This window comes from Thalassotalea fusca (genome assembly GCF_053485835.1).
Genome location: NZ_JBQRUN010000014.1, coordinates 1 through 57,671, shown reverse-complemented (window position 1 = coordinate 57,671; position 57,671 = coordinate 1). Strand labels below are relative to the sequence as shown.

Sequence of the window (57,671 nt, the reverse complement as noted above, 5' to 3'; positions counted from 1 at the left end):
TCCTCGACGAGGCGACAAGCCATTTAGACAGTGCAAACGAGTTCTCAGTCAACCAACAGATCAAACGATTAGCCATTACGCGGATTGTAGTTGCGCACCGCAAAGAAACGATCGCGTCAGTTGATAGGGTTATTTCGCTAGATTCACATAATTTTCAAACAAATAACGAATAACAAATGAATAATATGACTAAAAATGACTATGCTTTTTTAAAAAATAAGCGTTAACATAGCTAATTCTACTGCCGCAGCAGGCAATTTTTAATATTTATTCCTGCTGCTTCTCGATAGCACTTCTATTATCACGAATTCAAATTAAATGCTTGAATTTTGACCTGATATGCACTTATTATTAACCTACAATTAACAATAAAACAACATCTTATTGCAGATGCAACACCTCAACTTAAATTGCATCCTGTATCGAGTTAAGAGCAAATTTATGGATGAATTAGAGTTAATACGAATAAAGCAATGGGTTTTCGATCCGCTCAACCGAACCTTAACGTTGGAGTCTTCGTCTGACGCTGTAGAATCACCTGAAGTGGTCGAAACTTTGGAGTCCAAACATGCCTTGCTTTTGTATACGTTAGTAACAAACCAAGGAGCCACACTTACGAGAGAGCAGCTAGTTACTTTGGTTTGGAAAGATAGGTTTGTGGATGACCGTACCATTAACGCCACCATTTCCCGCTTAAGAAAGGTTTTAGGCGGTAAAAAAGACGAGTTTATTAAAACCCATCCAAAAGTAGGATACTCGTTTGTGCAGGAAGTATACTTCATCGAACGTCAGGAGATTTCGAAGCAGTATGTAACCATTACCACACAACTCAAATACAAGCAGTATTTCTGGTATGCACTAGTAGCGCTTTTATTTGTAGTAATATTTGTTACCGCCCAACAACTGCTTGTTCAAAATGCAAGTGATAAACCAGCGATTCCATCAAGTGAAATTGTGCCGTTAACTTATATTAAAGGAAATAACTATAGCCCTTCACTATCTCCTGATAGCCAGCTATTGGCATTTATCAATCAAGAAGCCATTGATAGCAAACGTCAAGTCATGGTGCAGTCGTTAGATACAAACCAAGTTAAAGCAATTGAAGCGGACATTTTAACTGGTTCTCCTTATTGGTCGAGAAATGACAACCACTTGTATTATCAAGCATTTGACAATGACCAGTGCTGGATACGACGAACAACCGTATCCCCTTCCCTTGAAATCGGCAAAGTTGAAAGCATCACAAATTGTGGTTACTTACCATTTTTCCAAGGGTTATCCCGACCAGAAAACTCTCCATGGCTATATTTTTCTTACGGCAATAGCACTAACACACCTTATTATGTTATCAAAAAAGTACACATTGAAACCGGAAAGACCGAAGTGGTCACCAGTCCTCCGGTAAAATACAAAGGAGACTTTTTACCAAGAATTAGAAAAGACGGTAAGTTTTTGGCTTTTCTGAGAGATTTTGACGATGGCTCCACAGCCATTATGCTGAACAACAATGACACTGGCGAAATCAAACAGCTACTCAAAGTAGCCAGCTCATTTTCCAGTTTCGAATGGTCAAACGATGACGACTCGCTGGTATATACCGATGAAAATAATATATTGACCGCCATCAATATTCACACAGAAGCCAAAAGGCAACTACTAACAAGCAGTGACAGATTGAACAACCCATTGCCGACTGTAGATGATGCGATTATTGCCAGCGTAGGTGAAAAATTTCTAAACAGTATCATGATTAAGCCGCTAAGCGGGGATGATCAATCATTACAAACAGCCATTTCATCAGCATTCAGAGATTATGGTGCCACACTCCATGTCGACAACAACGAGAAAAAGCTAGCCTTTGTTTCAAATCGTTCGGGTAGTAATCAAATATGGATATCAAACGGCAGTGTTCAAGAAAAATTAACTAACTTTCAAGGCATGGAGAGCCCTCGTTCTTTGCGCTTTTCACCCGATGGTAGCAAGTTACTTTATATGTATAAGCAGCAGCCTTTCCTATTTGATTTGACTTCCAAAGAGCACATCGAGTTGCCAATATACGACCAACAGGTCAAAAATCCCATTTGGCTTTGTAATTCCAGTAACGAATTTTTGTTTATTTCATTAAGCGGCGATACCTGGAGCTTACTCAAGACCAATATCGATACGATGCAAACAGATGTGGTGTCGAAAAACGTTTCATCCATTAATTCTGACTGCAGCACTAATAGATATTATGCCTCCCTTGTAGAGAAGTCAGGTTTATACCCAATAAACATTGATGAAAAAGTTGTGAATGATTCACCAATATTGCCAAAACATGAATTTATTCATTGGGATTATTGGTCGACTCATGACGGTATGGTTTACTTTTTGGGCGCTCATAATAAATTATTATCATACGATATTCATTCACTGAAAACTGAAGAGGTTGACATCAATGAACTAACGACACGCTCCATAAGAATTGATAGTGGTAGATTGATTTTGGAATCCATCGACATTAACAATACTTTTATTGGGAGAGTCACAACACTTTAACGATTTGAAAGACTATAAATCTACAATGTTAATTTTGAAATTTTAGGTATGCTCTAATTTCAATTTTACATTTAATAAGGAAATCGAATGAAAACGTTACAATCAATAATTATTTTTTTAGTTCTGGCAACTTTGACTAAAAGCTATCCCAATTTCGTTAATGCTGAACCTATGGTTTCTTATGGCACGAACAACGAGATAGTTTACAATTCAAGTATGGGTGATTGCCCAGTCAAAATAACTCGTTGTAGCAATATACCACCATCAAACACATAGTCTGCTAATCAATACTTTGCTTCAATAAGGACATTAGTTAGTATAGTGAATAATTTATCAACAATTGACTAGTGGTTACTAACTTTTGAAAAACATTAATTTACAGAATGCGCTCGTTTACTTTTTAGCGTTCAGCAGTGGTTTTTGTATCATGGGCATCGAATTACTTGGTGGCCGAATATTAGCGCCTTTCTTTGGTAGTAGTGTACACATTTGGGGAAGCATTATTACCGTGTTTATGCTGAGTTTGTCGTTCGGCTATTTGATTGGCGGTAAGCTCTCTACGCGTTCAGCCTCGCTTCGTCGTTACGGCACTATTTTCTTATGTGCAGGCATCACTGTCATACCAATAGTGCTGTGGTCGCAACCAATTATGGAAGCAATTTTTGTCAATGTTGAAGACAGTCGCTATGGCTCCTTTCTTGCCTCATGTGCATTGTTCTTTATTCCAACCATCATTCTCGGCATGATTTCTCCTTATTCTGTTCGCTTATTGGTTAAAGACAAAAACAGTAGCGGCCAAGTGGCGGGAGGGCTGTATTTTGTATCTACGTTAGGCAGTGCGCTAGGCACTATTATTACCTCGTTCTATTTTGTTCTGTGGTTTGAAATAAACGCCATCATTATCGCTTTCAGTTTAACTTTGTTATTACTCGGCGTTGCGGCTATTGGCTTTAGCCAGTGGTGGAGCAAAAACGGACAACAAAACGGAGCGCTAGCACATGAATAGCGTAATTAAGCTCGTTTTACTTTCGTGTGCTTTAACGATATTACCTCTGCAAGGTAAGGTATTACACAAAGAACGTTCAATGTATCGCAATATTATCGTTGAAGAAGTAAGTAACCTTCGATGCCTTAGATTCAATGTTAAGTCGAGTAAAACCAATCAAAGCTGTTTCTATACCAATGAACCAAACCGATTGGTGTTCAACTACACAAAACTGCTTTTTTCGAGTTTACTTATCACACCACACGATCCCGAAAACATACTGATTGTTGGTCTGGGCGGCGGCACTATGTCGAATACACTTCACCAGTTGTACCCCAACGCCCGAATAGAAAATGTAGAAATTGATCCTGCAGTAATCGATGTAGCACGAGAATATTTTGCCTTCTTTGAAAACGATAATGTCACCAGTAAAGCGCAAGACGGACGTATTTTCATGAAACGAGCAGCAATGAAAAAACAAAAATACGACTGGATAATTCTCGATGCATTTAATGGTGATTATATCCCCGAACACCTAATGACTAAGGAATTCTTAGAAGAAGCCAAGCAATTGCTTAGTGACAATGGTGTATTGTCGGCGAATACCTTTTCAGTAAGTGAGTTATATAAACATGAGTCGGCCACGTACAAAGCGGTATTCGGTGACTTTTTTAATGTTAACAATAATAAGAACAGCAATAGAATCATTTTAACGAGTTTACAGCCTCTTCCTGATGGTAAGTTTATTGCTGAGCGCGCGAAGTCTCTGCGCGATAAATTATTACCCTTTGGTGTTGATATTTATGAAATAACCACGTACATGAACTCAACCGTGACACATCAAGATTGGGATAACGAAACCAAGGTGCTGACCGATCAATACTCTCCTGCAAATTTACTCAACTTAAATTAGCACGAACAGAAAACTAAAAAGCTAGCAACTGATGCTAGCTTTTTAGTTCATAGATTGCCTAGATTCGCGACTAGCTTTACTTTTTGAGCGATAGCGTACTCTTCTTATTCACTTTGATACGTTGTATCTTAGACTTTTCGGTAGGTTTATCGTGCCGCTTATTTTCCCGCCCCATGTAGCCATCTGTTTTCGGTTTTTGATTGCTATTGGCATCGTGCTCTGGACGGGTATTTATTTTGCCTCGCGCTTGTTTAGCAGCAACCGGCTTTTGCGCATCATTCTTCGTTGCTTTTGATTTTGGCGTTGTCGATTTTGTCGAATCTGAGGTAATACTTGCTGTTTTGCTAGAATCCGCAACAGCCACATTTATTTCCTGCATTTCCTTATCTGTTAGGTTGCGCCACTGGCCTACTTTCAGTCCTCTAAGCTCAACATTCATGATGCGTGTACGCTTGAGTTTGGTGACTTCGTAGCCTAAGTATTCACACATGCGACGGATTTGGCGATTGAGTCCTTGGGTTAATATGATCCTAAACACGTGCTTGCTTTGCATCTTTACAATACAAGGCTTGGTGATTGTGCCAAGAATGGGTACACCACGTGACATACGTTCAATAAAGCGTTCGCTGATTGGCTTATCAACCGTTACGACATATTCCTTGTCATGCGCATTTTCAGCGCGCAGTATTTTGTTAACTATATCGCCGTCACTAGTAAGAAAAATGAGTCCTTCAGAAGGTTTGTCTAAGCGGCCGATAGGAAATATGCGCTCTTTATGATTGATTTCGTCGATGATATTGCCACGGACATGCCTTTCTGTTGTACAGGTAATACCAATAGGTTTGTTATAGGCAATGTAGACACGATCACTTTTGTTTTCATCACTGGCATTTATGATCTTGCCATTCACTTTAACAATATCACCGGGCGATACTTTCGTACCCAACTCTGGTAGTTGATCATTAATTGTGACACTACCTGATTCGATTAACTTGTCAGCTTCACGCCGCGAACAAAAACCAGATTCACTAATAAATTTATTAAGACGTTTAGCGCTATTCGACAAAGTAATTTCCAGCAGGTAGTAACAAAGCGCCTATTTTAGCGAACTTTCGGCAGTTAAAAAATAAAAAAGCCCACAATGTGGGCTTTAAGCGTTCAATAATACGTAGCAAAGCTTAGAAATGCACTACTGCACCAGCATAAGCACCTTTAAACTCAATGTCTGTGTACAAATCATTTAAGTCTTCTAACTGCATACTGACAGCACGATAGCCAAGTGTTAAATTCACATCAATTAACGCATTGTCGATAAGTTCATAGCTAATGCCCGCTTGGTAATCATACATGGTGTGGTCGTCAAAGCTTAAAAAATTACCTTCGGCGTATACATTCAAGTCAGTCGCCGCAATGCCTATTTGAGTAGACACATATAACATCGGCACAATTTCGCTTGTTGAAATACTGCCTGTGATTGTGTCACTTGGTGTTGTCACTGAAGGCGCTGCAACTTTTACATCACCACCAAAGTCGCGTCCAGTCAATCCAACGTCAAAAGAGAACAAACCGTTATCGAATATTTCGTAGTAAAGCGTATAGTCAACATAATCAACATTAAAGTCAGAGCTTATTACTGTACCTTCATTAAATGTTTCGCCGCCAAATTCGAAATCCGCCGTTAATGTTGTACTACCCGATGAATCTAATGTCGTAGAAGCAACTTTTACATTTGGAATAAACGGTAGTGGATGTTCAACTGCAATAAAAAAGCTGCCTTGTTGCTCATCACCTAAGTTAAAGTCTTGTAGGTTATTGCTTTCACCAACAGTTCCCGAACTTGTGTTATCCCAAATTTGCCCACCTACATATAAACCTAACACGTCGGCCTGTACAGGGAGAGTAAATAGCGCTGCTGTGCTTAGCGCGAGTGCCGTTTTTTTCATTTGTTTATCCTTGACTCAGCAGGTCATTAAGATCAATAAGAGCCGCATTAGCTCTTGAAACGTAATTTGCCATCACTAAAGAATGATTAGCCAACATACCGAAGCCATCACCATTAAGTATCATCGGGCTCCAAATCATTTCTTGGCTGGCTTCCAGCTCACGAATAATTTGCTTAAGGCTTACTTTGGCATTTTTCTTTTCTAATACATCATGGAAGTCTATTTCTATCGCACGAAGAAAATGCAATAGTGCCCATGTTGCGCCACGAGCTTCATAAAACTCGTCGTCTGTTTTCCACCAACTGGTTTTGATCTGCATTGATGATGCATTGGCAGTTGATTGTTGTGCAACACTGTCGCCCGCTAAATCAACGTTTAGCTGATCACGCCCAACACTCGCGCTGAGTCGTTGCGAATAACTCCCCAAACGCTTAGTCACTTCGTGTAGCCAATCTCTTAAGTTATCAGCTCTTGCATAAAATTGAGCGGATTGTTGGCTAGGATCAGCAAGCTCTTTTCGATAAGCTTTCAACGCTTTAATTGCTTTCTTGTACTCACCTTCTGCACTTGGCATTGCCCAGCTAGTGTGGTCAATATTTAGCATAGGTTGAGCCACTTTAAGGTGTGCATTTTCCATCGACTGTGATTGTGAGCGGCTAAATTCCTGACGCATGATCAACGCCATGTCTCTCACCATTTCCAGCGCGCCAAATTCCCATGCTGGAATGTTATCTAAGAATACTGAAGGAGGAAGTGCGTCGTTTGACAAATACCCACCCGGTTTTTCTAGCAGTGTTTCGGTAACGCGGATGAGTGCGGTAGTCGTGCTATACCCAGTAACAGGTGCTACATTTTCACTTTCAGCGGCAGATGTTACTTCAGCTTTAATGTCGAATTCACCTGGCTCAAAGCTCCAATAAACGCCAAGCAAATAGAAAGCAATAATAATCCCAACGACTGCGCCTATTACAGTTTTGGTTGAAAAATTAAATGTCATAGTACCTCCTAATGATGATGGTGATGTGCGGCTTTTTCACGCTTAATACTTGTCACCGGAAAAACAACCTCTTTAGCTGGTTGTTCTTTGAATTGTAAAGAAATTTTAACCTCGTCACCATCGTTAAGCCGTTCATCCAAATTAAATATCATTAAATGGTAACCAGAAGGCTGCAGAACAACTTTACTTTTTGCCGGAACTTCGAGTGAATCTCGTTTTTGCATTTTCATCATGCCATTGCTCATCACATGTTCATGAATTTCAACTTTGTCGCTTACTTTAGCACTCGCTCCAACTAGTGTAATACTGTGCTCGCTATCATTGATGATTTCCATATAGGCAGACGACACATTCGTTCCTGGGATAGTTGCTCTTACATATTGAGAATTAATGGTAACTTGCGCGTGCGCAGTCATACTGAAAAAAATACCTAAGATGAGCGCAGGCAATGTTTGCTGAAATATCCGGTTCATGTAACTTGGTTCCTATTTGTTGTCATTGTCTGAGAAAACTGTACCAAAATCATAAAAACACCGCTGTTTTACGAATAATAAGCAGTAAACACTATACAAGCGGTTTTACTCATATTAAGGTGACAGAGCCCTATTGTAACTAAGCTTATGAAAAATGGATAACTTAATTCTCTCTGAAGTAAAACAAAATGTGCTCTTTATCACCCTAAACCGCTTTGATAAGAAAAATGCGCTGACTACTTCAATGTACCAAGAGCTCTGCCGTTTGTTTGAACAAGCATCAAACAACCCTTTAATTCATTGTGTGCTCATTCAGGGTAACCAAACCTGTTTCTGTGCCGGCAACGATCTTGCTGATTTTCTTGCTATTGAACAAGATGAAGAATTTGTGGCATTTCAATTTGTTCAATGTTTAGCTGAATTTAACAAGCCTTTGATCGCAGCTGTAGCAGGCCCTGCCGTTGGCATTGGAACCACCTTACTTTTACACTGTGACATGGTGTTTACCGCCGACAATACAAAATTCAAATTACCTTTTGCCCAGCTAGGATTATGTCCTGAGGCAGGCTCAAGCACGTTACTTCCGCTACGCATTGGTCACAACAAAGCGTTTGAGCTTTTGGTACTCGGCGAAACTTTTATGCCCGAGCAAGCTTTAGCGCTTGGCATCGTAAATCAAATTTGTTCGCCTGATGAACTGCTACCGTTAGCTGAACAAACGGCGTTAGCAATAGCCAAACTACCTCACGAGGCCGTAATGGCGAGCCGCAAGCTGATAAAGAATGCAACTCAATCAGTCCACCAAGCACTCAAAGACGAAAAGGCAGCATTTTCTCACTTACTGCAAACCAATGATTGCAAGACCATACTAAGCAGCTTTTTTAAAAAATAATCACCCGTTGCTATCTAAAATAAAGGAGTTGCTAAATCGTTTAGCAACTCCGTTAATACCAACCCCAGTAATCTAACTGTTAGCCTTTAGTGTTTTCTTAAACTTTTTCACGCGTTTTTTCAGGTTACTGTCTTCACCCCAATCAACTTCGTTAACGATTGCTTTCGCTTTGTCTAAGGCATTCTGATGAAAATAAACTTGCGCTAATCTAAACTTAACCCAATTCGGGTATTGATAATGTTCACTCGTTAATAACGGTGTCAACATTTGCTCTCCATCAGTGAGGAAGTTACCAGACTCTGCCGCTACCTTGCCAAGCTGGTACATAGCACTGGCTTTACGCTGTTCATCTTGCGTTAGTGCAATCGCCTTTGATAAGTCCCCGTGCGCCTCTTGCCAAGCATTATTGCCGATATACATGATCGCGCGGTTAAAATACAACTCATCATGTTCAGGGTATTTAGAAATTCCTTCGGTAAGTGTTTTGATGCTTTCTTCTGGCTGCTCTAGCCCTTGCTGAACTCTTGCGATTTGTATATAACCCAATTTTTGATCGAGCGCCTTAAGCTGATGAGCGTACTTTAGTGCAGCGTCTTTGTCTCCGCCGGCAATGCCGGGAGCTGCTAGGTGAAAACCAATTAAAACGTCAAGCGCTTTCTCATGCTTTGGATCTAATGCAATAGTCTGTTCTAATGCCTTTAATCCATCTTCTGCGTACCCTAACTTAGAAAAGATACTGGCGATCTGCGCCATTTTCATTGCACTTAACCCGTAGTAAAACTGAACGGTTGGGTTATCTTTATGCGCTTGTGCAAGTTCTTCCAGCGCGTCATTTGCGTCTTCATATTCGTTGGTCGCCATTAGAATTCTGGCATGCGCTATTTGACCATCCAAACTATGCCTATTTTGCTCGGTTAAGTTATCGAAGAGCACTTTGGCTTGATCAATATTCTTATTATCTAACGCGACTGAAATATCACTAATATTTGCTAATGCCGAGCTCGACATAGTAAGCGCTAAAAGTGCGATTGAAAGTCCTTTCATTTATTTTTCCACCTATTGATTGTATTGTTGTTTTTTGTCTTTTGTAACTATCCATATCGCCCCTGCAATTAGCAGCAACGGCCAAAATACGCCAATAGCAACCATTGCCAAAGAACCTACTACGATAAGTCCAACGAAGATTATGGTGCCAAAAACGCTCAGAATTATTGCCAAAACAGCAATAACAATGATGACAGATATTAAAGCTGAGATGCTAATTGCTTTCAATGGTTCAATTAATTCATCTCCCATATATACATCAATATCAAACAACTGCATGAACCCACTGCCAAGCACATAGGTCAAAAATAGCGTTACGAAAATAGCTATCATAAGTGATTTAAGAAAAGACATGGCGACCTCTCAACAGTTGCTATTAGAATGAATGATTGGATTTGGTTCAATAACGAGATGTAGGCATAAGCAATGTTGCCACTAGATAGGCGACACCAGTAGCCACCGGAAAAGTGATTAAAGCAAGGATAGCACCCAAACGTACCGCTACTCGTGGCAAGTTGTAATGCTTAGCGATGCCACTACAAACGCCCGAAAGTTTCTTGTGTACCGCATCTTTAGATAAAGGTTTTTCTACTGAATAGCTCTTTTGATATTTCATTTTCATACCCCTAGCGTTTGTTTGTTAGTCCAGTTAGCCGACCCAATAAGCTAACCACAATAGAACCGAAGACCAGAAAAGTTGCCGGAGCTAAGAATATGAAACTAAGAGTAAACCAAGATAAGTGAATCATATTCCGCTCCTGCAGCTTATTTCCTTTAGCTAGCCATTAGCGACTTGCTTTTTCATCGCTTCCAGCTCTTGTTCAATGGAGTCATCTTGCTCTAACTCTTTGAACTGACTGTCTAAGCTCTTGTTTGCTGTCATGTCATAAGCTTCAATCTGCGCTTCCACGTCATCAATTTTCTGTTGATAGCGCTCAAACTTACTAATCGCTTCATCAATATTGTAAACAGCAGTCTGTTCTTTCGCCTTCAACCGTACTTCCGCAGTTTGTTGGCGTAGTACATAGCTTTCTTGCTTACGTTTAGCGTCAGATAATTTATCTTGTAAGCGCTGGCTATCTTCCTGTACCGATGCAAGGAAATCGTCCAATTGCGCAATATCATTATTAATGGCCGTTAGCTGTTCATCGCTTTTGTGCTTTTCAGCTAGTGCAGCTCTGGCTAAATCGTCGCGTTGTTTTTCAACCGCAAGCTGTGCCTTACTTTGCCAATTCGCAACACTCTCTTCCAATTGGCGCTTTTGGCGCAGTAGTGTTTTCTTTTCTGCAATATGCTTAGCTGCTGTAGAGCGCACTTCAACTAATGTTTCTTCCATTTCCTGAATGATCAGTTTGATCATCTTTTCTGGGTTTTCCGCCTTTTCTAACATGCTGTTAATATTGGCATTAATAATATCTGTGAATCGAGAAAACATACCCATTGTAAACACTCCTACTCTTCTACTGATTTTGCATTTGTTAGTTCTTTAGAATTATCATTACGTGAAAGCATTGTTGCTGCCTGTAAGGGCTTTTCCACATTGAATGATGACGTAAACTTCTGAAATTCAATTGCTAGCGATTGCTTAATATTGCCTGTTAATTCAACCGTTAACTGCTTTCCTTGCTCGACAAGAAACGACTTAACGGTGTCTTCAACTTCCATAGTGTTTGCTTGTGCTTGTTGCGCAGTTGCCATCACTAATAAAACTGAAGCCAACATGCCAATTCGTTTAACCTGTTTCATATTCTTCCCCTTGATAAGTCATCTGTAATGACGCTGAATTTACTATAGCTATAACAATCAACGTGCCAACACTGAAAAATTTTTTAACACATTGAAAAATATAAGAAATATAAAAAGAGGAAATTCACCCTCACAAGCGCGACATATTATGTCACACTACATATTGGCATATATGACCATGACATTAGCCATATTGACCAACTGTGAATAAGTAGAATACTAATACCAATCGGCATAAGAGTATGGAAAGCGCTAATCTTGGCTAGCTGAAAGTCTATGACTATATAAAGAGGGAAAGGCTCTTGGGAAAGGTCTCATTAAGCGAGGGAAGTTAGTTAAACAACAGTAAGTGGCTGACTGCAGCTCGTCAGCCACATAAAATTTATTCTATAGGTAATGTATTATCTGCTCCCCACTCGCTCCATGAACCGTCATAAACAGTAGAATTACAGCCGATAACAGATAACGCCAGCGAGATGACACAAGCGGTAACACCAGAGCCACAAGTAGTAATGACTTCTGATTTATCCTGAATCAATGGTTTGAGGATTTGCTCCAATTGCGCTTGCGGTTTCATTTTCCCAGAACTGTCTAATAGATTGCTATAAGGCACGCTATGTGAGCTTGGAATATGACCCGACCTTAGCCCCTCGCGCGGCTCTGGTACCCTAGCATGAAATCGATCACTTGATCTGGCATCCAAAATGGCAACATCATTCTTTGCCGTGCTACTTAATACATATGATTTGTCAGCAAAAGAGTTGGCTTGAGGAATTGCATTGAATTGGCTTTCTTTTCTTGTCTGAATTTCAGCAGTTGCTGTTTCACCGCCAGCTAGCAACCAAGCAGGCAATCCCCCATCGAGGACATAGACATTGTTGAGTCCTATCGACTTTAACATCCACCATGCACGTGGCGCAGAAAATGTCCCATAGCTGTCGTATACCACAACTTTACTTTGCTCAGTAATCCCTAACTTTCTAATATGCTGTTCAAATTGCGCAATGGACGGCATGGTATGGGGAACAGCAGATGATTTATCAGAAAACTCTTCATCAATATCAAAACGTAACGCGCCAGGTATTACGTAATCTGGCCAACGTTTATTCGATGCGGTAAAACCTGCTACGGGATTAATACTGGCATCCAAGAGCACCAGAGCATCTTCATTTAGCTGCTTTTTCAATTCATCGCATGAAATTAGTAGAGATTGTTTGTGGCTCATCTAAGTTGTCGCTAGAAAGTCAAATAAGGTTAAAGACTATAACAATCAGACGGCTAAGAAATAAAGTGGTAAATTCAGCAGGTAGGAGATAAAGGCGTATGTGACACTATTGTCAGCTCGATTAACACGAAAGTTTATCTTTGTTAGACTTTTCGAATAAGCCCACAATCATCGAAAGTGCCAACATGCCTATCGCGGGCAATGTCATAACGAGAGTTAATATCGGTAAACTAAACATCAGGTGTTTCCTTTTTACATCGTGATTTATAAGTAAAGACGCACAAACTGTTACAAAGGTTGTGCCATCTAACACACTTTTTTATAAAACATTGATACAAAAGGAAATTTAATTTTAAAACATTTCTCTTGGTAAGTTGCAAGGTAGGAACACTAATAGACACTTAGTAAAGTTAGTAAAAAATTAGCAATTTTCACCAACTTTTATTCTATAAGCTTTTATTTCAAAAAAGAGAAAATCCCGATTTCGAGAAGCCTAATCCCGAAATCGGTACACAACGAGGTAATTTGCCGTTGCTAGTCCATGAGCCTGCTAGGCATTTACTTTGGCGAATGCCTCCCTTAAGACATCGCTAGACGCCCCTTCTCTGCCAGCATTTTCGCTTAAGTAACGTCTAAATTGTTTAGCCCCTGGCAAGCCATTGCACAATCCGAGCATATGCCTTACTACATGCCAAACGCGACCACCGGACGCAACTACTTGGTCAATGTAAGGACACATGGCTTCTATAATTTCTTCTCTGGTTAAGGTCACTTTATCTTGCCCCCATATGCGCTGATCAGCTTCAGCCAGCATATAGGGGTTTTGATAAATTTCGCGGCCAATCATCACACCATCAATGTGTTGCAAGTGCTCCAATGTTTGCTCATAAGTGGTGATTCCGCCGTTAATAGAAATTTCTAACGACGGGAAATCTTTTTTAATTTGATACACGCGTTGGTAATCTAACGGCGGCACTTCACGGTTTTGTTTCGGGCTCAAGCCACTTAACCAAGCTTTGCGCGCGTGCACGATAAAATGTTCGCATCCCGCCTGAGATACAGTGTTAATGAACTGATGCAAGAACTCATAGCTGTCTTGATCATCAATGCCAATGCGTGATTTAACGGTGACGGGAATCTTGACTTGATTTTGCATGCTATCAACGCATCTTGCTACCAACTCAGGTTCAGCCATCAAACACGCACCAAAGCGCCCATTTTGTACGCGATCCGATGGACAACCCACATTGATATTAATTTCATCATAGCCACGATCTTCAGCAATTTGAGCGCATTTCGTCATAGCATCAACATCGCTACCGCCTAGCTGTAACACTAGCGGATGCTCTTGTGTGTTATACGAAAGGTAGTCACCTTTGCCAAATAAAATAGCACCCGTGGTCACCATTTCGGTATACAAAACGGTGTTAGCACTCATAACGCGATAAAAGTAGCGACAATGTTTGTCAGTCCAATCCAACATCGGTGCCACGGAGAGTTTATGATCAAAATTACTCGAAGCCACTACGCAATACCTCTTAATGTATAAGAGCTCGACCCTTCTTTGTGCAAAATTATTACCTTTGAATATAAATAGGTGATTCCTGATGTGTTTATGTCATTAATCACTTCATGTTGTGATTAATGCATTAAAAGTCACAGGATATATTTCATGACGCAGTATATTATCAAAAAACGCTGCAGAGGCGAACAAACAGTTTGGTTTGATTAAGTTTGCCATGCAATAAATAACGATTATAGTCATTGCCGCTACATCGTTAAATTAAGGCGACAAATGCCTGAGTGCCCAATCACCATCACTGTCATCGCAACTCAACCACAAAAGTTAACTATGATTTCCTTTTAGCAAAGGTAATTGAAAGAAAGAATTATAAGTTAACTACAGTTGACTTATATGACTACACTATCCAAAGTCACATAATCTGGAAAGGCGGTTAAGCCTACTAACACAAAGAGAAAAGCCGCACTAGTGGACTAGTTTCCACATAGGCACTTTTTACTTATTCATTTTAAAAATGCGGCTTGTCTCTTGGTGTTAACTGCTTGAAGCTGCCGTAGCAGTAACTGCTACACCACTATAAGCCGCTGCTTGTTGAGCCGCGAGTTGACTCGTAATGACTGACGTATTTTGCTGCTCACTGGCGATAATACAGGTACCGTAGCCCATTCCTTTCAATGGGTTTTCCCAAACAATTTCCCCATCTTTCGCCCGTAGACAAAATAAATGTCCACCGGAGTACGCGAAAACTTTGTCGTCCTCAAAATAAACATTAGTGATGCTGGAGCTTCTCAATTTAGCTCGCCAAATCTCTTCACCCGTGCTTTTGCTTAAACACATGACATGGTTATTAATGCCTAGAAATAATTTTTCCATGATTCAATTCTCACTAACTTATTATTATGAATACTCAGCTTATCATTCATTTACGCATTATTTAACAACTACAACATCACTGATTGGTGCTTGTTGGTATCGTTGATACATAGCATTTAACGGTTCTTGATTTAACACAATGCCTTTATCCGTTAAGAAATCCTCATTATAGAGTTTACTATACGAACGCTCGGCCAAATCACAACAAAAAGTGACAATGGTTTTTCCTTTCCCCATTTTGGCTGCCGCATACAAAGCGCCTGCAACGTTTAGCGCCGAACTGCTACCTAACAAAATGCCATCTTGCTCACTCACTATACGTGAAATGGTGACGAGATCCTGATCAGGTAAGGTAATCGCTTTGTGAATATTGGCCTGCCTAAAATTTTCCACAACTCGCATGATACCAATACCCTCGGTAAATGAACTACCCTCACTGCGGTGTTTACCTTCTTTGAGATAAGCATAAATTCCAGAGCCATCGGGATCGACTAGCCAAGTTTCCAAATTGGGGTTTTGTTCTGCTAAATAGCGAGAGTTTCCTGCGATAGTGCCACCAGTACCAACTACAGATACCAACGCATCAATATTGCCCTGTGTTTGTTGCCAAATTTCAGGCCCAGTATTTAGGTAATGTGCCCTAAAGTTACTCAGGTTTTCAAATTGATCTGCCCACCAGTAATCATCGTGCTCTTCACCTAAACGTTTAGCGGTATGATAAAAATGTTGTTCATTGGCAAATGGGCAAGGATCAACCAGTGTGAGCGTTGCGCCGTGTAATTTAATCAACCTTTCTTTTTCAGTAGCTTGCCCTTTTGGCATTACAACGCGCATATTGAAACCGAGTGCTTTAGCAACCAATGCTAGACCAATTCCGGTATTACCTGCTGTGCCTTCTACTATGGTCATTCCTGCTTTGAGTTTACCACTGTCAATTGCATCTTTTACCATTTGCAATGCAGCACGATCCTTAATTGAGCCGCCCGGATTTTGCTGCTCACATTTGAGCAGTATGTTACAACCGGTTAGCTGCGATAAGCTGTTAAGTCGTACTAAATCGGTATTGCCAATAAGTTCCGTAACATTAGAACATACGTCCGGCGGAATTCGGTTGACCATTAAACTTCCATTTTCTTCGTGACTGATAGTTCTAGCCTAGCGCCAACAAAAAACATGTCAACGTACAGTGACAATAATGTCATCTACTTAAGTTGCCACAAAACTCATTTTTTGAGGATAGCGCTATACTAAATAACATGACTACCAACCTATGTAGGAGCCCGCGATGTTTTTAAAAAATCGTAGAAATGGCGATATGGTCAAAGTGTCTGATATGACAGCATTGACCAATTTATATAGCGATACAGTCAAAGGGCGCTATCAGGCAGGTGAAGAAGAACAAGATCCTGAAACCTTTTGCAAAGACGACTTAGTATTTCTATCCGGCGAAGCTTTGCCAAGGTGTTGGACCGATCCCAACTATCGCAAACGTGACTAGACGTGTTTAACTTGAAAGTACGAATTTAGTTCAACACGCACTGTATCATTTATTTGAATTTCAAACGTGGAGTGTAACGATGGATGTTCAACTACTTGTAACGAAAACAGATTTTTGTTTACCCAATTTAGAGTGCGAATTGAAAAGCATTGGTATTGACTACCATGTTGAATATATTGAAGATAATCCCGAATTAGTGAGCGATTACCACATTCGGCATTCCCCGAATATTTTTGTTGATAATAAGCTGGTATTTAGGCATCAACCAAGCCCTAGCGAACTGAAAGCCTACTTTCACGGATAAACAGGCTTGACTATGGCACATTTAACACATGTCGCATTGCATGTGAAAAATGTCACAGCCTGCGTTGATTTTTTTCAACGCTATGTTGGATTAGAGGTTGTGCGCGATAGGGAATCACACGGCAAGCACGTACTGTGGTTAGCAGAGCCTGGGCATGAGAACGCCTTTATATTTGTCTTGATCCCGGGAGGGCCGGGACATCAACAAGCAGAAAACGACTTTTCTCACTTGGGGTTTGCCCTTCCGTCTAAAGCTGCCGTAGATGAAATTGCTGCGCGGGCAAAGCAAGAAGGCATTTTGCTTTGGCCACCTCGTCAAGAACCGTTTCCTGTAGGATATTATTGTGGTGTTATCGACCCAGACGGCAATCGAATAGAGTTCAGCTATGGCCAACCATTAGGTGACACTATTTAAATTTGCTGTTTGACTACTGATAGCCAGTCATTTCCAAAAAACCTGAGCCTTGATGGCTACCAGAGAAATTAACAACCCCCTCGAAATACTCAATCCCAAAGCGCATCACTTGCTGATTATTTACGACGTTAACATCAATATCGACGCCTTGTTCAACTAACACTATACGAAATGCCTGTGGGTAACCCGCTTTACTCGTGGAGTCTTTCACTCTTGTTACGCGAATATCGTTTTCATTCAACACACTAATTGTGCCGTCACGGCGCATTATGCTGCCATACAGGTAGTCTTGCGTTATTGAACGAATTCGATAGACCATCAACGCCGTATTGGCATCTAGGCGCAGCGAAAACCAGTCCCACCCTTGCTGATCTTCAGCTAACAACTGACTACCCCACTCTCTGTCGAGCCAAGCATCACCGGTAACACGTTGCCAACCGCCTTGCCAATAAACTTGTCCAGACACTTTAATAAAGGGTTGTGAGTAATAGTGGCTCGAAATATCCAATGTATGGTGCTTCTGGCTAAAGCCTTGCGCTCCTTGAAGGAAAAAATATGGCTCAGCGCTTAGCTGTAGGTTTACTCGCCAACCTTGTTCGGCATTGCTCTCTACAATCTCCCCTTCCTTAGCAGCTGCCAATTGGCCACTACCAAAACTCAACGTCGCTGGTAAGAAATCACTGCTGGAATGCCATTGCCAGTCATCGATGGTCGCTCGAAATGGTGAAAGCTGAATCGAAACGTTGCCGAGCTCCTCTCTGCCATCTCGATAAGCCGATTTATGTTCAGCGCTATCACCTAATGCGGCGTGTGCAAAATACCAATGCTTGTCGCCAACCGCGCGGCGAAATAGCGTCCACTGAGCACCAAGCTGCTCGCCTTTCTCAGTGACCAAATTAGCCGTTAAATACCACCACTCCTGACGATACGATTTTTTGGGCGCATGTGCAGCAGGAAAAAGGATAATGTTACTTTTTGAAGGGCGTTGGTAATCACCTGAATTATTAGCCAATTCTTTTATTGGATTGTGGTTAACGGTGTCGTTTTGTTTATTCTCACAGGCAATAACAGCCACAAAAATTAAAAGCACAACTATGTATTTGCCGAATAAACGACTCATCATGACAAACTCGCTCTTAGGTTAAGACGATACAATGGAATGCTTAATGCGGGAATGAGTAAAAGTAATCCAATCATGCTACTGAAGAAGAATGGTACGATATCGAGTGTCAAAGGCATCGACCAGCCAAATGAAACAGGTAAAACTTGACCAACTAACACATCAGCTAACAGCATTGCCACGGGCCAACTCATTAATACAGCCCCACCTGCCAATAATAGCCATTGGAAAATCATATGCATAAACAATTCCCCCCGACTGTAACCTAAGCTACTTAAGATATGTAAGTCGGGCTTTCGCGCGAGTTCCAAACTATTAGCTGAGAGAAACAGGCCAAAACAAGCAATGGCGAGCAATACAAACGCAATCGCTTGTGTTAAAACAAACGTCTGAGCAAACACATCAAGTGCTCTTTGTTTAATTTCCTCCGGTTCAAATACTTGATCATCATCTAGCGCGAGCGCTTCAATGACTTTTTGTTTGTTCAGCTGGCTACCAGCTTTGAAAAACAGACCGTAACCAATTTCTTGCCAATTGATTGGCAGCTCTTCTGCTGGTTCAATGGCTAATTTAATTCCATAGGATTGGTTGCCATAGTCGTGATAAACCCCAATGACTGTACAGGCAAAAGATAGCCCTCCTTGAGAAAACGCCACCTGCTGGCGTAAGCCTATATGTTCACCATAAGCCAACTGTTCATTGATATAACAAGCGTCGTGAATGTTAGTTAACTGTCGATCATATGATGGCACTGGTTGCTTAAGCAACAGGCTTGCGTGTTGACGCTCAGAAGTTAGTCCATGAAGTTCAACGGTGTGTTCATCTATTCGCGCGACTGACCTTTGAAATAGCACATATTCGTCAATCTCATCACGTCCTGTCACCCACTCGGTAACTCGCGCTTTTTGCTCACTGTTGTAGCGCACAAACATATCAGAGTTCAGCAACTGGTTTAAGTAAGTCGTAAATGACGATTCAAAGCTATTTATCATCAAAGCTGCAGAAATACTCGCGGTTAGTGCCAAATAGAATGCCGATACGGGCAAAAAGCGTCGAGCGACTTGTCCGCTTGCGTCTTTAAACACGAATCCTAGCCTAAACCCGCGCACCAAAAATCCTAACCCTTTCAGCATGTAGCACAAAACATTAGGAAGCAGCGCAACACTCGCCAATAACAATAAACCATACTTAACCATTATCTGATACCAGCTATCACTGGGCCATGCAATGCAGCCAAGCATGAGGATTGCAGCAGTTATCGCCGTGTGCTTCAAGTTGAATGACTCAGGTTGTTTACGCGCAAACAACGCAACATGACGTGTACTTATTAAACGGAATTGCTTCATCAAGGCTAGGCTGGTTGCCACTGCTGATATCAAGAACGCCCACACGGAATAATGCCATTGCCACTGAAAATGCCCGCTCACGTTTAAGTGATAAATCTGATTCAAAGTTAATCCAAGCACCGGTAGCAATAACGCAACAAGTACTGCGGCTACCATCATACCAATGAGCATCGCAATAGAGGTTAAACCAATCGCCTCGCACCACATTACCCGACGAATTATGCTTAGGTTTACGCCTACCAACCGCAATTGTCCAGCGAGTTCACCGCGCTTTTGCCACGCTTGATTAGCCGCTTGAAACGCTATGAAAACACTGACGATAAACCCTAATACCGCGAGAGCGGCTAAATTCAAATGCAGCGCATCTGCAAATCCTGCTCTTTCTTCTAACGACCAAGTTTCCTGTATCAGCAAATGCATAGGAAGCGCTTCTGCCAACCGTTCAAGCTCATCATCATCCATAGGTGCTGCCGCAAGATGACTGAACCCTTGAATATCGGGAAATAATTCCCATGCTAGCGCAATATCAATGAGCACTGAATTTGGCCATTGTGGCAAATCAATTACATTAACATTCATTGCCTGAGCACTATCAAGTGTCAACACATTATTGGCGTGAACACCAAGTGACTCGGCGTATTCTCTGTGTATGTTAAGTTGAGATGGCGATAATCGATCAGGGCTTATCAAGGCGAATGGAAGAATATCCATTGCTCTGAACACAATTGATTCGCCATTGTTCAGTGTGCGTCGAAATACTTGCATCGGCGTAAACCGATGAAAACCTAGTGCACTAAGTTCTGCATAATCTTGCGTAGAAATGTAACTTCCAGCTTTAGGGACAATATAAAAAGCGATGGGTGACTGTAATCGCTGATTGGCCTGCTGATATTGCTGTTGGCTCGCGTGATTCAATATTAGAATACTGAGCAACGTAGTAGTCGCGATAGCCAAACTCAAAACAAACCCTAAATTGAGTAATGGTTTACGACGATATTCCGCCCAATGAATCTTAAGAATTAGCCAAAACTCTCCCATTAAGCCACTAGCATCAGTTGTCCTTGTTTCACGCCTATGTTGTAACGACTGACGCATACAATCAACCTTTAACTAGCGTTAAATTGCCATCAACCAAATGATAGATTTTGTCCATACGCGCTGCCACTTCACGGCTATGTGTCACCATGAGTAAGGCCGTTTGATTAACCTTGGCTAATCGTACTAATTGCTCAACCACATGTTCGCTATTGTCATGATCGAGATTACCCGTAGGCTCGTCAGCTAAGAGTAATTTAGGTTGTGCATTGAGCGCTCTGGCAATTGCAACGCGTTGCATTTCTCCGCCAGAAAGTACTGATGGGAATTTATCGAGCAAAGACGCAATGCCTAACTCATTGACTAATGATTGGCAAAGCGCTGTATCGAATTTTCCAGCTAATCGTGCACTAAACTCAATATTGTCTCTTACAGAGATATTAGATAACAAATTAAACTGCTGAAATATGATGCTGATATAGCGTTTACGCAAATCACTCAACACTTGTTCTTTGGCCTGAGCGAGGGAATGTTCTGCTACCACGATATCGCCCGATTGAATCGGCTCAAGGCCAGCAATTAAATTAAGTAACGTGGTTTTTCCGCTACCACTGTCTCCCATCAAAGCCACCGACTCACCGGTAGCAACACTTAAGGATAAGTTGGCAAACAACGATCTACGTGTGTCACCGTCTACGATTTCATGAGATAAAGCGTTTATTGATAGCGGCAATATAATCCCTTACACGTATTGTGAATGTTGAAACTGTATTAATTTGAGCCGTACCATAGTGAACTGAAACAAAATTGTAAATATCTGAATTCATGAAACTATGTAACTACGTATTTCTATTGGACTAACGCACATAAATGGCTATATAGCAGTATTTAGTTAAACACACATAGTGAATAAGTTTCTACTTACTCTGTCCGATTCTATAAATGGGATTCAATCAAATCCGACAGTCGCAAATGTGCCATAAGCGGACGGTTATAGCTCAATATTTAATTCCTAAGGTTTTGTATAGCGTGATGTATTCCTCACGGTTAGTTTTTTTAAACTCCCATGCCCAGAACGCATCACTCAGTGGAAAATAATCTGAGATTGGAATTGTTGCTTTACCGTTAACGTAAGAGCTAAAAAAGGCGATATAATTGAAATTTGTTATTTCTTTTAAGCCTTTATTTAAGTCTTCTAATCTATATAGCACTTTATCCCTGTGGTAATTGCTATGCATCCAGAGCATAAGATCATCAAGGCTTTTTTCACCATTCGTTCTTTTCCTAATATCATTATCGAGGATTAATGCTACTACCCAGCCTCCATGATACACCAAGAAATAATTGTTGAATTTAGTCTTGTTTGAGGCTCCTGCATCCCTCATAGATATAGTTCCTAAGCCTTTAGAGGCGGAATAAAATCCTATAGCTTTTGTTGCAATGGCAAGGGCGTCATTAGAAGAGATTAGCCCTAGTTGTACCGCAGTTTTATAGGTGTAATATTCTGTGAACCCTTCATTAAACCAATGCTCTTTGCCACTTTGGTACCTAAACGACTCAGCACTCCATAAATGAAATAGTTCGTGCAGTAAGATTGTTTGCCAAGTCGCAAAACCAAATTGCTTTTTATCATTCCAAGTAATATCAATATATTTGGGATCAGCTTCGCCCCCTAAATATTTTCCATGTTTAATATGCAGTGAAATTTCAGCATAGGTATTACCAGACTTATCCCTTGGCAAACCATGAAATAATTTTGTGTATGAATTAAACGCTTGGTTGATCAATTTGTTTATTTCAGCTTCCTTATCAAGTGATTTTAAATCTTTGAAGTAGTAGTTAATTGTAATATTTTCTAGAACTACTTGTTTATGTGTTTCGTTGCTGTGAGCTTTTAAGGAAGGTATTAATAACAAGCAATATAACCCTATTTTTAAAAACGTATTTTTCACCGCTGAGTCCTTAGTTTTTTAATAAAAATGCTTTTCGATATGCTGTTGGCGTTACTGAAAAGCTTCTTTCAAATGCCCGTGAAAAACCATTATAGGTTTCAAAACCAACGACAAGTGCAATAGATTTGATTTCCCTACCTGTCGTTGCTAGTAACTCGCTAGCTATTTGCATTCGATACTTTTCAACATATTGTGCAGGTGTCATTTCAGTTTCTTTTAAAAAAAGTCGATGGCATTGCCTTTCACTTAAATGGACTAATTCGGATAGACGCTTAACGGTAATAACTTCATCAATATGTTCTTTAATCCAGTTCATGATGAGTTCTATGCGATCAGACCGTGGTTTTTGAATATCTAAAACATTGGAGAATTGTTTTTGGCCTCCTGACCGTTTTGAATAAACAACCAAGTGCTTAGCTGTATGGTGTGCCAAAGCAGTGCCATGATCGACTTCAATGAGACGTAATGTTAAATCAATACCTGATGTAACCCCTGCGGAAGACCAGTATTTTCCATCCTGAACAAAGAGCTTTTCTCGGTCTACGTTGAGTGATGGGTATTGCTTTTTTAGATCATCAACAAATGCCCAATGCGTTGCGACATTTGTATTGGTTGGTAATCCAGCTTTAGCTGTTAAATAAACTCCTGTACAAATTGACACAACACGCTCTGATTTGGTCATTAAAGAGCTAAGGCTTGCTAGTTGGTTAGGTTTGATATGTGAGCTACGTGCTCCCTTACCTCCGGGTATAACGAATGTATGGCACTCATCTATCTCATCAATTAGTTTTGATGGAATAATTTGGAGACCAGCTTCACACTTAATTACGTTTTTGCTAAAACCTACTACTTGTAATTCATAGCTTTCACTTTGAACTTGAATCGCTTCATAGAATGCGGATTGAGGGCCTGAAAAATCAAGCAGTTCCATACCTTCGTAAGCTAATAAACAAATTGTTTTAGGCATAAAAATTCATTAATAGTCACATAATGAAGTAATAATACACACTTATAGAATTGGCAGGTATGACATTTATACCTCTAAAACTGACATAAGGCATGTTGTTACGAATGTCTACTTTTCGCTCGTTGCGGTCTGTCAGATGTTCTCAAAACCTTATTCTCGAGTGCAAGGTCAAATATGGCCAACGACAACTTAGCTCCTAAGTAAACCATCATCCAGTTCAATTACACGGCGGCTTCGTTTGGCGAACCTATCGTCATGAGTCACCATGCAAATGGTGCGTCCTTCATCGTGCAATTCATCTAATAAATCCATAATTGCGCCACCATTTGAGGAATCCAGATTCCCCGTAGGTTCGTCTGCAAGTAGAATAGAAGGATCAACCACTAAACTCCGAGCGACCGCTACTCGCTGTTGTTGTCCGCCTGACAATTGTGCTGGATAAAATTTAGCGCGATCAGCCATGTTCACCTTTTCCAGCGCGTTCATTGCAATTTCGAAGCGTTCCTTCTTTTTCATCTTTCGATAGGATAGTGGCAAGGCCACATTTTCCAAAATCGATAAATCTCCGATTAAGTTAAACGCTTGAAAGATAAAACCAATTTCTTTATTGCGAATCGCTGCGCGTTGATACACATCAAGATTTTGCACCTGATGGCCATTAAGTAAGTATTGCCCGTTAGTCGCTGTATCCAGTAACCCCAAAATAGACAAAAGTGTTGATTTTCCGCATCCTGACGGCCCTGCAATACTCACATACTCACCCGCATCAATCGTTAAATTGATATCTTTAATCGCACTATTGACGCCCGCATCCGTGGTAAAATTCTTCGTTAACGATGTCAGTCTAATTAATGGTTCTTGATTCATAATAATTCCTTATGACTTTGCCATTTCACAAAGCCAAATACGTGTTACTGTTCGCGCAATGCTTGATTAGGCTGAACATTGGTTGCTTGCTTAACTGGCCATAGCATGGCGAAGACAGCAACAATAGAAACGATTAGCGCCATCACGAGGTAAATAGGTAAATTGACTGGCGCAACATCAAACAACACATTCGATAACGTTGGCGCTATCAACACCATAATGAGCACGCCAGCGATTAACCCTAAGCCACACAAGGTTAGCCCTTGTATAATAAACAACTTGCGAATATCGTCAGGATTAGCACCTAAGGCGACGCGAATACCTATTTCCTTCCTGCGTTGAGTAACGTTATAAGCAACAACCCCAACAACACCACTCAACGTTATTAAAAATGCTAATGTGGCGAATAGCGAGACTAACACCCCCACCAGTTTTGTTGAGGCAAGTGACGCTTCTTTGATGTACTCATAGGTAGAAAAACTCTCGATTGCCTGTTCGGGATTTACACTCATCACGGCATCTTTAATTGTTGGCATCAAAGTCGACATAGGCGCGTCACTGCTCACTAGCAGCTGCAAGTCATAGCGCCACCGTTCAATCCAAGGCGCAAAAACTGTTGGTATAGGAGGTAAGTTAACACCTACTTCGCGAATGTCGCCTACAACCCCCCTTATAGTTGACCATGTCTTGCCTAAATCAAACGATATCCGCTGCCCGATAGGACTTGTGTCTGGAAAGAATTCACGAGCAAACACTTGATTAACCACCACAGTTCCAGGGCTGTGCTTATCATCCGAATCAAGTAAAAACCGTCCTTCCATTAGTGGAATATTCATAACCTGATGAAAATTCGCTGACACCTCGTTTTGAATAGCTTCGGGGCGTTCGTCGGGATGAATTAATGGTCCGCCTTCAATTTGGAAGAATCGTCTCTTGTCTCGACCTTTAATTAAAGGCACTTCAGAGGAAAACCCTACATGGTCTATTTCAGGCAGTGCTTCAAGCTTGCGTGCAACTTCTTGTGCAAAATCATTGCGTACACTCGCACTCGATGACAGGTCCACAGCAACGACATTCGTCGCATCAAACCCAACGTCTTGCTGTTGAAGGTTATAAAAGCTGAGACTGATTAACATGGCACTCGTTAAGATGATAAAAGACAGACTATACTGAACCACCAACAACGCCTGTTGTATGCGCTTACCATCAGCACTAACCGTTATATTGCCACTCCCTTCCTTAAGGTCTTCATTGATATTTCTTTTTTGGAATGCGGCTGTTGTACCACTTACGATGCCAGTGAGCAATGACACGATTAAACAGAATATTAATACCGCATTATTAATCTTCACTTCACTCGCCAATGGCGTATAAAGCGCTGCAAAATCCCCTAAAATACCCACACTAAAATAAGCGATGAATAATCCCAAAATACCACCTGTTAATGACAACACAACACTTTCAGTTAATACCTGACGCGCTATTCTTCGTGGGTCTGCACCTAGTGCTTCACGTATTGCCAACTCTTGCTTACGCGCTGCGGTACGGGCAAGATTCAAGTTAGCGACATTCGCACACGCAATGAGTAATACCAACAGTGTAATTCCCATGAGTAAATAAAATGTGGGCCCTGCTTCTCCAGTCATGTCAACCCGCATCGGGGTAATGGTATTGCTTAGCCCCTGACTAGATGGGTAATCGTCTGGATGAGCAGCAGATAGGTTGTTTGAAATTGTATTAATGTCAGTACTTGCAGCTTGCAAACTTATACCTGATTTAACCTTACCAAACAGTTCAGAAATCGGTCTGGAACGTTGGCCAATAAAACGATCACTACCGCGTCCTGGGCACGATGAAGAACCTATCCAGATATCATTAAGAAAAGGGTATGCAGGTAGAGGCGGCAATACCCCAATCACCTGATGCACCGCATTGTTCATTTGTAGGTTCTTACCCACCACATTGGGGTCACTGCCAAATTTCTCCCGCCAAAACTGGTGAGACAATACAATAAGAGGCTTGGCTCCAGGTTCATCCTCGCCGGGAAGAAAAGTTCTGCCTAAGATTGGACGTACCGACAACATTTCAAAGAAATCCCAACTGACAACACCCGCTTCAACATTGGCAGGATCGCCGTGTCCTAGAAGTGTGAAAGGCATCTGGTGGTATTCAACGATATGATCGAAAGTGCGATTTTGCTGGATATAATCCATCGCGGTGGGAACCGAAACGTCAATATCAAAGCGATTTATTTTGGGGTTGTTCGTTTCAACTTTGACTAGCTGCTCTCCATCACCGAACGGCAATGGCGCAAAAAGCACATTATGAACCATGCTAAATATTGCGGCATTTGCACCAATGCCTAACGCAAGCGTGACCACGATTAACGAACTCACAGCACGCGTTTTCATAAAACTTCTTATGGCAAACTGAATATCTTCAATCAAGGTTTGCATTGCTTAGTATTCCTTAAACTTTTGTAAATTTTGCAACAAAACGCAGCTATCGCACAAATACTTGTTCAACATCATTGTACTTATTCATTGATGAAACTATCACTTGCTCTCCTTCTTGCAAGGTAGAACGTATCTCAATTGACTCAACCGAACTACGACCGAACACTACCTGCCGCCTGTGCGCTACATTATTTTCGTTCAGCACAAATAGACTACCTGATGAATTCTCCTGCGTGAAAACTGGACGCTTGAGTTTTAGGACATTAGCGACTTTTGAAAGTCGTATTGTGCCATCGATTCGCAAATCAGGTCTGGCACCTATCAACAATGCTTCCGTGAAGTGCACATCGACAATGACTACACCTTCTTTAACTGTTGGGTGAATACGCTTCACTTCACCATGCGCACTTTGCCTGCCCGCTGACAGCACAACGGATTGCCCTATAATAACGTCTTTAGCCTGACTTTCCTGCACACGTAATTGTGCTTTTAGTTTACTTTGTTCGGCAATGCGAGCTAGAACCGTGCCTACCTTAACAGGTTCACCAGCGTCTAGCGTGACTTCTTGAATAACCCCACGCGTTCTTGCTCGCACGACGAGTTCACTGGCCAACTTTTCTTGCAACACTAAATGCCGTTTTTCCTTGGTTGTTCTGGCTTGCGCAGCGTTAAGTTCAGCTTGTTCTAATTTCGGCAAGCTCGCCAAGAGCTCAAGTTCTAATTGGTGCTGAAGTAATAATTGCTGCTCTCGCAGTTTGGATTCCTGAAAATCGATGTTAGATACTGCCCCTGTTGAAACCAGCTGAGCATTAGCTTCCCTGCGCAGTTTAATCATTTCATAATGCGCTTTGAAATCTGCAACGACTATGCGTTGCTTAAGCAGCCTTTGCTCCCAACCTTGTTTTAAAGCCTGATAGGCCGACTCTAACACCTCAACCTCCAATTTGGCTTCTTCAACCTTTTGTAAGATCTCAGGGTTTTCAAGCACCATAATCACGCTACCGACTTCAACAGATTCACCAACTTCGAGACCTACTTCTTTTACTCGGCCATTGGAAGTGGCAGCAATAAAGTTTGATGCTATTGGCACAATTGTCCCAGGTGCCCTTATTTCTATCACTAAATCCCCTCTTTCCACTACTGCTATCACCAACTCATCTTTAGAGACTTCTGTGATTTGCGACAATGTACCTAGCCAATGCTTACCCCATATCAGCGCACAAGCGAGAATCAGCACCAATACCGCCACTTTTAGACGGCTATTTGAGGTGTTCTTATCAGGAATTTGCATGTTACCTACCTGTCTTTGACTATAGGTTGGGTAACCATAGGATTTTGGCAGCACCGTAAATACCAATTGCCGTAACGAGTGTTAGCAAACATAGTACGATGGAGAAAATCTTTCTAGCCACTGGTTTATTGTGGTCTTGCAGGTAAAAGTAAACTTCTAAGATAAGCAGAGGCACTAAATAACCAGCAAAGTTTAGCGTGATATCAAACGGCCCCGTCAGATTAGCATTGGTACCGGGAGACGTGCCATTATTGGCAATTATCCAGAAGCCACGAATAATGCGATAGAACCAGACACCGCTAACCACAATGAAAAACCGCAGCGCCCAACGACTGTGCTGTTTGATTTTTCTTGCCATGGCAAAACGTACCGTAATAAAAGCGAAAATGATGACAAGAATACCGTCCAGCGACGTGCCGATTTGTCCGGGTAGCCCCCCAACTATCGCTTCTCGACTCCATATCATATAAATAGCAGAGACACTTATGATGACACCCGATGTCAGATAAAAGCGTCCATTGATGCGGTGAAACATCGGAAATTTTGTGCGAATTTGCGGCACAAACTGCAACGGCCCCAACCCCGATATCGTAAAAGCAAGCAAAATATGAATGAACACTGCTGCATTTAGCAGGTAATCCCCTTCAATAATCCCATGAATCATCCGGTTTGACCATGCCTGCCAATTGGCCTCCAAAGCATGACCGCCATAAAACATTAAGATATAAAAGGCAAACAACCCTTGACCTAAAATGGCCACCGTTAGCCAAACAGCACCACTTAATTTTAACCAAGAAAGTGCACTGCGAGGCTTATTTGCTATTTGTTGAACTTGAATGGTATCCATCGTTATTTCTCCCATCAATAATTTTCACTACTGGGGCTGGTAGAACGTAACCCTGTAGTTAATTTGCGTAGTTAATTTGTGTAGTTAATGCTGAGAAATTTAGAGGAATTTTGTCACGGCTCAAAGGCCCAATGTGTGTCAATTTTTGGATTAACAGACAAATCGGCATAACCAAAAACCAAGCAAACGACTACCCAAATGAGCAAAAAAGGGTCGAAAAAGGCCAATTCTGTGCCAATTTAGCACAATAAATGTACAACCCTCTCTAAAAAGGGGAATTGAGGTACAAATTATTTATCAGCGAGCGCTGTTGAAAGATCAGCAAGTTCTTGCGCCAAAATCGGTGATAAATGTTTAAGTTGATTTTTGGCGTTGAACGCTAGCTTCAGGTATTTCTTTGCTTCGTTTAAATTGTTTCGACGAATTTCACTTTTACTGAGCTCAAGATTTAAAACGATTTGTTGTTTTAGTCGACGCTGATCAAGCTTTTCAGATAAAAAGAGCAGATAATCATGCTGCGCATTTAAGCTTTCATAATCATTCATTGCAGTAGATGAAACTTTGCTATTTTCGGCCTGTAATTGAACAAGTGCACGATTCATCAACTTCGCGTAATGACATGGGTCGGCAGGATCGGGTTCATCGTAATCCCCGATGGTATCCGAAAAACCTTGCCAACACTTTTCTTCTTCGATCAAATCATACGCTGACGAATGATAATGCTTAGTTGCAGTCCAAGGTGTAATGGCATCTTGACTCGCATCCCCTATTGAATCTGTGCTTTGAGCATAAATAATGGTAAAAACTATCCCTACACCAAGCAACACCAACAATCCAAATTTCCAACTGAGCCAATTACGCTCATCTAACAGATAATCATCAATATCCAGCCGTCGTTGTTCAATTCGCTTCAACCTAAGCGCTTTTTCCTGTTCACTTAGCTCGGCATTCTTAGTCAATTCAACAGCGCTCTCAAAACATTGCTGTCGAAATGCGTCATTATCTAAACTCAACCACTGTGGCTGTGCGTTAAAGATCTCCAAGATTCGAGCAACATGACGATCAGGAATAACAGGAAAACGAGGATTGCCGAGCCGATCACGCACAGCAAACCAACGCGTTATAGAGGTTGGGTCAAGACCCATTTCTGCGGCTAACTTCTTGCGGGTATTAATTGTTGGATGTAATCCACTTCGTAAGAGTGTGTTTAACTTGTCACGATCAATCTTCAAAATTAGCTTCCAATCAATAACATGGCCTATTTCTAAGTCAAATAGGCATTATCTACTGCTTGGTAAGAGTATATCGACAATCACACTCCGACAGAAGCCTTCACATGCTATGCTTGTTCATCATTAGTATGCACAATTGTTTTAGCTGGACGCTTCAGCGTTATTGTCCCATCTAGATGAACATCACGTTGTGGATACGCGATGACAATGCCGTTCTCTTCAAATAGTTCGGTAATGCGAAAACGAATATCACTACGCGTAATTCTCAAACCGCCTTCTACTGGTGAATTCATCCAAAAATACACATCAAATATCAGAGCATTGTCACCAAAGTCTTCAAATGTAACAACCGGTTTAGGCTCTTTCAATACACTGCTGTGCTCGTCTGTTGCCTGTCCTATTAAGTCAGCGACCAATCGAACGGGCGAACCATACGCCACTCCCACACGCACCGTTGTCCGCATCATACGATCAACTAGCGTCCAGTTAACTACAGTGTTTTCAAGCAATTTACTGTTAGGGATAAGCATATGCACGCCATCCACACGCCGAATACGGGTGGAACGTGTATTGATTTGCTCTACCGTCCCTTTCGCTTCTTCTACTTCTAAGAAGTCTCCAATGCGAATTGGCTTTTCCCACATTAATATCCAACCACTTATAAAGTTGTTAATAATGTTTTGTGCACCAAAACCAAAACCAATAGCAATCGCGCCAGATAAAAATGCAAACGCCGTTATTGGCACATTCAATACATCGAGAACGGTGATCGTTAGTACAATAATCCCTAAAACATAAACTAAGCGCTTCAATAGGTGCACAATATTCGGATCAAAGTTTTTTTCGACTAATTTTCGCGAAAGCGCTCTTGCCAGTACATTAATCAACCAGAAACCAAGGGCCAACAACAAGGGGATCAACAAGATCCCCCCGAGCGTTATTGGTTGGTCTGACACTGTAAAAACGGTAAAGCTCAAGAGCTGTGCAATCGAATCAATTGCACTTTTCAAATCAGCAATCAATTTAGGCTCCTTAATTAACTACTAAGAACTTACAAATACCTGCGACGGATCCACCAAAAATCTTTCACCTATCGCTTCTCTGCCGAATAACATGAGGTAATTCATGTCAGATCTATCCGTTAAGGTAATTTCGATTGGCCATTTATCTGCACCAAGAACAGCTTCTGTTTTGATCACATACCGCTGCTCAGAAACACCATTAGAAGATTTGATACTTCTAATGTCACAAATAGGTGCGACACAGGCAACAACACATGCAACATCATGTACATCAGGATGTATATCAAATGCCACATGCGGTTTACCGCCTTTTTTGAGGCGTTTAATATTGTCAACGTGTAAAGATGACGTTTTTGCCCCTGTGTCTACTCGTACTTGCAGATTTTCGATTGCCAATTCAGGCAAGTTAATCGTTTCTAATCGCCCGATAATTTTTTTGTTTGCTTTATCTGACACAATAAGTTCCTACGCTAATATGATTATTGACCAATCAAGTTATCCGGTAATAACAATTCCTGAACAGTTTCAATCTGTTCCACTATTTCTTCATCATCTTCAGTAAAGTTAGCAATATGGAACATTGCTTCACCTTCCTGCACCAACGGTATGTTTTGCTTTCCAATAAGTATGCCTGAACGGTTGGCTTTCACCATATCAATCACTTCTCCATATGGGCTACCTATTTCAGCAAGTACATCACCTTTTTTAATTTGATCACCCAAATGGACATGATTATGAACAATACCGCTTGCATTTGCGCGCTGCCAACCACTACTGTTTGCAATAAATGGCTCTATCACTTTTCGTCTCTTGGCCGGCAGTTTACGCATCATTTCCAAATGATGGAGCACATTAAGAATGCCTTTCATGCCGGCACGAATCGAAAACTCGTCAAAACGCAATGCTTCACCTGCTTCATATAACAACACTTTCGTACCGTGTTCTACGGCTGCTTGGCGCAAAGAACCATCAAGAACATTGGAGTTTAACACTACTGGCACGCCAAATACTTGCGCTAGAGTTTTCGTTTCTTCATCCGACAAATCTGCCCGAATCTGAGGTAAATTAGAGCGATGAATCGCACCAGTATGTAAATCAATGCCATAGTCACAGTGCTTCACAATTTCATTTAAGAAAATGTGAGCAACTCTTCCCGCCAAAGAACCTTTGGCTGATCCGGGAAAGCAACGATTTAAATCTCGTCTATCTGGCATATAACGACTTTGGTTTACCACACCATAAACATTGACCATCGGCACAGCGATTACCGTGCCGCGGATAATTCTAAAGGTCTTCTGGCTAATAAGTCGCCGTATTATTTCAATGCCATTAAGTTCATCACCATGTACTGCAGCACTAATAAAAATAATCGGGCCAGGCTTCTTACTGCGAATAATATGCACAGGTAATGAAACGTTTGCATCGGTATATAACTTGGCTACCGGCAATTCAATCTTACGTTTTTCACCCGGCTTTATTTCAAAATCACCAATGACTAAGTTATCCATCATTTAATTAACCCTGACCACGCGTTTTGTTTTTATTATTTTTGGCGTTTTTTTCTATGAAATCAAACACCATACCAGCAACATCTTTACCCGTTGCCGTTTCAATTCCCTCTAGGCCTGGTGAAGAATTAACTTCCATAACCATCGGGCCATTTTGCGATTGCAATAAATCAACCCCACAGAAATTGAGCCCCATCACTTTCGCGGCATTAATCGCTGTTTCACGTTCTGCTTTTGTTAATCTGACGACTTCAGCAGAGCCACCACGGTGTAGGTTTGAACGAAACTCACCTTCAGCGCCCTGTCGCTTCATTGCTGCCACAACTTTACCGCCAATCACTAGACAACGAATATCTGCACCGCCAGCTTCTTTAACGAACTCTTGTACTAAAATATTAGCGCGTAACCCCATAAAGGCCTCAATGATTGCTTCAGCCGCTTTCGCAGTGTCGGCCAATACGACACCAATACCTTGTGTACCTTCTAATAGTTTGATAACAACAGGCGCACCACCAACATTTTTGATCAAATCTTTGATGTTATCAGGTTTGCTGGCAAAACCAGTTCTTGGTAAACCAACACCTTTACGAGATAGCAATTGCAATGAACGAAGCTTGTCACGTGAACGGCTAATTGCCACCGATTCGTTAACATTAAATGTTCCCATCATTTCGAATTGACGCGCTACTGCAGTACCATAAAACGTTACTGAAGCACCAATGCGTGGAATGATTGCATCGTATTTTGGTAATTGTTGGCCGTGATAACGAACGGTTGGACGACTACTGGTAATGTCCATGTAACAATGTAAAGTGTCAATAATGTCAACTTCGTGACCTTTCGCTTCGCCCGCTTCTTTAAGGCGGCGCGTTGAATATAAGTTTGCATTTCGAGACAGAATAGCGATTTTCATAATTTGTTTTCCGTTTACTTGCTAAAAAGTAAGTTGCTCAATAAATAACCATATAATATTACTGAAGTGTAGACATAAAACTCTGGACAATAAAACGCTATATTTTGTATTGTTTAATCAAAAATTTTGATTAGTCAGTAAAAATAAGGCTTAACGTGAAAATCGAGCTGTTAAAAACCTTTTTGGAAGTCTGTAGCACATTGCATTTTCGCATTGCGGCAGAAAACCTGTTCATCACGCAATCCGCGGTGAGTGCACGCATTAAACTATTAGAAGATGAGTTAGGCGTACTCTTATTCGACCGAAGTCAAAAGCATCTTAAGCTTACAGCCGAAGGGCATCGACTCATCAAACACGCGAATGAAATGATTTTCGTATGGCAAAAGACTAAGCAAGATGTAGGTATCGCGCGGAATGAATCACTTCAGTTGGTTATTGGTTCAATGATGTCGATCTGGGATACAGTATTGCTTGATTGGTTACAAAAAACACACCGCAACCTCGATGACGTAAGTTTGTTAACCAATACCTATAGCACCGTGGAGCTAAGAAAAAGTGTGTTAAACCGCATCGTAGATTTGGCTTTTCTTTTTGAACCACCATTAGTTGAAAATCTAGTTACAGTAAAAACAGCGACCATCCCCCTTCATTTAGTGTCTACCGAACGAGTAAGCGCTTACGAGGCATTTCGCCAAGACAGCTTTATCATGGTTGACTATGGGGAAGCAGTAAACGCGCACTTGACCAGAGAGTTCCAAGATGCCCCTCCAGCTAAACACGTGATGAGCCAGCCGAGAATCGCACTTAATTTTATTTTAGGCGCGGGAGGAAGTGCTTATTTACCACGACAAATGACATTTGAGCATACTCAGGCTGGTCGATTATTTATTATTGAGGATGCACCGGTATATACTCGAGACGTACATGCCATATACCTAGAAAAAAGCCAAAAAGTAGAAATTATTGAGCAGGCGCTACAATTATTTCCCCGAACGAACTAATCTCTTAATTATGTGAAAATAAAGCCCTTAACTACCAATAGTTTCGGTGTTGTTCTAGGCTTAAGTAGTCTACTGTTAACTATAATTATGCTTCATGACAGATATTAGTGAACTCAGCCTAAAACGACTGTTAGAACATGCGCATATCGGTGTGGTCATTCATCGGTGGGATACTTCTATCGTTTACGCTAATCCCACAGCGTTGCGATTACTGCGGTTAACTTATGATCAAATTATAGGAACCGATGCATTTGATCCACTGTGGTGTTTCGTCGATGAATCTGGCAAAAAAATGCCTACGGAAGAATTTCCTGTTAATAAAGTTATCAAATCTCGCCAACGACTGAATAACGAGGTGTTGGGCGTAATCGATAGTAGTCGGGAAGAGATCAGCTGGTTTATGATTAATGCCTACTATGAAGGGACGCCCAGCAAAGATAACAGCTTCATCGTTGTCACCTTCAATGACATTTCAGATAGTAAGAAACTCTTCTCATTTCAAGATATCGTTGAAAACACGCAAGATATTGTGATCGTCACTGAAGCAGAAGATATCGATTACCCGACAGGGCCAAAAATAGTTTATGTTAATCAATCCTTTGTTGATTTGACGGGCTATTCACCAAAAGAAGTTATAGGGGAAACACCAAGAATATTACAAGGCGCATTAACTGACAATGAATCAAAGGCTCGCATTCAATCGGCGCTAGAAAAACGCTACCCCGTCAGTGAAACTATTTTGAATTACGATATAAATGGTCGTCCTTATTGGATTGATATGAATATCATTCCACTAAAAAATAAATACGGCGAGGTCACGCACTTTGCTGCCATAGAGCGGGATGTAACAGAGCTGAAATTTCACCTCGAGCAACTAGAGAAACGCAATCAAGATTTACGCGCCTTGAAGCAAAGCTTAGAAGAACGTGTTGAAAAACGGACACTTGAATTGCAGCTTGCCAAAGCACAACTTGAAAAAATTGCTTATTTTGATCCCCTAACTAACATCCCCAATCGACGCTTTTTTATTGACCAGGCAAATAAACTAATAAAGTCATGTAATCGTCATAAACAACCCATGGCGTTTGGCTTACTCGATGTTGATGACTTCAAAGAATTCAACGACTCATACGGCCATGACTTAGGTGACGTTGTATTGCAAGAAATTGGAAATTGCTTGAATGAACTCTATAGAGAAGACGATGCTTTTTGTCGCTATGGAGGGGAAGAGTTTGCGTTTGTGATCGCCATCAATCAAGAAACTGATGCTCATACTTTTGCCAAAAGGCTGCTGAGTAAAATAAGAGACATTCGCATTGAACAATCCGATATGCCATTGATTAAAGTCACTGTTAGCTTAGGGATATCCATTTGCCAGCCACATGCAAAGGCAGATTTAGAGCAACAAATAAAACTTGCTGACCAAGCAATGTATGACGCCAAAAACAAAGGAAAAGATCAATACATTGTAGCGTCCGAGTGAGTATTCTAACATGAAGCACGGAAGTTGAATCGAGAAGCACATGTAAATACATACACATACCACTTAACATAGCAAAAAGGTAGTCAACCACTTCCTTGGCTTAATTCACAACAAATACACTATTAATATAAAAAACGACCGTTAAATAACAAAACGTTCTAGCAAATACAGGCAAGTTTCAACCTGTATTCTAAAATTTATCTATGTAGCTATCGCTCAACAGCAGTAAACGCAGAAAGGATTTCAATATGGATATATTGCGCATTAATAAGATTACGTTCACCCCTCTCTATTCACGGCATCGTTGTACAACACTTTACACGTGTATCTAATCGAACAATTCACTACAAACGGTATCTTGGAGTGTTTCCGCGATGAAAGTTAACTCAATAGCCACTAGAGTTTCAGTGGGTGTATTCGCCATAATCGTCATTTTATGTGCCATTGTCGGTTTTAATATTTCTCAGCACAGTTTAATTAAAGGTTATTCTAAACAAAGCTTTGAACACGATGTGCCAGCAACACAATTAAGCCTGAATATCAAATACCAATTAGCTCGTGCTCTCGATGCGCTTAGAGGTTGGAGTTCAATTGGTGATGAGCAATTTAGAAGGGACTTTAATGTCGCTTGGCTAGAAATTCAACAATTTAAGAACGAACTTACATTATTGTTGGAAAGTGAAGCTGTACTTCAAAATAGCAAGCTCAGATTACAATTTCGTGATTTATCTAACAAACTTAACGAACTTCAGACCACTCAAAAGAAAGTACTCAACATAGCCCAAACGCCTGATAATTTCCCAGGGATACAGTTACTAAATTTTGACATTGAACCCAAAGTCAAACAGATTTTAGCGTTGGTCACTCAACTAATTGAAATGGAGGCTGCACGGCCACCCGAGCAGCAGAGTTTTGATGTGCTCAAGCAGATGGCAGATTTTCGCGCCAGTTTAGCCACATCAGCATCAAGCTTTAGGATTTACTTACTTTCCAGAAACGATACCTATCGACTGCAATTCCAAACACAGTCACAAAACAATTCCATCAGTCTGCAACGGTTGAAAAGCCTAGAGCTATTATTGTCAGATGAGCAATTACAAGTGCTTGCAGAATTGGAGTCGTATCACGCGGTTTACGCTCCACTCCCCCAAAAATTAATTGAAATGCGCTTGTCTGAAGACTGGAACGTTTCGCAAATGATGCTTAATGGTATTGTCGCTCAACAAGACAGTGAAGTTAGGCGTCTCATTGATGAAGTTTACCTCGTTAATTATCGACAAATGATGAATAACATGACGGAGATAGAACACAGCCAGAATTCAGCTTATAGCATTTCGATAGTTTCATTGGTTGTCGGCATTGTGTTTGGCTTAGCTATGACCTATTTTTTAACGCGGATGATTACCGCGCCTATTGATCAGGTGCTCAAAATTGCCAATAGCATTAGCCGGGGTAATTTTAATGTAGACACAGACATCAGAGGCACGCACGAAGTCGTGCAGCTTTCAAATGCACTGTCAAACATGCTGAAAATGCTCAGAAAAGTAGCGACGCATGCACAGGCAGTTGCAAAAGGAAAGTATGACAATACTTTTATACCTTCCAGCGATGAAGATCAATTAGGCAAAGCAATCCAACGCATGTCCCAAAACTTATCCGAAACAACACGTCATAATGAACTACAGAACTGGTCAAGTACTGGTGTTGCTAATTTCAATACTGCACTACAAGGTCTAACCGATATCGACGAGATATTACCGGTTATAACTAACTTCGTTGGCAATTATTTCAACGCACAAGTTGGCGCCTTGTACCTGCTCGAAAGAGGCAAACTCAAACTAACAAGCAGTTATGCATATAAATACAGAAACAACAGCGATGTAGAGTTTTCATTGGGTCAAGGTTTAGTAGGTCAAGCAGCACAAGAAAGAAAAACCATTGTATTTTGCCAACCTAAGGCCGATGAAACACCATTAGAGGTCAGTACTGGTTTCGCTACAATGTTACCTCACTACACAATAGTCACACCGCTAATTAATCAACAAAATACCACCAACGCGCTTGTTGGCGTATTAGCGGTTGGCTCTGTTGAAGTATTCAATGAAACACAAATCGAAACCCTAGAAAAAATTACACAAAACGCAGCGGTTACCATAGATATGGCGCGTTCAAGAATCAGGCTTCAGGAATTACTGGAAGAATCGCAAGTACAAGCCGAAGAACTACAAGCACAGCAAGAAGAATTGCGCGTGGCAAACGAAGAATTAGAACAACAAACCCAAATTCTAAAAGAAGCACAGGAAGAACAGCAAAGACAAAGTGATAAACTGGCTAAGAGTAATGAGGATTTACAGAAACAATCAACATTACTGGAAGAACAAAAAAGGGTACTTGAAATCAAAAATAACGAGGTTGAAGAAGCCAAACGCCGTATTGAAGAAACCGCACAAGAAGTGGTACAAGCCAGCAAGTACAAATCCGAATTTTTAGCCAATATGTCACACGAATTAAGAACTCCACTTAATTCCCTACTGATACTCTCGGAAACGCTTATCGCCAATGATGATGGTAACTTGTTGGAAGATCAGATTGAAGATTTAGAAATTATCCATAGCGGTGGCAACAAATTGCTCACGCTAATCAATGATATTCTTGATTTGGCTAAAGTCGAATCAGGGAAACTTTCCATTATTAAAGAAGACTTCAGTTTACAAGAGTTTGCTAATAGCATTAGTGCAGAGTTTGAGCCTGTCGCAACCAAAAAACAGTTAGTATTTAAGATCGCCATTGACGAATCGATCCCACATCATGCGCATACGGATGTTCACAGGCTTGAGCAAATTATTAGAAACTTGCTGTCTAATGCGTTGAAATTTACTCACAAAGGTGAAGTTTCTTTTACCATATCGACCAGCAGCGACTCAAAAGTACTTGAAAAACTAATGACGCTGGAAAACACACCTTTTGAGCAATCACTGGTATTCAAAGTAACTGACACAGGTGTGGGCATTGAACAAGGTGCACAAGCTGCAATATTTGAAGCATTTCAACAAGCTGACGGTTCTACCAGCCGAAAATATGGTGGTACAGGGCTTGGGTTAACGATTTCTCGCGAACTAGCACTACTTTTAGGTGGTTATATTACACTAGATAGCGCTCCTAACGAAGGCTCTACATTTACGCTGTATTTGCCCTACATCGAGCCGAAAGTTATTAACGCAGATGATCACGAATTAATTGTAGAATACTCAAACGCAGATGATGAACTTGATCACGTATTCATTGATGATGATCGAGAATCGCTTGAAGATGCCGATAGTAATATTGTGCTTGTCATTGAAGATGACCCACAGTTTGCGAAATCTCTGGTGAAAATTGCTCATCAACGAGGGTTTAAATGTATCGCAACAGATACTGGTCGTTCAGGACTTGCGCTCGTAAACCGCTATCCGGTTTCCGCGATCATTCTTGATTTAGGCTTACCCGATTTTAGCGGCACAAAGGTGCTTGAAGGACTCAAGGCTTCTCCTGCTACCAAAGACATCCCTGTACATATCATAAGCGGTAGAGACGAAGCGACAGAAGAAACACATCAAGCCATTGGTTTTTTGACCAAACCTGCCGACATCAGTTCTCTTAACAAAGTCTTTGGCTTGTTCGAACAAGAGATAAACAACAATTTTAAACGGATATTACTCATTGAAGACGATAAAGAAAATTGTTATGCATTAAAGAAATTGTTTTCGAAAAAACAAATGGAAGTCACAAGCACTAGCTACGGTACCGAAGCCATTAGTTTATTAAATGACAACCATTATGATTGCGTTGTGTTGGATTTAACGCTCGACGATATGAATGGTATCCAGTGGCTCGAACAATGTGAAAAAGAGGATATAAATTTACCGCCAGTTGTTGTTTATACCGGCGAAGAACTTTCAGAAGAAAAATACAAGAACTTGCTAAATTACACCAATAGCATCGTTATTAAAGGCAATCGTTCAGCAGAACGGTTATTTGATGAAATCATTCTATTCTTATCTTCAAGCAACCAAGAAAAAGCGCCAATTTCCGAAGTCGATACAACCTCAGTTAAAGAATTATTTGCCAATAAGAAAATACTTCTTGTGGATGACGACATCCGTAACACCTATGCACTGTCCAAAGTATTGAAAGCCAAGGGCATGAATATCATTATTGCTGACAACGGACAGATGGCAGTTGACAAAGTCTCAAGTGAGCAAGATATCGATCTCATATTGATGGATATTATGATGCCAGTTATGGACGGATACGAAGCGATTAAACAGATTCGTGAACAAAACCAACACCCATATCCAATAATTGCGCTAACCGCCAAAGCAATGGCTGAGGATAGAGAACAGTGCATAAATGCAGGCGCTAACGACTATCTTACTAAACCCGTTGAAACCAAGAAGCTACTCGAAATGGTGAAGGTATGGTTGAATCAGTAGACGAAACATATACCGACGCAGATTTGTATCAGCTAAACGAGCTTATAGCTGCGATGAAGTCTTCGTATGGAAAAGATTTCAGCCACTACACAAAAAGCTCCGTGTTTCGTCGAGTTATGCGACGTAAAAATTTATGGAATTTGGCTAATATTGGAGAAATGGTTCCACTAATCACCAATGACCCGTGTAAATGGCAAGTGCTGTTTAATGACTTATCGACCTCAGTCACTCAATTGTACCGAGATCCGTTCGTCTTTAAATGCCTCCAAGAAGAAGTGTTTCCTGTGTTGGCAACGTTTCCATTTTTTAAAATTTGGGTTGCCGGCTGTTCAACTGGCGAAGAAGTGTATTCGTTAGCGATATTGCTTCATGAACAAGATTTGTTAAAACGAGCAAGGATTTACGGCACAGACTTTAACGATAGCAATATTACCAAGGCAAAAGATGGGATTTATAACCTCAGTGCAGTTGCCGATAGTCAAACGGCCTTTAATGCCGCAGGAGGAAGAAAAACACTTACGGATTACTTTCATGTTGCTTATGGCAAGTGCAAGGCAAAACCTTTTATTACGAAAAACATTACGTTCGCTAATCATAACTTAACGTCAGACGGCGTATTTGGTGAAGTTGAGTTAGTACTTTGCCGCAATGTACTCATTTACTTCGATAAATCGCTAAAACAGCGAGCATTAACTTTATTTGATCAAAGTTTATATCCTGGCGGTTTCCTTACCCTTGGAACACATGAGTCTATTATGCATCAAGAGCAAGCTATGAAGTTCACCTTAGTCGATCGTTATGCCAGTATCTACAGAAAGCAACTTCCAACTAATGATTAACTACGGGATTGTAGTGATGGGAGCATCTCAAGGAGGAATTAACGCGTGGAAAGAAATATTTCCCTGTTTAGACAAGGGTTTAAAGGTACCTGTTATTGTTGTGCAACATCAAAAAGCAAACAGCGGCAACACGCTTGTGCAGTTTTTGGACACATTAACCGAGTTACCCGTTGAAGACGTGGTAGATGGCATGGCAATGCAATCAGGACATATCTATTTAGCGCCCGCTAACTATCACTTATTAGTCAATGCAAATACAACGTTTAGTCTTGACGTTTCGGCCCCCGTTCAATTTAGCCGACCCTCTATTGATGTTACGTTTCAATCTGCTTTGTCAATTTACGGTAAGCGCCTCCTTGCTGTGTTACTCACTGGTGCCAATAGTGATGGTGCATTAGCGATGAAACTCGTAAACAAAATTGGAGGCACAACCATTGTTGAAGACCCAAGTACAGCCGAAGCGTTTTATATGCCTAAGAGTGCAATAGCTCAATGCTATCCAGATTATGTTTTACCACTTGCACAGCTATCGCAAAAAATTAGTCAATTAACAGGTTCTTTCTCCCAAGCATCAAATAAAATGGAGTCTACATTATGAATTCAATACCAGAAATTTGTGAAGAATACATTAATCAAGAACAGCACCATGCAAAGATTCTGATAGTTGATGACGGAAGAGAAAATCATCGCGTAATAGAGCGAATCTTAGCGAAAACAGGCGCTGAATTTTACAATGCGCTTTCAGGCCAAGAAGCGATTAGCTTGTCCCTTCGCCATAAATTTACGGTTGTTTTGCTCGACGTAATGATGCCGCAAATGGATGGTTTTGAAACAGCTTCAGTATTGCGTTTCAACGAAGAAACCAAAGATGTACCCATCATTTTCATAACAGCTGCCGATCGTAACAAAGAATTTGAATTTAAAGGCTATGAGCTAGGAGCGGTTGACTACTTATCTAAGCCCGTAAAAGCTCACACGCTGCTAAGCAAAGTAAACGTATTTATTAAACTTGAATCACAGCGCTATCAATTAGAACAAACGTTAGATGACATTAAACGTTTAGAAAACCGTAATCAGTTAATACTCGATTCTGTCGGTGAAGGCATCTTAGGCATAGAAATCAATGGTGATATCAGCTTCATTAATCCCGCAGGTGAATCCATACTAAAGGTTACTGAGCACGCATTAATTAATAAGCATTTTTTCGACGTCGTTTACAATGCAGAAGATGAAGATGGCTTACAAACCCAGTGGTGTAACATGCCACTATTAGAGTATTGTAAGAAAGGGGAAAAGTACACAGAAAGAACGGCAACATTTAAGCGTAACAATGACGAATATTTTGCTGTTGAATATACCGCAACCCCCATTAGAGATGAGCAAGATTTAATTGGTATCGTCGTCGCATTTCAAGACATTACCGAACGTAAAAAAGCGGAACAACAATTACAGCAACTCGCTCGCTACGATTCGCTCACTGGACTGCTTAATCGATATGCTTTTGGTAACTATCTAAAGCAATTAATCTCTCGTGTTAAGCGTCAACACTCTTCATTTGCGTTGCTTTTCATTGATATGGATAAGTTTAAAAACGTCAATGATACATTAGGACACGAAACGGGTGATTCACTGTTGCAAGAAGTGGCTGTGCGCTTTAAATCGTTAATCCGAGATTGTGATGTATTGTGCCGGCTAGGTGGAGACGAATTTACCTTAGCGATTGAAGCAGCGAGTTCCAGAATTGCTGAAGACGCCATAATTGTGTCTGAGAAACTCTTAAAATCGTTTGAACAACCTTTTAATATTAATAATCATGAGATATCTATAGGTGCCAGCATCGGCATTTCCGTTTACCCCGAATCAGGCACAGAAATTTCACAGCTGATGCAAGCAGCAGATCTTGCCATGTATAAAGCAAAAGAAACAGGTACCAATTTATTTCAATTCTTCACTGAGAAAATGCAAGAGGAAGCGCTTGAAAACATTGCGCTAGAAAAAAAACTTAGGCGCGCCATATCTCATCAAGAGTTTTCGTTAATGTACCAACCTAAAATCGATTTACAATCAAATAAGGTTATTGGCGTAGAAGCCCTTATTCGTTGGCAAAAAGATGGCAAGAACATCTTAGGCCCTGATACATTTATACCAGCTTTGGAAGAGCTAGGATTGATAGAAGCAGTAGGTGAGTTCGTATTGAAAGCGGCTTGTCAGTTTTCTCAAAGAATAAATCAGCTTTCGCTAGATTTACCGATAAAAACAGCCATTAATCTTTCTTTGAAAGAAGTTATTAACCCTCAAATTACGCAAATTTTTGAAAACCAACTAGAGCAATATGAATTACCCGGTGAATACTTTGAAATAGAAATTACCGAAACTTCGATGATGCATGAACCCAAGCAAACAATAAAACAGCTACATGCATTCCATGAGACGGGTGCATCAATTGCCATTGACGATTTTGGTACAGGCTACTCCTCACTGAGCCACCTTAGCAAGTTGCCGCTTGATGTGCTGAAAATTGACCGTTCTTTCTGCAAAGAAATCGGCCAAAATCGTAATACTGAGAACATCATCAAATCAACTATTGCTTTAGCACATACGCTTGAGCTGAAAGTGGTCGCAGAGGGCGTAGAAACTGAAGAACAACTCGCATTTTTGAAAAGTATGAACTGCGACATTATTCAAGGTTATTACTATAGTCCGCCGTTACATTTTGATGAGCTTGTCGAGTTTGTGAAAAAACATCAATAAGAGGCATATTAGGCTGTGTCAAGAATAAGAAAAGATCAATGGCTAAGTAATTATGCCATTGATCTTTTCTTACCAATTTAACGATACGATTAGTTAACCACTATGGTTTATAAACGATAACGGTCTCTCCTTCATCACTGGTAAAGGTCACGCTTTGCTGTTTCTTCCTAATACCACTTTGTGAGCATGTATTATCAGAACACGTTCCTTCACCTGACGACCAAGTCCCCAATAAAGGCTCATTATTTGCGTTATACACAACCGCTGTCCATGTTGAACCGTTATTGATGCTGTCAGTCAACAGTGTTGCCTCTTGCTCTGAAGACACATTCACATCATCACTGGTCGCATCAGAATCATTGTCGTCGTCCATCACGGTTAAGGTTACTGAATAGGTACCATCACTCGCGTAGGTATGACTTGTTGTTTCACCGTTCCCCGAATTGCCGTCGCCAAAATCCCACGAATACGACACGATTGTGCCATCACTATCTGACGAGGCAGATGCATCAAACTCACAATCTAATAGCGAACATGAGGCGCTAAATGACGCTGTAGGTGGGTTGTTGCTGTCAGTACCTGTAGCAATAAGAACAGGATTAAAGTCAGCAGCTCCGATATCCAGTAGTGGTTCCATAATACCGTCACCCGAATCATCAACCCAGTCAAAGTTTCCTTTGCTAAGCAAGGTGCTTTCTATCGTAGCTGGCGACATGTTATTACTTGCGAGTAACGCTGCCGCACCAGCAACATGAGGAGCTGACATTGATGTGCCACTAATTGTGCCATAGCCACCTCTCTCTATAGGAAACGTCGAAGTAATACAAACCCCTGGAGCCGTTATGTCGACCGTACTTCCCCAATTACTGAAATCTGCTAAAGTATCGTCTTGATCGCTACGACAAGTAGGTGACGCACCGCCTCCAGGCAAGCCATTGAAATCAGCCAAAGCCGAAACGGTTATCGCATCCGGTGAATTTGCAGGCGTAAATCCGCTGCTGTCTGCATTGCTATTACCTGCCGACACGACTACCGTCACACCGCTAGCAACCGCAGCGCTGATTGAATCGTTCATTGCGCTACTGCTTCCAGAACCACCTAAACTCATATTGATCACTTCAATATTGCCTTGCGCTACCACCCAATCTACACCAGCGATAATACCTGAAAGTGAACCTGAACCCTGTGAATTAAGCACTTTTACCGCCCAAAGCCGAGCGCCCGGCGCAACGCCAACAACCCCTTCATCATTATCTAAAGCTGCTATTGTCCCTGCGACATGTGTGCCATGATAATGGTCGTCATCGCCACCAAGTGATTCATCACAAAAATATTTGCGCGATCTACCCGGTCCTTTAGTGGTATATAAACAATTGGCTCCACCAACCACGTTTAGATCGGAATGCTGTTCATCGATACCAGTATCAAGCACTGCAACGTCAACATCCACGCGAAAATCATCAAGTCCGTCAATATCGAGTTCAGCTTGATTAGCAAATATTCGCTCAACACCCGTTGGTATATTTTGTACGAATGCCGTCATCGGAATGTCTTCTTCAACATATGACACATTAGGATTGCGCAAAATGCCATTAAGTGCTGCAGACGACACAGCAATAGAAAAACCTTTTATTGTATGGTTGTAAAGGAAACCCACTCTGCCGTTACTTTGCCTTGCGATGCTGGCGGCGACTTCATTAGGGTTTGTATGAGCCTTTAATACGACCACATACTGCTTTAAATCAGGGGGCGATTTTGCATAGCTAAACGTGGTTAGAATTAAGGACAAAGATATTAGGATTAGAAATGACTTAACTGACATACTCACTGCTGTACCTCCCGCAGAATCTGAGTGCAATATACTAATTATAGATAACTGTTTACTTTTTACCCAAAAGATAAAGGAATAAGTTGTCGCTGTATCCACAACAACAACTAACATTATGAAACAGGTGAATTTTTAACTTAAATCTACGAAAAAGTTTCTGGAGTACGTAAAAACAGTGCCACTAACCTTTTTGGTAATCGTCCAACGAATGCCTTTAATCATAAGTGTTCAAAGCCTGTATTTCTTATTCAATGATTCTAAGAAAGTATAACTAATAGCTCAACAGCCAACTTAAGTTTCTATTCGAAAAATGCGTTCAATGCCGCAATTCGCTCCAGCCTAGTGAACAATATTTATACGTTTGTCGTAAATATAAGTAACTTTGCCTTAATAGCTCTATCTGTCTTATTTAGAAACTGATATCTTTGCGTGTTTTTGCACGACCTAATTTCCTATTCACACCATAAGATAACAACGAGACGGCAGTATAATGAAGATAAAATCTCCCCTAGCGTGGGCCTTACTCGTGCCATTAACTTTGGCAACTAGCGTGTATGCCTCTGCAATAAAGCAAACGAAAGGCGACTTTGAAGATAAATTTCGCCAATTAGAAGAAGTTTTACCAACACCAAATGTATACCGCAATGCGGCCGGTGAGCCTGGTGAAAGCTATTGGCAACAAAAAGTCGACTACAAGATTAAGGTTTCGTTAGACGAAGAAAAGCGTCGAATTTCAGGTAGTGAAAAAATCACCTACCACAATAATTCGCCGTACAAACTAAAATATTTATGGGTTCAGCTTGACCAAAATATTTTCAAAAACGACTCAATTGCTAATATGACGAGCACTTTCGATTCGGCACCTGCTGATAAATCGGGTACACAAGCGAAAGCGAGCAAGCTAAGTCTGAATCAACTGCGTCGCCATCAGTTTATGGCTGACAACGAATTAGGTTATGTCACTAGTGCAATTAAAGACGCCAAAGGTAAAGAACTGCCATTCACTATCGTTGGAACACAAATGCGCATCGATTTACCGAAAGCACTAAAATCAGGTGATTCGGTTAAATTCTCTATCGATTTTGCCTTCAATATCGTTGAAGAAGATGCCATTTCCGCGCGCTCAGGTTATGAGCACTTTGAAGATGACGCCAGAGAAGGCGGCAACGATATCTTCTTACTTGCACAGTGGTTCCCTCGTTTACATGCCTACACAGACTATGAAGCATGGACTAACAAAGAGTTCTTAGGTCGTGGCGAATTTACCCTTGAATTTGGTGACTACGAAGTTGAAATCGATGTGCCTGCTGACCATATTGTCAGTGCAACGGGTGTATTGACTAACGAAAAAGACGTACTAACCAAAACGCAGCGAAATCGTTTAGAACAAGCCAAAACTGCCAAACGCCCAGTATTTGTTGTCACAGAAGAAGAAGCGTTAGAGAACGAAAAAGCCGGCACTGACAAACGTAAAACATGGAAATTTAAAGCTGACAATGTTCGTGATTTCGCTTGGGCTTCTTCACGCAAGTTCATGTGGGATGCGAAGGGATATCAACAAGGCGGCGATGACATGCCATTTGTTATGGCAATGTCATTCTATCCTAAAGAAGGTGGCGACCTTTGGAAGAAATACTCTACTGAGTCAGTAATCCACACAATGGATGTATACTCACGCTTCTCGTTTGACTACCCATATCCAACAGCGCAATCGGTCAATGGCCCAGTTGGTGGTATGGAATACCCGATGATTACCTTCAATGGTCCTCGTACCGAGCTGCAAAAAGATGGTACGCGTACCTATTCACAAGCTGAAAAACGCTTTTTGATTGGCGTCGTTATTCACGAAATTGGCCATATCTATTTTCCTATGATTGTTAACTCAGACGAGCGCCAATGGACGTGGATGGACGAAGGCTTGAACAGTTTCTTAGATGGCGTAGCTGGACGTGAGTGGGATCCAAACATTCCTTGGGGTGTTGAACCGCGTGACATCATCGGCTACATGAAGTCTGAAAAACAAGTGCCAATTATGACGCAATCTGACAGTGTTTTACGTTTAGGTCCTAATGCTTACACTAAACCAGCGGCAGCATTAAACATTTTGCGTGAAGTGATATTAGGTCGCGAACTTTTCGATTTCGCTTTCAAAGAATACTCAGAACGTTGGCAGTTCAAGCGCCCAACGCCTTCTGATTTTTTCCGTACCATGGAAGAAGCTTCTGGTGTTGATTTAGATTGGTTCTGGCGTGGCTGGTTTTACTCAACAGACCATGTAGATATTTCAGTCGACAGCGTATATCAGATGCGTCTTGATACGAAAAATCCTGATATAGATTTCGCTCGCCTGCGTGACATCGAAAACAACAAGCCACCATCACGTTTTGTTGAACGCAACAAAGCAGAAGGCAAAACGCTATGGATTGATCGTAACCCAGATGTTTCTGATTTCTATGACGAAAATGACCGCTTCACTGTTACCAATAAAGAACGTAACGCGTATCAAAAATTCCTTAAGGGATTAAAACCTTGGGAGCGCAAAACTTTTGAGCGTGCTATAGCAGAAGATAAGAACTACTACGTGATTAACTTCTCAAATCTTGGTGGATTGGTGATGCCAATTTTACTTGAACTAACTTATGCTGATGGCACTAAAGAAGATCAATACATTCCAGCTGAAATCTGGCGTCGTACACCTAAGCAGGTAAGTAAACTGATCGTTACCGCCAAAGACAAAGAGCTAGTACAAGTAACGGTTGATCCCGGTTGGGAAACAGCCGACGTAAACGTGGAAAATAACCACTATCCTCGTCGCATTATTCCTTCACGTGTGGAAGCCTATAAGCGCAAGAAAAGTAAAGCAAAAGTTAGCCGCGATATTATGCAAGATATCAAAACTGAACTAAAAGTTGAGAAAGACGAAGCTAAAGAGCAAAAGGATAACTAATGCTAAAGCAGTTATTTTTATCTTTGTGTCTAACACTTTTGCTGGGAGCTAACACTACGTTTGCTCACCAGCAAAAAGCGGCCGAAACTACCGTGCTATTCAATAAGAACTCTGGCCAACTTGAAGTGATGCATCGATTCTATTTGCATGACACAGAGCACGCAGTACAAGCTTTGTTTGACAAGAATGCAGATATTCTTGATTCACAAAAAACACAACAGCAATTTGCTGATTATGTTGCCAAACAGTTTTTAGCACGCACGCTAGCTGACGATGAAATGACCTTGTCAAATGTTGGCTATGAAGTGGAAGGCAAGTTTTTCTGGGTGTATCAGGAAGCTGTGTTACCAACTGAACTTAAAGGTATAAAGCTCTTTAACGGTGCTTTACGTGACCTTTGGCCAACACAAATCAATATGGTGAATATTGAAGGTAAAGGCAAAGTTCGCACGCTATACTTTAGTGAAGACAAAGACTGGCTAGTGGCCAAGTTTTAATATTTAGCCCACTGAAACTGCACAACGTAAAATGCCGAAGTTGAATTAACTTCGGCATTTTTTGTTAGCTCACTAATGCATGAACGTTTAGTTAGCTCCCGATTGTCCTGAGCTTGTCGAAGGGGCTGAGTAGAAAGCGCGACGAATCGAAGGGTAAACAAAAGCCAATCTTTTATAATCATTTACGCAGTGATAAATAATCCGTACGTCCTGAGTGTGAGGAACGAACAAATCGAAGGGCGACTGCTGCGCGCTCATCGAACGTTTAGTTAGCTCCCGATTATCCTGAGCTTGTCGAAGGGGCTGAGTAGGAGGCGCGACGTATCGAAGGGTGCGCTCATACTTAAATTGCTGCTGGGTATTAAACCTACTGCTCATTAATCTCTAAGCCATATTTCCCAAACAATGTATCTAAAATGCCCTTTTTCCTCATATTTCCCAGTAACTCATTGATGTATTCAATGGCAATGTGACTATTTTTTCTTACTAACACCGTATGATTGTAGATTTGGTCGTATTTGTCTGAAATCAGTAATTTATCTTTGTCTTGGGGAGATTGCATAAAATGATAATTCAGATATTCCTTAGACAACACCGCGATATCACCACGGTTATTGAGTATTAATTCCAAACTTTTTTTCTGGCCGTCTGTTTGTATCAATTTAAAGTTTTTGGAAAGAAATTCCGGATCAGTACTAAAATTTGCAAACTGGTAATGGTAGCCAAGTACACCAATCATCACCTTATCTTGAAAATCATTAAAAAACGATTGATCACGTTCGGGTTTGGCTAAAGTTACATATACTTCATATCCAGTAGCAAATGGATACGACGCCGTAACTGGATAATCCTGCCAGCCCCATTTTATATCTTCAAAAATGATCATGTCGAATTTGTTCTTTTCAAAATCGAGATAGCGCCGCTTAGACGTAGTTGGTATACCGACGAACTTATACTGATGCTGAAACGCATTCATGGCATCTATAAGTTGAACGGCTATGCTCTCAGACCCGTCTGTGACAAATGCATACGGCGGGAAATCATACAAACCAACCTTTACAATTTCAGCGGTGAATGCTTCAAACGATAGCCAAAGCCCTAATATAAAAGTGTGTAATTTCATTCGCCTATATCTTCATTCCACAGTTCAGGTTTCGCTGCCATGAATTCGTTCATGAGCTTTTTACATTCATCAGAGTCAACCAACACCGTTTCAACGCCTCGTGATCTCAGCAGCTCCTCATCCCCCATAAAGCTCTGATTTTCTCCTATTACTACCTTAGGTATACCATAAAGCAATATCGCACCAGTACACATGGAACATGGTGACAATGTGGTATAAATAACGCTTTGGCGATACACACTTGCAGGTTGCCTGCCTGCATTTTCTAATGCATCCATTTCCCCATGTAAGGTAGGACTCCCTGTTTGCACCCGCTTGTTATGTCCTCTGCCAATAATTTTTCCATTATGAACCAGCACTGAACCAATAGGGATACCACCTTCTGCTAGCCCCTTTTTCGCTTCATCAATTGCCGCTTGCATGAATTCATCCATATAAAAACCTCTGAATTGATTCAACCTGTGGATTAATATCAGTTTAGGAGTAAAAAGCGAAAACTAACAAGCGAATATATAAATCAAGCGTGGAGAGTACAGTTATGTTGGTAATGTGTGTTTATCATTGCAGGAAAAAAAGGTGGAGTATAGCCCCCACCTTATAGAAGCGCTTAGATTTGTTTATCTAAATGCAGCCATGTCAGTCTTTGTCGTATTTAAGACTAAGGCATTAAAATTACTGCTTTCAGTACCCATCGCCTTGCCACCATATTGAACAAATGGATTTGACCAATAATTTAATCGCGTACAACCGCGACGGCAGTTGTAAGCCATAATAGTTCGCCAGCCATCACGATCTGCTTGATAGCCATGGCCATAAGCAAATGGTGTATTTGTTGGATCGTTTTTCGGATCATGACGCGCTGACTGCAAATGACCAATTTCATGACCAAACGAGTAGTAACCGGTTGCACAATCATAATGTACTGCCGCAAACGCTGTTTCAGCAGTAGAACCAATATCAGAAGCAAGTCCACAATATTGACCGTTATCAATCATCAGCATTCCTACGTCTGCATTTACCTGATCACGCGTATTATGGATACTGTCCATCACGCCATCACTGGTATTGCGATAATGCCCTAAGTCAGTACTAAAATTGCCAGTTTCGCTGTAGTTAATTTCATACTTACCCGCTAACTCAACAGAAAGGGTAATACCAGAGTTAACATAGCCTTGATTAGTTTCAGCTATTGCTAAATCAATAAGACCGTTGATGTCGCCACTAGCCGATGCCGCCGCAGGAGTGTAGTGAACCATAATGCGTAATGTTTCACTTGGACCCGGATCAGGTGGCGTTCCAGGATCACCGCCTCCCGGCTTGCCCTTACCTGCTTTGTCGCCGCGACTATTGTCCGCCATCTGATCGTATTCAGCAGGATGGTCTGCTGGCATTTGAGATTCATCAACGGCAATAAACGCATGACCTGCGCCTGCTAGTGGTCTTAATTGATATAACTCGCCTTCAAGACGAATATTAGCGGTTACTTTTTGGTTATTTCGTACCAGAGTTACTGAGTTTCTCGGATCTAGCTTGTCAATATTACCCGCTGTTTCAAGAATATTGCCTGACCAAATAATGGTGCCATTACCCGTTTGCTTCGCAGATTTTTTGACGAGCGTATACGCTATGCCATTAATCGTAAAGCCAATTTCGTCACTATTGGTTTGAATACTCTGTGCATCCAATTCCACTAGCTCAATTGCTCTGGCATGCGCTTTTGCAGCCATTTTATTTAACACTTTATCTTTACCCCAAGCGTTCGCTTGAGCATGCTCTGGCATCTTGCTGTTAATTGATGTTGCCGCCATGGCCGTGCCAGTAAGCAATGTTAAGCTAATCGCTTGCACTAATTTATTCTTAATCATTGTTAGTTTCCTGTTGTGTAATTATTATTGCCTATCAGTTCAACGCGACAGCGCTGTTTATCTGACAAGTGTTTTCAAACTAACAAGAAACCAAGGCATTAACTCACAGCTTTGCGACAAAAATTCGTACTAAAACGACAAGTTTCACTTGTAATTTTTTCATTTAAAATAGTACGTTACGTATATAAACAAGGAGAAACAATTGGCAATAAATAGCACTAACCATCATTCCACGGCGTTTCAATTGGTTTTGATACACTATCATTAGATTTAGCTTTGTTGAGCAATCTATGCATTTAACTATGACGTGTATCTCATTAATCAACACACTATATCAATTGATGTTCTGATATACTTACCACTTTCCCGAGCTAGCACGTGTTTTAGCTCGCCAATTTGCCAATAGTTGAGCCCTTTCATGTCTAACGCATTTTCTACTACCAATCTATCTCACGCATTACTCGAAAACCTTGAAAGTTTGGGGTATCACAGCATGACTGAAATTCAGGCACAATCTTTACCCCTTATGCTGGAAGGTAAAGACGTCATTGGTCAGGGTAAAACTGGCTCAGGTAAAACTGCCGCCTTTGGCTTAGGCTTATTACATAACCTCAACGTGAAGCGCTTTCGCGTACAGTCATTGGTGCTTTGTCCTACACGCGAACTTGCCGACCAAGTAGCCATTGAAATAAGAAAGCTAGCGCGCGCAATACACAATATTAAAGTACTAACCTTGTGCGGTGGCTCACCAATGGGACCACAAATTGGTTCATTAGAGCATGGCGCTCATATTATTGTGGGCACACCAGGTAGAATTGAAGAACACATTAGAAAAGGCCGATTGTCATTAGCCGAGTTAAATACATTGGTATTGGATGAGGCCGACCGTATGCTCGACATGGGATTTGAAGAATCTCTTGAGCGCATTGTTGCAGAGTGCCCTGCAACGCGACAAAACTTGCTATTTAGCGCCACTTACCCGAAAAAAATTGAACAGCTGGCAAGTCATATAATGACGGCTCCTGTCAAAGTTGAGGTTAAGAGCACCCATGATGAAAGCTCGATTAACCAATACTTTTATGAAGTAGAAAATAATGATGCGCGAATTGATGCAGTTAAGCGATTACTTTATAAGTTCCAACCACAATCAACCATCATTTTTTGCAACACAAAACTTGAGTGTCAAGCACTGGCAGATAGCCTCGAACAACAAGGTGTTGGTTGCGCAGCTTTGCACGGTGATCTTGAGCAACGCGATCGCGACAGGACACTGATCCGGTTCGCCAATCAGAGTTTAACCGTATTGATAGCAACTGATGTTGCCGCTCGAGGTATCGACGTCGACAATGTTGAGATGGTCGTTAACTACCACATAGCGCATGATCCAGAAGTGCATGTACACCGCATTGGGAGAACAGGGAGAGCAGGCAATAAAGGTAATGCTTGTTCACTTGTCAGCCACAAAGAAGCACATAAAATGATTCGCCTCGAAGAATACTTAGGCCAGTCAATTTCACCAGAACCTTTACCCACTGACGAAGTTTTTAGTAACGAGCTTGTGCAGGCATCAATGGTGACCTTACAGATTGACGGTGGCAAAAAGAACAAGTTACGCCCAGGCGACATTTTAGGTGGATTAACCTCAAACCCGGCAATTAAAGGCGAACAAATAGGTAAGATTAAAGTTCAGGCAATTTCATCATTTGTTGCAGTAAACAAAGCCATTGTCAAACAGGCACTCAAAACAATCAGTGAAGGCAAAATGAAAGGGCGTACATTTCGTGTGCGTAAAATAACCCGTTAAACTTAGTAATCTATTTTATGACATTAGGTACGCAACGCCTTGACCATTTCCTAGCCAAATATTGCAAAATATCAAAAGGCGATGTGCGCTTATTACTAGCTAAAAATCGTGTTTACGTTGACGGCAAACTTGCACAGGGAATAGACCAACGAGTTAATCAGTTTAGTCAAATATCATTAGACGATAGAGAAATTCAAAACAACCCTGCATATTACGTGATGCTGCATAAGCCTGTAGGTGTTGTTTGCGCGACGAAAGATAACATACACCCAACCGTTATCGATATACTCCCATTTGAATTTAAGCATGAACTTCATATCGTTGGGCGACTCGACTTAAATACTAGCGGCCTTGTATTGTTAACCAATGATAGCCGCTGGTCTGAGGCAATTACTCAACCAAAGCAAAAGGTTGAAAAAACCTATCAGGTCACTCTTCAAAACCCAGTCGAAGAAAGCTACGTCTGTGGATTCAAACAAGGCATGTATTTTGAGTTTGAAAACATCACCACACTACCAGCTAATTTAACCGTAACAGGTCAATACAGCGCCGAAGTAAAACTGGTTGAAGGCAAATATCATCAGGTGAAGCGAATGTTTGGTCGTTACCGTAACCCTGTAATTAAGCTACATCGCAGTCAAATTGGCGAGCTCAAGCTAGATGAGCAATTAGCCGCGGGCCAGAGTAGGCACATGACAAAGTTAGAAATAGATGCATTTAAGAACTAACCTCGAATACATTGGCAAATGCAAACATTGTCTGCGAGCATTGGTGTTCGGTAAGCGCTGAATACAATTCATTGCTCAAAGAGAAAACCCCAGCCTAAGCTGGGGATTAGAACTTGTTGAGTTGACCGATAAGTTAACTTTCAACAAAATCACAACCTATTGTTTTAGCTCAACTTTATTAAATAAAGCATTCATCCATTAGCACCCAAACTAGCCACTAACTCACTCTATTGGCTTAAGGGTAAAGTATAATGGTAAAAAATATACATTTATCCCGCCAACTCGCGAACAAGTATCTTTAACTCTTCTTCCGAAAACTCAAATTCAGCCCCTTCCTCCATGGCCATCAATTGAAGAAGTTTCTCATCAATATCAGTAGTCAATTCAATCCCGTGTTCTTGATATAACTTAAAAGCCACTCGAGCTATTCTTACAACGTCGTAGCCTTTATCAAGCTCTGTTTGCAATACACTACTAAGTTCTTTCGCTGTAAGTGTCATAACCCTAACTCCCTCGCCGTTAACCGATCTGTTACTTAACGGATCAACATTACCCGAAGGGTTATGAGTTTTCTATGTAAGCTTGAATAAATAAGTGCTATTTAACAAACAGTAAACTCTTTTTGTATCTAAAGCATTCCACTCGATAGTTTCGCCGTTATCTTCGTCAATATATATGGTTATCGTTTCGTTAATGCTATGGTTACTACGCTCAATGAGCTTAAGTGTCTTGCTTCCTTCACAAAGGCTTTGTATTATTTCTTGAATAGATGGCGAGCCTTCTGGACTTTCGGCGATAACATTCTTTAATAATGAGCCCACTATCGCCTCCAAGTTGAGCGACATTAATGAGTTAGTTCCGCTCGAAATCAACCACAATAAAAACAAATCATGCTGAGTCGCTCGTTTAAGTTCTTCAAGCTCACCAGACTCGTACCCTAAAGCTGACCAAAGTTCCTTCAACTCTTGTAAAGGGCATATCAAAACGGAAGAGTTTGAAATTCTAAGGTATCCTTCAACTTCCACATCAGAAACTATTGGCACAAATACAACAAAGTCACCAGCAATTCTCAGGTTATGCAAATAGCCTTTGTCGCCGTTATAATTCAGGCGAACTTGCAGCTCTCCATTAACGCTCGTGACCAAATCATCTGCAACGCCATTAAACACTGGCAATCCGAAATATTGTAAATCAAGTATCTGATCGTAATCGTCGCCGTAAAAACTATACTTAAAATTATTATTCATATTTTTAATTCGCTACATTTTCAATACTTGGAAGCTCCCACCTCTTTGAGTAGCGCGCCCAATCACTCTTTGGAATAAATGCTCTGTGTCGCATTATTTTTCCACCTTTGTCTGTCGTAATATGGAAAACACCTTCTTTTCCATTAATCGTACCCTGTTGCAGATATTCAGAGCGGCCATTTGCCCTAACGATAGGCTTCTGAGAAAGAATAGATTTTTCGAAAGATGCAGGGAAGTTATGGAAGGCATCTTCACTCATTCTTTTTAAAGTTCTGGCATCGTAAATAGGCAGCTTGTCTCCACTCCTTGAAGATCTAATTGCAGTTCCAAAGCCAGTCCCACCAGGTGTGAAAAAGCCCATTACATCTCCACCTAAAGCAGCAACATTATCCCCAAAATTATCACAATCTCCAAAGATATTTTCATTCGCTATTTTATAAAGATCATAAATAATAAAGCCTGCATCAACAAAACCGTCGAATGAGATAAGCCCACTTGGATCAATGAAGTTAATAGGATCATTAAATACATACCCATAAAGATTACTATCACCAGCTGAAAAGCGAATTGGATCTTTACTGGTCCAACGGCCTGGCTCTGCACTGTAATCCCTAGCGCCAAAGCGGGTCAGTTGCGTAGCTTGATCATAAATACCACCAGCAAAGCCAAACGGTTGGAAACCTGGATTAGTATCGTGAGTGATAATACCAAATTCATCATAATCTATACGCTGGGCAACAGCGCCAGTGTCAGCGTTGACGACCAATCTTGGGCTACCCAAATGATCTGAAATAATTTGATAGGTAACGCCACCTTTGAGCATGTAATCAGGTACATTGGTTTTCGTCGCATAAATGAACTGACTTATAATTGCATTATTTGAGTCAAGTTCAGCGACTGGCTGTAATTGCCCGCCATACAGAAATCCTTGTACTAATGCTCCATTAACTTTTTTTCCAATCCTTCTGTCCTGTGCGTCGATAATATAATCAACAACAGTTTCATCTGGCAGAGTGACTTTAAGTAGGTTCCCCAAAACATCGTAGCTATACTGCGTAACATCGCTTCCACAAGTTTTCTGTTTTAGCTCACCATTAGCAGTATATTGGTAACTACAGTTGCCATAACTGGTTAATCTGTCTTGGCTATCATATACACCATTC

The 57,671-nt window shown here is 41.1% G+C and carries 52 protein-coding genes (1 of these 52 running past the window's edge); 18 read left to right on the top strand and 34 right to left on the bottom strand.

The window, feature by feature from the left end; all coding sequences use genetic code 11:
* The 4 genes from ACSLUK_RS15420 to ACSLUK_RS15405 form a co-directional block, all read left to right on the top strand.
* Positions 1-173: the 3' portion of a peptidase domain-containing ABC transporter gene (locus ACSLUK_RS15420; RefSeq protein ID WP_448549567.1), read on the top strand. Its footprint begins 1,945 nt before the window's first position; only the last 173 of its 2,118 coding nucleotides appear in the window; its start codon lies beyond the left edge, outside the window; the stop codon is at positions 171-173.
* A 268-nt stretch (positions 174-441) separates the two neighbouring features.
* Complete coding sequence (locus tag ACSLUK_RS15415; RefSeq protein ID WP_448549566.1) at positions 442-2,538, top strand: winged helix-turn-helix domain-containing protein; 2,097 nt, start codon at positions 442-444, stop codon at positions 2,536-2,538.
* 427 nt (positions 2,539-2,965) lie between these two features.
* Positions 2,966-3,544: a fused MFS/spermidine synthase gene (locus tag ACSLUK_RS15410; protein ID WP_448549615.1), complete on the top strand. Its 579-nt coding sequence runs from the start codon at positions 2,966-2,968 to the stop codon at positions 3,542-3,544.
* Positions 3,537-4,436, top strand: coding sequence for a spermidine synthase (locus ACSLUK_RS15405; protein ID WP_448549565.1), 900 nt, complete (start codon positions 3,537-3,539; stop codon positions 4,434-4,436). The genes ACSLUK_RS15410 and ACSLUK_RS15405 overlap by 8 nt, the downstream gene beginning before the upstream one ends.
* A 76-nt stretch (positions 4,437-4,512) precedes the next feature.
* On the opposite strand, the gene rluF is transcribed toward ACSLUK_RS15405, so the two are convergent.
* The 4 genes from rluF to ACSLUK_RS15385 form a co-directional block, all read right to left on the bottom strand.
* A complete protein-coding gene (rluF, locus tag ACSLUK_RS15400) occupies positions 4,513-5,508 on the bottom strand; it encodes a 23S rRNA pseudouridine(2604) synthase RluF (protein ID WP_448549614.1) in 996 nt (331 codons plus the stop codon).
* A gap of 106 nt (positions 5,509-5,614) precedes the next feature.
* Positions 5,615-6,379: a TIGR04219 family outer membrane beta-barrel protein gene (locus tag ACSLUK_RS15395; protein WP_448549564.1), complete on the bottom strand. Its 765-nt coding sequence runs from the start codon at positions 6,377-6,379 to the stop codon at positions 5,615-5,617.
* Between the two features lie 4 nt (positions 6,380-6,383).
* Positions 6,384-7,376 (bottom strand): DUF2333 family protein, encoded by a 993-nt coding sequence (locus ACSLUK_RS15390; RefSeq protein ID WP_448549563.1) that lies wholly within the window; start codon positions 7,374-7,376, stop codon positions 6,384-6,386.
* A gap of 8 nt (positions 7,377-7,384) precedes the next feature.
* Positions 7,385-7,849, bottom strand: a complete 465-nt coding sequence (locus ACSLUK_RS15385; protein WP_448549562.1) for a copper chaperone PCu(A)C — start codon at positions 7,847-7,849, stop codon at positions 7,385-7,387.
* 154 nt (positions 7,850-8,003) lie between these two features.
* Between ACSLUK_RS15385 and ACSLUK_RS15380 the strand changes: the two genes are divergently transcribed.
* Positions 8,004-8,741 (top strand): enoyl-CoA hydratase-related protein, encoded by a 738-nt coding sequence (locus ACSLUK_RS15380; protein WP_448549561.1) that lies wholly within the window; start codon positions 8,004-8,006, stop codon positions 8,739-8,741.
* Positions 8,742-8,813: 72 nt separating this feature from the next.
* On the opposite strand, the gene ACSLUK_RS15375 is transcribed toward ACSLUK_RS15380, so the two are convergent.
* From ACSLUK_RS15375 to ACSLUK_RS15335, 9 genes are all read right to left on the bottom strand, one after another.
* Positions 8,814-9,785: a tetratricopeptide repeat protein gene (locus ACSLUK_RS15375; RefSeq protein WP_448549560.1), complete on the bottom strand. Its 972-nt coding sequence runs from the start codon at positions 9,783-9,785 to the stop codon at positions 8,814-8,816.
* Positions 9,786-9,797: 12 nt separating this feature from the next.
* Positions 9,798-10,139, bottom strand: a complete 342-nt coding sequence (locus tag ACSLUK_RS15370; RefSeq protein WP_448549559.1) for a hypothetical protein — start codon at positions 10,137-10,139, stop codon at positions 9,798-9,800.
* 46 nt (positions 10,140-10,185) lie between these two features.
* Positions 10,186-10,401, bottom strand: a complete 216-nt coding sequence (locus tag ACSLUK_RS15365; protein WP_448549558.1) for a PspC domain-containing protein — start codon at positions 10,399-10,401, stop codon at positions 10,186-10,188.
* A gap of 162 nt (positions 10,402-10,563) precedes the next feature.
* Complete coding sequence (pspA, locus tag ACSLUK_RS15360) at positions 10,564-11,226, bottom strand: phage shock protein PspA (RefSeq protein WP_448549557.1); 663 nt, start codon at positions 11,224-11,226, stop codon at positions 10,564-10,566.
* Positions 11,227-11,237: 11 nt separating this feature from the next.
* Complete coding sequence (locus ACSLUK_RS15355) at positions 11,238-11,531, bottom strand: hypothetical protein (RefSeq protein WP_448549556.1); 294 nt, start codon at positions 11,529-11,531, stop codon at positions 11,238-11,240.
* 382 nt (positions 11,532-11,913) lie between these two features.
* Positions 11,914-12,756, bottom strand: coding sequence for a sulfurtransferase (locus ACSLUK_RS15350; protein WP_448549555.1), 843 nt, complete (start codon positions 12,754-12,756; stop codon positions 11,914-11,916).
* 550 nt (positions 12,757-13,306) lie between these two features.
* Complete coding sequence (gene dusA, locus ACSLUK_RS15345) at positions 13,307-14,281, bottom strand: tRNA dihydrouridine(20/20a) synthase DusA (protein WP_448549554.1); 975 nt, start codon at positions 14,279-14,281, stop codon at positions 13,307-13,309.
* Positions 14,282-14,812: 531 nt separating this feature from the next.
* Entirely contained in the window at positions 14,813-15,151 is a 339-nt protein-coding gene (locus ACSLUK_RS15340) for a BamB-related PQQ repeat family beta-propellar protein (protein WP_448549553.1), read from the bottom strand.
* 57 nt (positions 15,152-15,208) lie between these two features.
* Complete coding sequence (locus tag ACSLUK_RS15335) at positions 15,209-16,270, bottom strand: cysteine synthase A (RefSeq protein WP_448549552.1); 1,062 nt, start codon at positions 16,268-16,270, stop codon at positions 15,209-15,211.
* Between the two features lie 166 nt (positions 16,271-16,436).
* Here ACSLUK_RS15335 and ACSLUK_RS15330 point away from each other — a divergent pair, with 166 nt between their 5' ends.
* The 3 genes from ACSLUK_RS15330 (at position 16,437) to ACSLUK_RS15320 (ending at position 17,367) form a co-directional block, all read left to right on the top strand.
* Complete coding sequence (locus ACSLUK_RS15330; protein ID WP_448549551.1) at positions 16,437-16,649, top strand: acetyltransferase; 213 nt, start codon at positions 16,437-16,439, stop codon at positions 16,647-16,649.
* Between the two features lie 79 nt (positions 16,650-16,728).
* Entirely contained in the window at positions 16,729-16,953 is a 225-nt protein-coding gene (locus ACSLUK_RS15325; protein WP_448549550.1) for a thioredoxin family protein, read from the top strand.
* 12 nt (positions 16,954-16,965) lie between these two features.
* Entirely contained in the window at positions 16,966-17,367 is a 402-nt protein-coding gene (locus ACSLUK_RS15320; protein WP_448549549.1) for a VOC family protein, read from the top strand.
* A gap of 13 nt (positions 17,368-17,380) precedes the next feature.
* Here ACSLUK_RS15320 and ACSLUK_RS15315 read toward each other — a convergent pair whose 3' ends face one another.
* The 14 genes from ACSLUK_RS15315 to rimK all read right to left on the bottom strand — a co-directional run bounded on the left by ACSLUK_RS15315 (position 17,381) and on the right by rimK (position 33,923).
* Positions 17,381-18,490: a lipocalin-like domain-containing protein gene (locus tag ACSLUK_RS15315; protein WP_448549548.1), complete on the bottom strand. Its 1,110-nt coding sequence runs from the start codon at positions 18,488-18,490 to the stop codon at positions 17,381-17,383.
* The gene (locus ACSLUK_RS15310) at positions 18,487-20,928 is read right to left on the bottom strand and encodes an ABC transporter permease (protein WP_448549547.1); all 2,442 of its coding nucleotides are present in this window, start codon (positions 20,926-20,928) and stop codon (positions 18,487-18,489) included. Before ACSLUK_RS15310 ends, ACSLUK_RS15315 begins: the two co-directional genes overlap by 4 nt.
* 4 nt (positions 20,929-20,932) lie before the next feature.
* Positions 20,933-21,601: an ABC transporter ATP-binding protein gene (locus ACSLUK_RS15305; protein ID WP_448549546.1), complete on the bottom strand. Its 669-nt coding sequence runs from the start codon at positions 21,599-21,601 to the stop codon at positions 20,933-20,935.
* Positions 21,602-21,866: 265 nt separating this feature from the next.
* A complete protein-coding gene (locus ACSLUK_RS15300) occupies positions 21,867-22,820 on the bottom strand; it encodes a M61 family metallopeptidase (protein ID WP_448549545.1) in 954 nt (317 codons plus the stop codon).
* Between the two features lie 10 nt (positions 22,821-22,830).
* Positions 22,831-23,787 carry a GlxA family transcriptional regulator gene (locus ACSLUK_RS15295; protein WP_448549544.1) on the bottom strand — a complete coding sequence of 319 codons (957 nt, stop codon included), beginning with the start codon at positions 23,785-23,787 and terminating at the stop codon, positions 22,831-22,833.
* 189 nt (positions 23,788-23,976) lie between these two features.
* Positions 23,977-24,654, bottom strand: coding sequence for an ABC transporter ATP-binding protein (locus ACSLUK_RS15290; protein WP_448549543.1), 678 nt, complete (start codon positions 24,652-24,654; stop codon positions 23,977-23,979).
* Between the two features lie 44 nt (positions 24,655-24,698).
* The gene (locus tag ACSLUK_RS15285) at positions 24,699-27,110 is read right to left on the bottom strand and encodes an ABC transporter permease (RefSeq protein ID WP_448549542.1); all 2,412 of its coding nucleotides are present in this window, start codon (positions 27,108-27,110) and stop codon (positions 24,699-24,701) included.
* A gap of 46 nt (positions 27,111-27,156) precedes the next feature.
* The gene (locus ACSLUK_RS15280) at positions 27,157-28,401 is read right to left on the bottom strand and encodes an efflux RND transporter periplasmic adaptor subunit (RefSeq protein ID WP_448549541.1); all 1,245 of its coding nucleotides are present in this window, start codon (positions 28,399-28,401) and stop codon (positions 27,157-27,159) included.
* 19 nt (positions 28,402-28,420) lie between these two features.
* Complete coding sequence (locus tag ACSLUK_RS15275; protein ID WP_448549540.1) at positions 28,421-29,248, bottom strand: DUF2306 domain-containing protein; 828 nt, start codon at positions 29,246-29,248, stop codon at positions 28,421-28,423.
* Positions 29,249-29,538: 290 nt separating this feature from the next.
* Entirely contained in the window at positions 29,539-30,480 is a 942-nt protein-coding gene (locus ACSLUK_RS15270) for a hypothetical protein (protein ID WP_448549539.1), read from the bottom strand.
* A gap of 107 nt (positions 30,481-30,587) precedes the next feature.
* Positions 30,588-31,502 carry a mechanosensitive ion channel family protein gene (locus tag ACSLUK_RS15265; protein WP_448549538.1) on the bottom strand — a complete coding sequence of 305 codons (915 nt, stop codon included), beginning with the start codon at positions 31,500-31,502 and terminating at the stop codon, positions 30,588-30,590.
* A gap of 21 nt (positions 31,503-31,523) precedes the next feature.
* The gene (locus ACSLUK_RS15260) at positions 31,524-31,958 is read right to left on the bottom strand and encodes an ATP-dependent zinc protease family protein (protein ID WP_448549537.1); all 435 of its coding nucleotides are present in this window, start codon (positions 31,956-31,958) and stop codon (positions 31,524-31,526) included.
* 23 nt (positions 31,959-31,981) lie between these two features.
* Positions 31,982-33,013, bottom strand: a complete 1,032-nt coding sequence (locus ACSLUK_RS15255) for a succinylglutamate desuccinylase/aspartoacylase family protein (protein WP_448549536.1) — start codon at positions 33,011-33,013, stop codon at positions 31,982-31,984.
* A 4-nt stretch (positions 33,014-33,017) separates the two neighbouring features.
* Complete coding sequence (rimK, locus tag ACSLUK_RS15250; protein ID WP_448549535.1) at positions 33,018-33,923, bottom strand: 30S ribosomal protein S6--L-glutamate ligase; 906 nt, start codon at positions 33,921-33,923, stop codon at positions 33,018-33,020.
* Between the two features lie 155 nt (positions 33,924-34,078).
* Here rimK and ACSLUK_RS15245 point away from each other — a divergent pair, with 155 nt between their 5' ends.
* The 6 genes from ACSLUK_RS15245 to ACSLUK_RS15220 all read left to right on the top strand — a co-directional run bounded on the left by ACSLUK_RS15245 (position 34,079) and on the right by ACSLUK_RS15220 (position 44,469).
* Positions 34,079-34,924, top strand: coding sequence for a LysR family transcriptional regulator (locus ACSLUK_RS15245; protein WP_448549534.1), 846 nt, complete (start codon positions 34,079-34,081; stop codon positions 34,922-34,924).
* 94 nt (positions 34,925-35,018) lie between these two features.
* The gene (locus tag ACSLUK_RS15240) at positions 35,019-36,407 is read left to right on the top strand and encodes a diguanylate cyclase (protein WP_448549533.1); all 1,389 of its coding nucleotides are present in this window, start codon (positions 35,019-35,021) and stop codon (positions 36,405-36,407) included.
* Between the two features lie 374 nt (positions 36,408-36,781).
* Positions 36,782-40,879 carry a response regulator gene (locus ACSLUK_RS15235; protein ID WP_448549532.1) on the top strand — a complete coding sequence of 1,366 codons (4,098 nt, stop codon included), beginning with the start codon at positions 36,782-36,784 and terminating at the stop codon, positions 40,877-40,879.
* A complete protein-coding gene (locus ACSLUK_RS15230) occupies positions 40,864-41,718 on the top strand; it encodes a CheR family methyltransferase (protein WP_448549531.1) in 855 nt (284 codons plus the stop codon). Before ACSLUK_RS15235 ends, ACSLUK_RS15230 begins: the two co-directional genes overlap by 16 nt.
* A complete protein-coding gene (locus ACSLUK_RS15225) occupies positions 41,678-42,316 on the top strand; it encodes a chemotaxis protein CheB (RefSeq protein WP_448549530.1) in 639 nt (212 codons plus the stop codon). The genes ACSLUK_RS15230 and ACSLUK_RS15225 overlap by 41 nt, the downstream gene beginning before the upstream one ends.
* Positions 42,313-44,469 carry an EAL domain-containing protein gene (locus ACSLUK_RS15220; protein ID WP_448549529.1) on the top strand — a complete coding sequence of 719 codons (2,157 nt, stop codon included), beginning with the start codon at positions 42,313-42,315 and terminating at the stop codon, positions 44,467-44,469. Before ACSLUK_RS15225 ends, ACSLUK_RS15220 begins: the two co-directional genes overlap by 4 nt.
* Positions 44,470-44,569: 100 nt before the next feature.
* Here the strand turns inward: ACSLUK_RS15220 and ACSLUK_RS15215 are convergent, their stop codons facing one another.
* Positions 44,570-46,291 carry a S8 family serine peptidase gene (locus tag ACSLUK_RS15215; RefSeq protein WP_448549528.1) on the bottom strand — a complete coding sequence of 574 codons (1,722 nt, stop codon included), beginning with the start codon at positions 46,289-46,291 and terminating at the stop codon, positions 44,570-44,572.
* A gap of 496 nt (positions 46,292-46,787) precedes the next feature.
* Between ACSLUK_RS15215 and ACSLUK_RS15210 the strand changes: the two genes are divergently transcribed.
* Positions 46,788-49,244: a M1 family metallopeptidase gene (locus ACSLUK_RS15210; RefSeq protein ID WP_448549527.1), complete on the top strand. Its 2,457-nt coding sequence runs from the start codon at positions 46,788-46,790 to the stop codon at positions 49,242-49,244.
* On the top strand, positions 49,244-49,741 hold the full coding sequence (locus tag ACSLUK_RS15205) for a DUF6702 family protein (protein ID WP_448549526.1): 498 nt from the start codon (positions 49,244-49,246) through the stop codon (positions 49,739-49,741). Before ACSLUK_RS15210 ends, ACSLUK_RS15205 begins: the two co-directional genes overlap by 1 nt.
* A 367-nt stretch (positions 49,742-50,108) precedes the next feature.
* Here ACSLUK_RS15205 and ACSLUK_RS15200 read toward each other — a convergent pair whose 3' ends face one another.
* The 3 genes from ACSLUK_RS15200 to ACSLUK_RS15190 all read right to left on the bottom strand — a co-directional run bounded on the left by ACSLUK_RS15200 (position 50,109) and on the right by ACSLUK_RS15190 (position 52,729).
* Positions 50,109-50,864, bottom strand: a complete 756-nt coding sequence (locus ACSLUK_RS15200) for a substrate-binding periplasmic protein (protein WP_448549525.1) — start codon at positions 50,862-50,864, stop codon at positions 50,109-50,111.
* The gene (locus ACSLUK_RS15195; protein WP_448549524.1) at positions 50,861-51,298 is read right to left on the bottom strand and encodes a nucleoside deaminase; all 438 of its coding nucleotides are present in this window, start codon (positions 51,296-51,298) and stop codon (positions 50,861-50,863) included. Before ACSLUK_RS15195 ends, ACSLUK_RS15200 begins: the two co-directional genes overlap by 4 nt.
* 183 nt (positions 51,299-51,481) lie before the next feature.
* On the bottom strand, positions 51,482-52,729 hold the full coding sequence (locus ACSLUK_RS15190; protein ID WP_448549523.1) for a M12 family metallo-peptidase: 1,248 nt from the start codon (positions 52,727-52,729) through the stop codon (positions 51,482-51,484).
* 418 nt (positions 52,730-53,147) lie between these two features.
* Here ACSLUK_RS15190 and dbpA point away from each other — a divergent pair, with 418 nt between their 5' ends.
* A complete protein-coding gene (gene dbpA, locus ACSLUK_RS15185) occupies positions 53,148-54,533 on the top strand; it encodes an ATP-dependent RNA helicase DbpA (protein ID WP_448549522.1) in 1,386 nt (461 codons plus the stop codon).
* Between the two features lie 17 nt (positions 54,534-54,550).
* A complete protein-coding gene (locus tag ACSLUK_RS15180) occupies positions 54,551-55,261 on the top strand; it encodes a pseudouridine synthase (RefSeq protein ID WP_448549521.1) in 711 nt (236 codons plus the stop codon).
* 269 nt (positions 55,262-55,530) lie between these two features.
* On the opposite strand, the gene ACSLUK_RS15175 is transcribed toward ACSLUK_RS15180, so the two are convergent.
* From ACSLUK_RS15175 to ACSLUK_RS15165, 3 genes are all read right to left on the bottom strand, one after another.
* A complete protein-coding gene (locus tag ACSLUK_RS15175; protein ID WP_448549520.1) occupies positions 55,531-55,761 on the bottom strand; it encodes a hypothetical protein in 231 nt (76 codons plus the stop codon).
* Positions 55,762-55,833: 72 nt separating this feature from the next.
* Positions 55,834-56,508, bottom strand: a complete 675-nt coding sequence (locus ACSLUK_RS15170) for a hypothetical protein (protein ID WP_448549519.1) — start codon at positions 56,506-56,508, stop codon at positions 55,834-55,836.
* 4 nt (positions 56,509-56,512) lie between these two features.
* Positions 56,513-57,671: RHS repeat domain-containing protein (locus tag ACSLUK_RS15165; RefSeq protein WP_448549518.1), on the bottom strand; the 1,159-nt coding region annotated here is incomplete at its 5' end.

Coding starts and splice junctions, on each gene's coding strand:
- ACSLUK_RS15395 (WP_448549564.1), bottom strand. CDS start 6,379: ATGAAAAAAACGGCACTCGCGCTAAGCACAGCAGCGCTATTTACTCTC.
- ACSLUK_RS15295 (WP_448549544.1), bottom strand. CDS start 23,787: ATGCCTAAAACAATTTGTTTATTAGCTTACGAAGGTATGGAACTGCTT.
- ACSLUK_RS15410 (WP_448549615.1), top strand. CDS start 2,966: ATGGGCATCGAATTACTTGGTGGCCGAATATTAGCGCCTTTCTTTGGT.
- ACSLUK_RS15285 (WP_448549542.1), bottom strand. CDS start 27,110: ATGCAAACCTTGATTGAAGATATTCAGTTTGCCATAAGAAGTTTTATG.
- ACSLUK_RS15365 (WP_448549558.1), bottom strand. CDS start 10,401: ATGAAATATCAAAAGAGCTATTCAGTAGAAAAACCTTTATCTAAAGAT.
- ACSLUK_RS15215 (WP_448549528.1), bottom strand. CDS start 46,291: ATGTCAGTTAAGTCATTTCTAATCCTAATATCTTTGTCCTTAATTCTA.
- ACSLUK_RS15275 (WP_448549540.1), bottom strand. CDS start 29,248: ATGGATACCATTCAAGTTCAACAAATAGCAAATAAGCCTCGCAGTGCA.
- ACSLUK_RS15340 (WP_448549553.1), bottom strand. CDS start 15,151: ATGGAAAAATTATTTCTAGGCATTAATAACCATGTCATGTGTTTAAGC.
- ACSLUK_RS15235 (WP_448549532.1), top strand. CDS start 36,782: ATGAAAGTTAACTCAATAGCCACTAGAGTTTCAGTGGGTGTATTCGCC.
- ACSLUK_RS15330 (WP_448549551.1), top strand. CDS start 16,437: ATGTTTTTAAAAAATCGTAGAAATGGCGATATGGTCAAAGTGTCTGAT.
- ACSLUK_RS15355 (WP_448549556.1), bottom strand. CDS start 11,531: ATGAAACAGGTTAAACGAATTGGCATGTTGGCTTCAGTTTTATTAGTG.
- ACSLUK_RS15225 (WP_448549530.1), top strand. CDS start 41,678: ATGCCAGTATCTACAGAAAGCAACTTCCAACTAATGATTAACTACGGG.
- rimK (WP_448549535.1), bottom strand. CDS start 33,923: ATGAAAATCGCTATTCTGTCTCGAAATGCAAACTTATATTCAACGCGC.
- ACSLUK_RS15290 (WP_448549543.1), bottom strand. CDS start 24,654: ATGAATCAAGAACCATTAATTAGACTGACATCGTTAACGAAGAATTTT.
- ACSLUK_RS15230 (WP_448549531.1), top strand. CDS start 40,864: ATGGTTGAATCAGTAGACGAAACATATACCGACGCAGATTTGTATCAG.
- ACSLUK_RS15325 (WP_448549550.1), top strand. CDS start 16,729: ATGGATGTTCAACTACTTGTAACGAAAACAGATTTTTGTTTACCCAAT.
- ACSLUK_RS15375 (WP_448549560.1), bottom strand. CDS start 9,785: ATGAAAGGACTTTCAATCGCACTTTTAGCGCTTACTATGTCGAGCTCG.
- ACSLUK_RS15200 (WP_448549525.1), bottom strand. CDS start 50,864: ATGAAATTACACACTTTTATATTAGGGCTTTGGCTATCGTTTGAAGCA.
- ACSLUK_RS15320 (WP_448549549.1), top strand. CDS start 16,966: ATGGCACATTTAACACATGTCGCATTGCATGTGAAAAATGTCACAGCC.
- ACSLUK_RS15175 (WP_448549520.1), bottom strand. CDS start 55,761: ATGACACTTACAGCGAAAGAACTTAGTAGTGTATTGCAAACAGAGCTT.
- ACSLUK_RS15280 (WP_448549541.1), bottom strand. CDS start 28,401: ATGCAAATTCCTGATAAGAACACCTCAAATAGCCGTCTAAAAGTGGCG.
- pspA (WP_448549557.1), bottom strand. CDS start 11,226: ATGGGTATGTTTTCTCGATTCACAGATATTATTAATGCCAATATTAAC.
- ACSLUK_RS15210 (WP_448549527.1), top strand. CDS start 46,788: ATGAAGATAAAATCTCCCCTAGCGTGGGCCTTACTCGTGCCATTAACT.
- ACSLUK_RS15415 (WP_448549566.1), top strand. CDS start 442: ATGGATGAATTAGAGTTAATACGAATAAAGCAATGGGTTTTCGATCCG.
- ACSLUK_RS15195 (WP_448549524.1), bottom strand. CDS start 51,298: ATGGATGAATTCATGCAAGCGGCAATTGATGAAGCGAAAAAGGGGCTA.
- ACSLUK_RS15170 (WP_448549519.1), bottom strand. CDS start 56,508: ATGAATAATAATTTTAAGTATAGTTTTTACGGCGACGATTACGATCAG.
- ACSLUK_RS15180 (WP_448549521.1), top strand. CDS start 54,551: ATGACATTAGGTACGCAACGCCTTGACCATTTCCTAGCCAAATATTGC.
- dbpA (WP_448549522.1), top strand. CDS start 53,148: ATGTCTAACGCATTTTCTACTACCAATCTATCTCACGCATTACTCGAA.
- ACSLUK_RS15380 (WP_448549561.1), top strand. CDS start 8,004: ATGGATAACTTAATTCTCTCTGAAGTAAAACAAAATGTGCTCTTTATC.
- ACSLUK_RS15385 (WP_448549562.1), bottom strand. CDS start 7,849: ATGAACCGGATATTTCAGCAAACATTGCCTGCGCTCATCTTAGGTATT.
- ACSLUK_RS15220 (WP_448549529.1), top strand. CDS start 42,313: ATGAATTCAATACCAGAAATTTGTGAAGAATACATTAATCAAGAACAG.
- ACSLUK_RS15205 (WP_448549526.1), top strand. CDS start 49,244: ATGCTAAAGCAGTTATTTTTATCTTTGTGTCTAACACTTTTGCTGGGA.
- ACSLUK_RS15370 (WP_448549559.1), bottom strand. CDS start 10,139: ATGTCTTTTCTTAAATCACTTATGATAGCTATTTTCGTAACGCTATTT.
- ACSLUK_RS15310 (WP_448549547.1), bottom strand. CDS start 20,928: ATGCGTCAGTCGTTACAACATAGGCGTGAAACAAGGACAACTGATGCT.
- ACSLUK_RS15335 (WP_448549552.1), bottom strand. CDS start 16,270: ATGGTCAACCGAATTCCGCCGGACGTATGTTCTAATGTTACGGAACTT.
- ACSLUK_RS15350 (WP_448549555.1), bottom strand. CDS start 12,756: ATGAGCCACAAACAATCTCTACTAATTTCATGCGATGAATTGAAAAAG.
- ACSLUK_RS15255 (WP_448549536.1), bottom strand. CDS start 33,013: ATGATGGATAACTTAGTCATTGGTGATTTTGAAATAAAGCCGGGTGAA.
- ACSLUK_RS15405 (WP_448549565.1), top strand. CDS start 3,537: ATGAATAGCGTAATTAAGCTCGTTTTACTTTCGTGTGCTTTAACGATA.
- ACSLUK_RS15240 (WP_448549533.1), top strand. CDS start 35,019: ATGACAGATATTAGTGAACTCAGCCTAAAACGACTGTTAGAACATGCG.
- ACSLUK_RS15315 (WP_448549548.1), bottom strand. CDS start 18,490: ATGATGAGTCGTTTATTCGGCAAATACATAGTTGTGCTTTTAATTTTT.
- ACSLUK_RS15190 (WP_448549523.1), bottom strand. CDS start 52,729: ATGATTAAGAATAAATTAGTGCAAGCGATTAGCTTAACATTGCTTACT.
- ACSLUK_RS15390 (WP_448549563.1), bottom strand. CDS start 7,376: ATGACATTTAATTTTTCAACCAAAACTGTAATAGGCGCAGTCGTTGGG.